General features: G+C 46.5%; 46 protein-coding genes (1 of these 46 cut by a window edge). 20 read left to right on the forward strand and 26 right to left on the reverse strand.

Going from position 1 to position 45192, the window contains the following annotated elements; genetic code table 11:
- Together ccoG and IEY09_RS13625 are read left to right on the forward strand one after the other, a co-directional pair.
- Positions 1-779, forward strand: the 3' portion of a protein-coding gene (ccoG, locus tag IEY09_RS13620; protein WP_055647028.1) for a cytochrome c oxidase accessory protein CcoG. 655 nt of this gene lie to the left of the window's left edge; only the last 779 of its 1434 coding nucleotides appear in the window; its start codon lies beyond the left edge, outside the window; it ends in the stop codon at positions 777-779.
- A 368-nt stretch (positions 780-1147) separates the two neighbouring features.
- Positions 1148-2752, forward strand: a complete 1605-nt coding sequence (locus tag IEY09_RS13625) for a long-chain-fatty-acid--CoA ligase (protein ID WP_188871468.1) — start codon at positions 1148-1150, stop codon at positions 2750-2752.
- 99 nt (positions 2753-2851) lie between these two features.
- Here the strand turns inward: IEY09_RS13625 and IEY09_RS13630 are convergent, their stop codons facing one another.
- From IEY09_RS13630 to IEY09_RS13645, 4 genes are all read right to left on the reverse strand, one after another.
- Entirely contained in the window at positions 2852-4639 is a 1788-nt protein-coding gene (locus tag IEY09_RS13630) for an ABC transporter ATP-binding protein/permease (RefSeq protein WP_188871470.1), read from the reverse strand.
- A gap of 329 nt (positions 4640-4968) precedes the next feature.
- Complete coding sequence (gene hutZ / locus IEY09_RS13635) at positions 4969-5526, reverse strand: heme utilization protein HutZ (RefSeq protein ID WP_037421506.1); 558 nt, start codon at positions 5524-5526, stop codon at positions 4969-4971.
- A 33-nt stretch (positions 5527-5559) separates the two neighbouring features.
- The gene (hutX, locus tag IEY09_RS13640) at positions 5560-6045 is read right to left on the reverse strand and encodes a heme utilization cystosolic carrier protein HutX (protein ID WP_372841889.1); all 486 of its coding nucleotides are present in this window, start codon (positions 6043-6045) and stop codon (positions 5560-5562) included.
- 99 nt (positions 6046-6144) lie between these two features.
- Positions 6145-8238 (reverse strand): TonB-dependent hemoglobin/transferrin/lactoferrin family receptor, encoded by a 2094-nt coding sequence (locus IEY09_RS13645; protein ID WP_188871473.1) that lies wholly within the window; start codon positions 8236-8238, stop codon positions 6145-6147.
- A 245-nt stretch (positions 8239-8483) separates the two neighbouring features.
- On the opposite strand from IEY09_RS13645, the gene IEY09_RS13650 reads away from it, so the two are divergent.
- The 7 genes from IEY09_RS13650 (at position 8484) to IEY09_RS13680 (ending at position 13900) form a co-directional block, all read left to right on the forward strand.
- Positions 8484-9302, forward strand: coding sequence for an energy transducer TonB (locus tag IEY09_RS13650; protein WP_188871475.1), 819 nt, complete (start codon positions 8484-8486; stop codon positions 9300-9302).
- A 96-nt stretch (positions 9303-9398) separates the two neighbouring features.
- The gene (locus IEY09_RS13655; protein ID WP_229777920.1) at positions 9399-10142 is read left to right on the forward strand and encodes a MotA/TolQ/ExbB proton channel family protein; all 744 of its coding nucleotides are present in this window, start codon (positions 9399-9401) and stop codon (positions 10140-10142) included.
- A complete protein-coding gene (locus IEY09_RS13660; protein ID WP_188871479.1) occupies positions 10139-10576 on the forward strand; it encodes an ExbD/TolR family protein in 438 nt (145 codons plus the stop codon). The genes IEY09_RS13655 and IEY09_RS13660 overlap by 4 nt, the downstream gene beginning before the upstream one ends.
- Positions 10577-10669: 93 nt before the next feature.
- Entirely contained in the window at positions 10670-11623 is a 954-nt protein-coding gene (locus tag IEY09_RS13665) for a hemin ABC transporter substrate-binding protein (protein ID WP_188871481.1), read from the forward strand.
- A 2-nt stretch (positions 11624-11625) separates the two neighbouring features.
- On the forward strand, positions 11626-12642 hold the full coding sequence (locus IEY09_RS13670) for a FecCD family ABC transporter permease (protein WP_037427112.1): 1017 nt from the start codon (positions 11626-11628) through the stop codon (positions 12640-12642).
- Between the two features lie 11 nt (positions 12643-12653).
- A complete protein-coding gene (locus tag IEY09_RS13675; protein ID WP_050991314.1) occupies positions 12654-13472 on the forward strand; it encodes a heme ABC transporter ATP-binding protein in 819 nt (272 codons plus the stop codon).
- A gap of 86 nt (positions 13473-13558) precedes the next feature.
- Positions 13559-13900 carry a DUF2956 domain-containing protein gene (locus tag IEY09_RS13680; protein WP_011073471.1) on the forward strand — a complete coding sequence of 114 codons (342 nt, stop codon included), beginning with the start codon at positions 13559-13561 and terminating at the stop codon, positions 13898-13900.
- Here the strand turns inward: IEY09_RS13680 and IEY09_RS13685 are convergent.
- The 3 genes from IEY09_RS13685 to IEY09_RS13695 form a co-directional block, all read right to left on the reverse strand.
- Positions 13897-14262: a hypothetical protein gene (locus tag IEY09_RS13685; RefSeq protein ID WP_188871483.1), complete on the reverse strand. Its 366-nt coding sequence runs from the start codon at positions 14260-14262 to the stop codon at positions 13897-13899. The two genes, IEY09_RS13680 and IEY09_RS13685, sit on opposite strands and share 4 nt — an antisense overlap.
- A gap of 117 nt (positions 14263-14379) precedes the next feature.
- Entirely contained in the window at positions 14380-15849 is a 1470-nt protein-coding gene (locus IEY09_RS13690; RefSeq protein ID WP_188871485.1) for an NAD(P)/FAD-dependent oxidoreductase, read from the reverse strand.
- Entirely contained in the window at positions 15846-16178 is a 333-nt protein-coding gene (locus tag IEY09_RS13695) for a winged helix-turn-helix domain-containing protein (protein ID WP_088586035.1), read from the reverse strand. The genes IEY09_RS13690 and IEY09_RS13695 overlap by 4 nt, the downstream gene beginning before the upstream one ends.
- Positions 16179-16376: 198 nt before the next feature.
- On the opposite strand from IEY09_RS13695, the gene IEY09_RS13700 reads away from it, so the two are divergent.
- On the forward strand, positions 16377-16928 hold the full coding sequence (locus tag IEY09_RS13700; protein WP_037431586.1) for a DUF924 family protein: 552 nt from the start codon (positions 16377-16379) through the stop codon (positions 16926-16928).
- Between the two features lie 166 nt (positions 16929-17094).
- Positions 17095-17916, forward strand: coding sequence for a substrate-binding periplasmic protein (locus IEY09_RS13705; RefSeq protein WP_229777932.1), 822 nt, complete (start codon positions 17095-17097; stop codon positions 17914-17916).
- A 5-nt stretch (positions 17917-17921) separates the two neighbouring features.
- On the opposite strand, the gene IEY09_RS13710 is transcribed toward IEY09_RS13705, so the two are convergent.
- The 3 genes from IEY09_RS13710 to IEY09_RS13720 all read right to left on the reverse strand — a co-directional run bounded on the left by IEY09_RS13710 (position 17922) and on the right by IEY09_RS13720 (position 19381).
- On the reverse strand, positions 17922-18359 hold the full coding sequence (locus IEY09_RS13710; protein WP_088586037.1) for a universal stress protein: 438 nt from the start codon (positions 18357-18359) through the stop codon (positions 17922-17924).
- Positions 18360-18531: 172 nt separating this feature from the next.
- Positions 18532-18963, reverse strand: a complete 432-nt coding sequence (locus IEY09_RS13715; RefSeq protein ID WP_047538365.1) for a universal stress protein — start codon at positions 18961-18963, stop codon at positions 18532-18534.
- Between the two features lie 19 nt (positions 18964-18982).
- Positions 18983-19381 carry a SpoIIAA family protein gene (locus tag IEY09_RS13720; RefSeq protein WP_037421553.1) on the reverse strand — a complete coding sequence of 133 codons (399 nt, stop codon included), beginning with the start codon at positions 19379-19381 and terminating at the stop codon, positions 18983-18985.
- Between the two features lie 195 nt (positions 19382-19576).
- Here IEY09_RS13720 and IEY09_RS13725 point away from each other — a divergent pair, with 195 nt between their 5' ends.
- Together IEY09_RS13725 and IEY09_RS13730 are read left to right on the forward strand one after the other, a co-directional pair.
- A complete protein-coding gene (locus IEY09_RS13725) occupies positions 19577-21001 on the forward strand; it encodes a coniferyl aldehyde dehydrogenase (protein ID WP_188871487.1) in 1425 nt (474 codons plus the stop codon).
- Positions 21002-21023: 22 nt separating this feature from the next.
- The gene (locus IEY09_RS13730; protein WP_188871489.1) at positions 21024-21632 is read left to right on the forward strand and encodes a TetR/AcrR family transcriptional regulator; all 609 of its coding nucleotides are present in this window, start codon (positions 21024-21026) and stop codon (positions 21630-21632) included.
- Positions 21633-21720: 88 nt separating this feature from the next.
- Here the strand turns inward: IEY09_RS13730 and IEY09_RS13735 are convergent, their stop codons facing one another.
- The 10 genes from IEY09_RS13735 to IEY09_RS13780 form a co-directional block, all read right to left on the reverse strand.
- On the reverse strand, positions 21721-22527 hold the full coding sequence (locus IEY09_RS13735; RefSeq protein ID WP_037421563.1) for a CsgG/HfaB family protein: 807 nt from the start codon (positions 22525-22527) through the stop codon (positions 21721-21723).
- On the reverse strand, positions 22527-22922 hold the full coding sequence (locus IEY09_RS13740) for a curli assembly protein CsgF (RefSeq protein WP_037421565.1): 396 nt from the start codon (positions 22920-22922) through the stop codon (positions 22527-22529). Before IEY09_RS13740 ends, IEY09_RS13735 begins: the two co-directional genes overlap by 1 nt.
- Positions 22923-22932: 10 nt before the next feature.
- Positions 22933-23343, reverse strand: a complete 411-nt coding sequence (locus IEY09_RS13745) for a curli production assembly/transport protein CsgE (RefSeq protein WP_037421568.1) — start codon at positions 23341-23343, stop codon at positions 22933-22935.
- Positions 23344-23595: 252 nt separating this feature from the next.
- Positions 23596-25251: a sensor histidine kinase gene (locus tag IEY09_RS13750; protein WP_188871491.1), complete on the reverse strand. Its 1656-nt coding sequence runs from the start codon at positions 25249-25251 to the stop codon at positions 23596-23598.
- Positions 25252-25291: 40 nt separating this feature from the next.
- The gene (locus IEY09_RS13755) at positions 25292-26728 is read right to left on the reverse strand and encodes a sigma-54-dependent transcriptional regulator (RefSeq protein ID WP_188871493.1); all 1437 of its coding nucleotides are present in this window, start codon (positions 26726-26728) and stop codon (positions 25292-25294) included.
- 97 nt (positions 26729-26825) lie between these two features.
- Complete coding sequence (locus IEY09_RS13760) at positions 26826-28025, reverse strand: ABC transporter permease (RefSeq protein WP_037421576.1); 1200 nt, start codon at positions 28023-28025, stop codon at positions 26826-26828.
- Positions 28026-28036: 11 nt separating this feature from the next.
- Positions 28037-29341 carry an ABC transporter permease gene (locus IEY09_RS13765; RefSeq protein ID WP_188871495.1) on the reverse strand — a complete coding sequence of 435 codons (1305 nt, stop codon included), beginning with the start codon at positions 29339-29341 and terminating at the stop codon, positions 28037-28039.
- Between the two features lie 8 nt (positions 29342-29349).
- On the reverse strand, positions 29350-30090 hold the full coding sequence (locus tag IEY09_RS13770) for an ABC transporter ATP-binding protein (RefSeq protein WP_055647008.1): 741 nt from the start codon (positions 30088-30090) through the stop codon (positions 29350-29352).
- A 108-nt stretch (positions 30091-30198) separates the two neighbouring features.
- Positions 30199-30474, reverse strand: a complete 276-nt coding sequence (locus tag IEY09_RS13775; protein WP_037428407.1) for a hypothetical protein — start codon at positions 30472-30474, stop codon at positions 30199-30201.
- A gap of 94 nt (positions 30475-30568) precedes the next feature.
- Positions 30569-31831, reverse strand: a complete 1263-nt coding sequence (locus IEY09_RS13780; protein WP_037428408.1) for an efflux RND transporter periplasmic adaptor subunit — start codon at positions 31829-31831, stop codon at positions 30569-30571.
- 389 nt (positions 31832-32220) lie between these two features.
- Here IEY09_RS13780 and pyrC point away from each other — a divergent pair, with 389 nt between their 5' ends.
- The 5 genes from pyrC (at position 32221) to IEY09_RS13805 (ending at position 36351) form a co-directional block, all read left to right on the forward strand.
- Positions 32221-33252, forward strand: coding sequence for a dihydroorotase (pyrC, locus tag IEY09_RS13785; protein ID WP_037421589.1), 1032 nt, complete (start codon positions 32221-32223; stop codon positions 33250-33252).
- A gap of 130 nt (positions 33253-33382) precedes the next feature.
- The gene (locus IEY09_RS13790) at positions 33383-34429 is read left to right on the forward strand and encodes a hypothetical protein (protein WP_188871497.1); all 1047 of its coding nucleotides are present in this window, start codon (positions 33383-33385) and stop codon (positions 34427-34429) included.
- Between the two features lie 131 nt (positions 34430-34560).
- Complete coding sequence (locus IEY09_RS13795; RefSeq protein ID WP_037421594.1) at positions 34561-34923, forward strand: nuclear transport factor 2 family protein; 363 nt, start codon at positions 34561-34563, stop codon at positions 34921-34923.
- A gap of 195 nt (positions 34924-35118) precedes the next feature.
- Positions 35119-35565, forward strand: coding sequence for a hypothetical protein (locus IEY09_RS13800; protein WP_037421597.1), 447 nt, complete (start codon positions 35119-35121; stop codon positions 35563-35565).
- A 492-nt stretch (positions 35566-36057) separates the two neighbouring features.
- Positions 36058-36351 carry a DUF3144 domain-containing protein gene (locus IEY09_RS13805; protein ID WP_037428416.1) on the forward strand — a complete coding sequence of 98 codons (294 nt, stop codon included), beginning with the start codon at positions 36058-36060 and terminating at the stop codon, positions 36349-36351.
- 217 nt (positions 36352-36568) lie between these two features.
- On the opposite strand, the gene IEY09_RS13810 is transcribed toward IEY09_RS13805, so the two are convergent.
- The 3 genes from IEY09_RS13810 to IEY09_RS13820 form a co-directional block, all read right to left on the reverse strand.
- Positions 36569-36907, reverse strand: coding sequence for a hypothetical protein (locus IEY09_RS13810; RefSeq protein WP_037428446.1), 339 nt, complete (start codon positions 36905-36907; stop codon positions 36569-36571).
- A 220-nt stretch (positions 36908-37127) separates the two neighbouring features.
- A complete protein-coding gene (locus IEY09_RS13815) occupies positions 37128-38270 on the reverse strand; it encodes a glucosaminidase domain-containing protein (protein WP_229777927.1) in 1143 nt (380 codons plus the stop codon).
- Positions 38271-38671: 401 nt separating this feature from the next.
- On the reverse strand, positions 38672-38890 hold the full coding sequence (locus IEY09_RS13820) for a hypothetical protein (protein ID WP_037428423.1): 219 nt from the start codon (positions 38888-38890) through the stop codon (positions 38672-38674).
- An 834-nt stretch (positions 38891-39724) separates the two neighbouring features.
- Between IEY09_RS13820 and IEY09_RS13825 the strand changes: the two genes are divergently transcribed.
- Complete coding sequence (locus IEY09_RS13825) at positions 39725-40510, forward strand: 5'-methylthioadenosine/S-adenosylhomocysteine nucleosidase (protein WP_144345938.1); 786 nt, start codon at positions 39725-39727, stop codon at positions 40508-40510.
- Between the two features lie 117 nt (positions 40511-40627).
- Positions 40628-41896, forward strand: a complete 1269-nt coding sequence (locus IEY09_RS13830; protein ID WP_188871499.1) for a NupC/NupG family nucleoside CNT transporter — start codon at positions 40628-40630, stop codon at positions 41894-41896.
- A 187-nt stretch (positions 41897-42083) separates the two neighbouring features.
- Here the strand turns inward: IEY09_RS13830 and IEY09_RS13835 are convergent, their stop codons facing one another.
- The 3 genes from IEY09_RS13835 to IEY09_RS13845 form a co-directional block, all read right to left on the reverse strand.
- The gene (locus IEY09_RS13835) at positions 42084-42467 is read right to left on the reverse strand and encodes an MAPEG family protein (RefSeq protein WP_011073500.1); all 384 of its coding nucleotides are present in this window, start codon (positions 42465-42467) and stop codon (positions 42084-42086) included.
- Positions 42468-42558: 91 nt separating this feature from the next.
- The gene (locus tag IEY09_RS13840) at positions 42559-43383 is read right to left on the reverse strand and encodes a cobalamin-binding protein (RefSeq protein WP_188871501.1); all 825 of its coding nucleotides are present in this window, start codon (positions 43381-43383) and stop codon (positions 42559-42561) included.
- A 15-nt stretch (positions 43384-43398) separates the two neighbouring features.
- Positions 43399-44436, reverse strand: coding sequence for a T6SS phospholipase effector Tle1-like catalytic domain-containing protein (locus IEY09_RS13845; protein ID WP_188871502.1), 1038 nt, complete (start codon positions 44434-44436; stop codon positions 43399-43401).
- Between the last annotated feature and the right edge of the window lie 756 nt (positions 44437-45192).

Here is a 45192-nt window from a genome sequence, read left to right on the forward strand (position 1 = left end):
GCACTTACTTAAACGCTGGCTGGATGCGCGAACAAATGTGCTTACACTGCTGTCCCTATGCGCGTTTTCAGGCCGTGATGTTCGATGCCAACACCAAAACCGTGACCTATGATGCCACACGCGGCGAAGCACGCGGCCCCCGTAAACGCAAGCAACAAACCGAACTCGGTGATTGTGTTGACTGTAACTTATGTGTTGAGGTCTGCCCGACGGGGATTGATATTCGCCAAGGCCTTCAATACGAGTGCATTAACTGCGGCGCCTGTGTCGATGCCTGTAATGAAACCATGCAAAAATTCGACTACAAACAAAACCTAATTAGCTATGTCAGCGAGAATGAATTAAAGGGCATCACCCATTCCAATTTGCGCTCGCCACGCTTTTTAGGTTACGGCGCTGCCGTTGTTATTATGTTGGTTGTAATAGGTTTAGATCTCTCCAGTCGCAGTGAGATTCAGCTTAACGTCATTCGCGACAGACAGAGTCTGTACCGCGAAACCGCCGATAATAAAGTTGAAAATACCTACCAGCTGAAGATCCGTAACAAGACTCAACAAACCAAGCAATACCAACTCGCGGTCAACAGCGAAATGCCATTCAGCTTAATTGCCGACCCGGTAATCACCCTCGCGGCGGGTGAACAAGCAGATTACCCCGTGACAGTATTAGCCGATAAGAATGCTATCCCTGCGGGACGCAAACTTATCGAATTCTCGGTAACCGATGTCAGCGAACCCAAACAAAGCGTCAGCCAAGAAACCGGCTTCTTTAGCCCTTAATTCATAGCCTCAACGCTCCCATTTAGCTGTAGACAACCAATAAGACGCCATCGATTGAGCGTCTTATTGGTTTTTAAAATGGCCACATCCTATTGCGCGCCCTTTTCTTTCCCCCAATTCAGCTACCAATTGCTATAAAAATGCCCCTAAAACATCAACACGCCCTAATATACCCAAGTTAATAAAGACTTAACTCTACTCCGCCCATATAGAGTAAAAACACTATTTTTAACATAAAGATAGTAGCAATCTTTGGATAGAATTATTTGGCGATAAAGATTGACCTTATAGGTTGAATCCTTCTAATCTAAACACTCGTTTGATTTTAAAATAATAATAACGACTAAACCGATTTGAGGTAGTTAGGCATGGCATACGATCAAGAGTCACAACTCGAACTTGGCAAATACTCTTCACTCATAGACTTAATCGAACGCACTAGCCAACGCTTTGGCGATAAAACCGCATATGCTTGCTTAGGTAAAAGCAGTAGCTTCAATGAGATAGAACGCGATTCACGCTATTTTGCCGCCTATTTGCAGAATAACACTAACCTAAAACCTGGCGATCGGATCGCGATTCAATTACCCAATATTACCCAATTCGTCATCGCCGCCTATGGTGCACTACGAGCAGGCCTGATTCTCGTCAACACTAACCCGCTTTATACTGAACGTGAGCTTATCCATCAGTTTAATGACTCAGGCGCTAAGGCCTTAGTGGTATTGTCAGATCTGTTGCCAACCCTCGCCAAAGTGGTTGCAACCACACCAATTGAATTGGTGATTTCGACCCACCCGTTAGATCTTATCGATCCACAAGTTCAGCCCAAAACGGGGCTTAAAAATGTCGAATTCTGTCACGTATTAAAACAAGGTGCAGAGTTACCATTTACGCGCTTTGTGCCCGCCTTAGGCGATTTAGCCGCGCTGCAATATACCGGTGGTACAACGGGCCTCTCCAAGGGAGCCATCCTGACCCACGGCAATATGCTCGCCAATGCGGCGCAGGTAAAATCCCGCATCGGCAGTGTTATCACCGAAGGGGAAGATATTTTTGTCGCGCCACTGCCGATTTACCATATCTACGCCTTTATGGTGAACTTGGTGCTGTATTTTGAATGTGGTGGTTGCTCGGTATTAATCCCAAATCCCCGTGATATTAATGGCTTAATCAAGACGCTGGCGAAATACCCCTTCACCGGTTTTGCAGGGCTTAACACCTTATTTGTCGCCTTGTGTCATCAACCTGAATTTAAAGCGCTGGATTTCAGTCATTTAAAAATCACTATTTCTGGCGGTACAGCGCTGACCGCTGCCGCAGCCAATCTATGGCAGCAAACCACAGGCAATACCATCAGTGAAGGTTATGGCTTATCCGAGACCTCGCCAGTGATCTCGCTCAATGCACCGGGATATCAAAAGATTGGCACTATCGGTAAGCCCGTTCTCGGCACTGAGGTCAAACTGTTAGACGAAAACGGTAATGAAGTCGCGCAAGGGGAAGCCGGTGAGCTCGCCGCCCGTGGCCCACAGGTGATGCTAGGTTATTGGAATAATCCCCAAGAAACGGCTAATGTGATGACGGCTGATGGTTTCTTTAAAACGGGGGATATTGCGATTCTGAACGAGGAAGGCTTCCATCAAATCGTTGATCGCAAAAAGGATATGATTATTGTCTCTGGCTTTAACGTCTATCCTAATGAAGTCGAAAACGTGCTTGCTAGCCACCCAAATATCATCGAATGCGCCGTAGTTGGCGTAAAGGATGAGCACTCTGGAGAAGCAGTCAAAGCCTGTATCGTACTCAAGGATGACAGCCAAGACCCTGAACTGATGAAAACCGCCATTCTCAACTTCTGCCGCGAGCAACTCACTGCCTACAAACTGCCTAAGTTAATTGAATTTATGCCGCAGCTACCTAAGAGTACTGTGGGTAAAATTCTGCGCAGAGAGCTTAAAAATCAGCCTTAAACTTGGCTAAAAATCAGTTAATTTGAGCAGTCTTAAATCCAAAATAAAACCCCAGGTAGCACTCTGGGGTTTTATTTGAGCCTTTTTTAAATCCAAGTCTTACTCGCTCAATGGGTTAACCTCATCCGTTAGCAGCTGCAAACTGGCAAACTCGCGATATAGATCATTGGTTTGCATTAGAGTTTGATGCTTACCACTGGCAACAATTCGCCCCTTATCAAACACAATAATTCGATCGGCATTAATTACGGTTGCAAGCCTATGGGCGATGATCAGCGTAGTTTTACCCGACATTAACTCATCAAGCGCCTGCTTCACTTTTTGCTCACTCAAGGCATCGAGTGCACTGGTGGCCTCATCGAGTAATAGGATGGGTCTGTCGGCTAAAATGGCCCTCGCAATAGCAATCCGTTGTTTTTGCCCGCCGGATAAACGCACACCACGCTCACCCAAATAGGTTTGATAACCTTCATTAAATTCACTGATAAACTCATGGGCACGGGCCGCAATACAGGCATCAATCACTTCCTGCTCGCTGGCATCAACGCGGCCATAGCGCACATTTTCCAGCACACTGGTGGCAAAAATCACTGAGTCCTGCGGCACCAGCGCAAACTGCGCCCGCAAATCCTGTGGTGAAAGCGCAGCAATATCAATCCCATCCAATAAGATACTGCCCGATGAAGGCACATAAAACCGCTGTAATAACTGAAATAGCGTGCTCTTGCCGGCACCACTCGGGCCGACCAAAGCCACCCGCTCGCCGGCATTTATTACAAGGTCTAAGTCGCTGAGCACTAACTGAGTTTGCTCGGGATAATGGAAGTTAAGTTGTTGCAGTTGCAGCTCGCCGCATACTTTATCTGGCAGGGTTTTAGGCACCAGCGGCGCCGGAATATCGACCTCAGTTTCGGCTAATTCGATTAAGCGTTCTGCGGCGCCCGAGGCGCGTTGGATTTCCCCGACCACTTCACTAATGGTCGCAACCGCGCCTGCCACCATCACGGCATAAAACATAAAGGCTGAGAGTTCGCCGCCCGTCATCTTACCCGACATCACATCGTGGGCGCCGACCCAAGTCACTAGCGCAATGGCAGCAATACTGAGGAACATCACTGAAGAAATCAGCAGCGCGCGGTAACGAATGCGGCCGCTGGCGGCGGTCATCACATCTTCGACACGGCCGTTAAATAAAATGCGGTCCTTATCCTCATGGCCATAGGCCTGCACTGTGTGGATCTCATGCAAAGTTTCATCCACATAGGCACCGAGATCCGCCACCCTATCTTGGCTCTCGCGCGCTAAGGTGCGCACCTTTCTGCCAAAGAAACCGACAGGCCCCAACACCAAAGGCACGGCCAGTAACACCAGTAGTGTCATCTTCACGCTGGTGATCCCCATCATCGCCAGCCCACCAATAACCGTCACGCCGGAGCGCAGTGCCATAGAAAGACTCGAGCCGACAACGGTTTGCAGTAAGGTTGAATCGGCGGTAAAACGCGAAATCACCTCACCAGTGCGCACCTTGGCATAAAATGCCGGAGATAATTTAAGTAATTGATTATAAACCGCAAGCCGAATATCAGCACTGACACGCTCCCCAAGCCATGTCATCAGATAAAAACGGCAAAACACCGCAGTGCCACTCACTGCGGTGATGAGCAACACCAATAGAATAATTTCATTCAGCCGCTGGGCGTTATCCTTAATAAAACCTTCGTCCACCATCAGCCGCACGCCCTGCCCGAGGGATAGCCAGGCCAAGGAACCAATCAACAGAAATACAATCGCCGCTACCACCCGCAGGCGATAGGGCTTAAGAAATTGCCAAAGCCAGGGCAATACCGCCCGTTGGCGAATCGAAGAATTAGCAGCGTTGTGAGACATAGTGGACTCTGATAATGATCGTGGGGGAAGTGTACTCGATTCTGTAGGCTCAGTTAGCGATTTGTTCACCATTGATATCCTTAGGCTTATATGCTCATCAACCTTAGCACATGCGAGTATCAACAGAGCATACCCGAAAGCCCTCATGATAAACAAAATGACATTAGCAAGGCGGGCAATAACAAACGATAAAGGCAAAATGCTTTGAGGAATATAACAATAAACCCGCCTAGAGAGCGGGTTTATGCTTGCGCCTTAAGTCGGTCAAGCTCAAGGCACAGATTTTCAAAATATAAGTCTTCAAGACACAGTGTTTACGCTACAAGCACTTAAGCTACCTGCATATCTTCGGGCGCTTTAGGTGTGCCATGGTGGCCATCACGCTTCCAGTTAACATCGAGTAATTCACTGCCCGTCAGACTAAAGGCCTGGCCAAAACCTTTGACATACAATCCCTGATGGGGCGCTAACTTATATAGATTAAAGTCCGTCAGTGCCGCGAGATTATCGGACATTTCGCCAAAGCGTTTTGATAACAAGCTGACACCCTTACTAAAGGTGGGTGTATCCCGCTCAACCGCTTGAGCCAAAGCGTCGAAGGTGAGGCGTTTACGGGCGAATACCGACTTAGCTTCGGCTTCATCCTCCACCAGCATGACAGACACTTTGGTCGACTGCTTAAGGTTGTGGCCGTGACGCGCTAAGTCACTCACTAAGATGTAAAATCCATCGTCTGCTAAGGCAAATGGCGCGTAACTGGCATTAGGTTGACCATCGGTATCGACGGTGGCGAGTTGTAAGGTTTTACGTTGCTGTTTAAAGACCTCTATTTCAGGTAACAGTTTGTCCCTTAAACGCTGTTCTTGCTCGGAAATGTCAGGCTTCATATTGGTTTCCTCAATAAATTACGTTCATCAATGTTAATCAGCAAAGGTAGCGGCCAGCGCTTTAAAACGGCGCACTTGCTCAGGAAAAAGCACTCTTTGCTTGTCACGTCCTAAATAAACTTTAAATACCACTTCCCCCTGAGGTCCAAAAAAGTTAATGGAATGGCTCTCGCTGCCCATAAAAGGTCTGCTGATCAAAGCTATCGCCCGCATGCCATCCAATTTAAGATGGCCATGTAAGCCATCCCCTTTGCTGTAGAGGTTGTAGTAACCATGGGCAAATTTTCCTTGGGGAAAATCGCCTTTAAATTCAAATACACTGCCCGAAAGCATCACTATGGTGGTTAACGAACCCCACTCGGGTAAGCTTTGTAGTAACTCGTACATATGGGCCAAAGGTAAAAACACTCGCTGCGCTTTAGGTAAGGCGGTAACCACCTCAAGCTCGGCAATCCCTAACTCACTGGCCAATTGTGCAGGCATTAAATCTGGTTGAGTTTCAAATCGTTGCCGCAACATTTGCTGGGTTTCAGCATTTGAATCTCGGCGACTCAGCACGTTATCCGTGTTTTCAATGTCGACTGTTTGGGTCATTCCGAAAATCCTCTATCCCAAGGTTTAGAACATGTAGCGTGCAGACAGCTTCATATTACGGCCGGGCTGATACAAGGTTTGCCATGCCTGCTGATATTTCTCATCACCAATGTTTTCAATGGCAAAATCAACTCTCAGGCCCGACATCACGCCCATCGCAGGCTCCCAAGCAAGGTACACATCCCACAGGGTATAGTCGTCATACTTAGCAACACTGTAGCCTGTAGGTGTATTCGCTTGGCTGGCGACATAGGTCACTCGGGTGCCGAGTTTCATATCGCCTTCCATGATGCCTTGGGATAAGTCGACATTAAACTTATTGGCTGGCATCCCTTCGATATAATCGCCAGTGTTACGGTCTTCTCCGCGGGTTTGACCATAATTCATCGCTAAACGCGTTTGTCCGATGCGATAACGACCGCTGAGCTCAAAGCCCGTTAATTGAGCGTCTTCCACGTTGTTCCACGAGGTTGTTTGCTCAAGTCCTGGAATCCCACGATATGGATTAGAGACTTGCTGAACAATAAAATCGTCCACATCGTTACGGAAGATGTTTAAGGTAATCGCTAACTCATCATCACCCGCTAAGTCATTGAAGCGAAAGTCAGCTTTAAGCTCTTTATTACGCGCCACTTCAGACTTTAGGTCAGGATTCGTCGCAAAGGTGTTACATAACCCTTTGGGTAAAAAACCCGGTATTGGCGGAATGCAGTAATGGGTACCGCTAGAGAACATTTCCTCCACCGTCGGCGCTCGGAAGGCCTGATCATAGCGCGCACTTAAGGTCAGCCATGGCTGCGTTTGCCAACTTAATCCAAGTGAAGGAGATAGCTCAGTATCATCAGCAGATGCATTCAGGTTATGACTCTCGTTTTTAAAACTGTCATAACGCAAAGCAGCATCGAGGTTTACCGTTTGTGTCAGTTGCACATCCGCCCGAGTAAAAGCTCCCCATACCGTTGTTTCGCCATCAATATCCTCAGGACGCTGCCCAACCTGTCCCTTATCGTCTCTAACGGTTTTAAGGGTATCGCGATAGCCATCCACACCGTAGGTCAACTTAGTGTTACCGAGTTGAGAACTATTGTTCACATTAACGCCAACGGTGCGGTATTCAGTGCTATCTAATTGGCCTTTAGTGACGCGGTCTTCATCGTAATCTGTGCTATTCCAATAAACCTGCACATGAGTATCCAAATAAGGATTATTGGCTGGCGCTAAGCTGTAATTGAGGGTGATATTTTGATCGTCCGTTTTGCGGCGCACTAAAGGCACTGAGCTACTCACAGCCGCAGAAGGATTACTTGGCACCAATTCATTAATCTTGTTAACTCTTGCCGATAACGCTAAGCGCGAGGCTTCATCAGCCTGCCAGCCGAATTTAGCCAATCCACTGCTTCCTGAAGAAGCACTGTTGACTAAGGTTTCATCATTGCCGGTATTAATATTATTGGAATCAACATAACTGCCATTGAGCAACCAATCGACTGTTGCTTGCTGGCCATAGACTGCGGCGCTGGTTTTAGTGCGGTCGCCATTGGTGTCATAGCCTTGCTTGACATAACCACCAAAGGTTTCATTTGGCGCTAAAAAATCCTGAGCAGACTTAGTATTTTGTGCAACAACACCGCCGAGGGCACCACTGCCCCACAAACTACTGGCAGGACCACGGATCACCTCGATAGATTTAAGTAGTTCAGGGTCCATAAAATAGGAACCGCGATGGCCCGAACTGGTATTTTGCCTCGCACCATCGATCGTTTGTAAAACACGATCACCGCTTAAACCACGAATTTCGACGCCCTGAGAGGTCGCTCTTGGGCCATTTGTTAAGTTAATATTCGCTTCGTTTTTTAATACTTCGGCAACCGATGAGGCCTGTGAAACGTTAAGCTGCTCTTCTGCGACAACAGCAACACTTCGACTGGTTTCAGACACTTTCTCACTCAAACGCGTCGCACTCACTAACACTTCATCAAATTCAGTTTCGACCACCCCCTGTTCAGCACTCTTCTGCACCGCAGTGGGTTTGACGCCTTCTTCAGCCGCTAACGCAAAACTTAGCGCCGTACTACTTAGTGCCATCGCAACGGCGATCACTAACGGCTTTTTGTTCATATTATCTTCCTCAAATTATTAATTTTATTAATCAATTAGTATCTAAAAAGACCCGTAACAGTCATTCGCCTACCTTGGCATTTTGCTAGTTTTTTGAGCATTCACTTTAGCAATTGCAGGCACTCTAACTGAGAATATAAAATTGATCAAATGAAAATCATTATCATTTGCGATCTTATTTATATTTGTGTATCTTAATTAGCAATGATTGATGAGTGAATGCTTTGGGAATGGGAAGGTTTGCCGTGACACCAAAACGATATTTAGCTTTTGGCGCATTAACTGTTGCGATTCAAACGGGGGTTATAGCTTCGCAACCTACGCCTGCTCAGCTTAAAATAGTCAATTCACCGACCATTCAGGGTGAATCACATCAACGTGTTACCTTAAACCCTGTTACCTTAAACTTTGCTAAACCCCAAATAGCTGCGGCATCGGATGCTGCTGGTAACACTGTAAACAAAACCCATCACGCATCATTGGTACAGACTGTTACTACACCATCGACACGAACTGCTCAACCAAAGCTGACAACATCTACACCTAAAAAAAACGTTCAAAGTAAGACTGAGCAAAAACAAAGTATTACTGCATCAATTGATAAAAAAACCATCGCGCAGCCAAAGTCTAAACAGTCGCAGGAGCATCACTACACCGCCAACACTGACAATCTAAAATCCACAGAAAAAATGGCGCCACACGCCGAGTTAGTGCCAACCAAACCAACACCAAGCTTGAATGAGCAACAGAATTCAATGGATAGCAATATGGCGCCTCATCAAACCGTGGTTGAACTCACATCCCCCACTTTTGCCAGTCAACCACCCCAACCAACATACCCGCGTATGGCGCGCAAAAAAGGCTTGGAAGGAACCGCAACAATTGAAGTGATGTTTAACGAATTTGGACAACAGCTCGCCCTCACGTTAGTCAAAAGCTCTGGTGTCAGCCTGCTGGATCAAGCGGCACTAGAGGCGGTAGAGACTTGGCAGTTTGAGGCGCCAAGCCCAAAACTGGCGAGCCATTACAAGGTGAGGGTACCGATTCGCTTCGCCTTAAATTGATCCTGTGGCGATGCAATCGCTTAACCACGCTAATCCTATTGCAACGAATTTGGCTGAATGCTTGATAACAGATCTAACTATAGAGACTCACCGCTTATGACTGACTTTTCTACCCTACATGGCCAGCTCGGTTCACTCACCTGGCCTTTGCTGATATGTGCATTCCTTGCCTTGATGATTTGCCTTGAGCGTAGCGCACTGTTTTTACAACAATCCGTAGCGTCAATCTCCCCAAAAAAACAAGCTTGGGTTAAAGAGCTACGCCACTCTGATGCCCAACCGACAAGCGAAAACATTCAAGCTTTACTCTCTAAAACCAGCCATCAGCAGGATTTACTGGCCCGTGGCGCAACACTGCTGTTAGCGCAAGCACATCAACCCAAACCACTCAGGGAAGAATTACTCAGTCTATGGCTGAATAAACAACAAAGGGAGCTGCAAGCGGGCCTTAAGATTTTGCAAGTGATAGGGATTATTAGTCCGCTACTGGGGTTACTCGGTACGGTACTTGGATTAATTGACATGTTTGCCCAACTTGGCCAGTCCCAAGGGCCAGTCACTCCTGCGCAACTCAGTGCGGGGCTTGGTCTGGCGATGAATACTACCGCTGCAGGTCTTATCATTGCGGTGCCGACCATTACCGCCGCCCATTTATTTGGGATCTGGGCGCATAGCCAATGCTTAAAAGCGAGCCATGTGCTGAATCAAATTAACTTATTGTTATCCGGTGTAGACAAGCTACCACTTGAGCAGGACTTATATCAGGCATTCGCTCTAGGAAATCAGGCTAATCAAACACCTAATACTCCACACGCCGCATCTCTTGAGTCTCAGCCATGATAAGCACTCACCACACGTCGTTACCCCAAGCAGGGATCAGTGCCTTAGAGCCACTGCCCAGCGTCGATCTTACGGCATTGATTGATATTATTTTTATTGTTTTAGTGTTTCTGTTACTCACCGCAAATAGCCGTTTGCTGAGCTTACCCGTTGATGTACCTCAAAGCCCAAGCAACGCCATTACTGCACTCGAGCATAAGCAATCGATAGCCATCAATATTATGGCGACTTCACCCTACTGGGCGATTAATGGCGAAAAATTTGCTGATTTAACCGCATTTAGTACAGCCTTTGAAGCGCTGTTAACGGCTCAACCACAGGCCACCGTCATTATTGCTGCCGATAAGGCCGCGCCAGTTGAACCGCTAATGCAGCTACTGGCACTTTTGCAGGGCAACGCCATTAATCAAACCCAAATTTTGATGGAACATTAACCCTAAACCTTAACTCAATCGTGTTTTAGCCCGTTTACCCTGCAAGGTTGATAACACCTCGACCTTGCTTTTAGATGGATCAGGAGTTTACCCATGTTGTTTCAAGCTGTGCGTTATAGATTTAATAAACTCAGTCAACCGACCGATAGCAATACATTCAATAAATGGTTGTGTCTACTCCCCGCAGTCACAGCACTCTTTTCATTTAATGCTTGGAGTGCAACTCAGGACATAAAGTTGGTGAGCGCAGGAGCGGGGGTCACCGAGTTAGTGCTGGCGTTAGGGGCGGCCGATGAGTTAGTGGCTGTCGATGCCACCAGCTATGTGCCTGAGCAATTAAGCTCTGTCGCCAAACTGGGGTACCACCGCATGCTTTCCGCTGAAGGCATTATGGCACTCAGCCCTACACTGGTTGTAGGGTCCGACGTCATGGGCCCAGAAACTACCCTTAACGTACTAAAACAAGCCAATATCAAGGTAGTTCAATTACCCTCAAGCGCCGATGAGCAACAATTAATGAGCAATATCGATACGCTGGCACAATCGCTTAATCGAACAGACAAAGCTGCCCCGCTAAAGCAGGAGTTGCATCAAAGGCTAGATAAATTAAATAAGCAAAAACAACAACTCAGCCAACATAATGCTCAGCCAAACATCCTCTTTATGTTATTACAGGAAGGACGAGGAGCCCGAGTCGGTGGCAAAGGTACCGCTGCCGATACCATTATTGCGCTATCGGGCGCAAAGAATATTGCGGACTTTGAAGGCTACAAGACATTGTCCCAAGAGGGCATTCTCGCCTTACAACCGGATGTGATTTTACTGTCTAACCGCAGCGAGCAGAGTGATGCACAAACGGATGAACAAGCCGCGCAAGCACTACTGAAGGAGATGCCGCTGCTAGCGCATACTCCCGCAGGCCAAAATGGTCATATCCAAACCCTTGCCCCGCAAGCTTTACTGGGAGGTTTAGGTATTAGCGCCATTGGTGCTGCCGAAACGCTTGCAGATACCCTACTCACTCAAGGTAAAACGGCGGGAAAATAACCATGTTACAGTATCGCTGGCTTTGGCCCACAATGATGATGCTCCTCATCCTGAGCAGTATACTCTCGGTGAGTGTAGGTCCTGTAAGCATTAGTCTTATGGACTCCCTCAGTGCGGTATTTAATTGGGCAACCCAGCAAAGCATTGGCAATCTTGCACCCCATGAGCAACTGGTGGTAAGTAACGTGCGTCTACCCAGGACCTTGTTAGCCCTTACGGTAGGCGCAATTCTTGCTCAATGTGGCGCTGTGATGCAGGGATTATTCCGTAATCCACTGGCAGACCCAGGTATTATCGGGGTGTCATCGGGAGCCGCATTAGGTGCGGCCATCTGTATCGTGTTATTTCCCGACGTGGGATCTTTTATGATTTCCCTTGGCGCCTTTCTCTGTGGGTTAGCCACAACCCTGATCGTTTATCGTCTGGCGAGTAACGGTTTAGGCACATCAGTGGTGTTATTGCTGCTTTCCGGTGTGGCGATTGCAGCGCTAGCAGGAGCGGGCATAGGCGTACTGACTTATCTCGCTAATGATATGGCATTACGTGACTTAACCCTTTGGCAAATGGGCAGTATTGCCGGAGCTCAATGGCAATATGTCGGCCTGTGTTTACTGGTATTAGTGCTGCTGAGTTGGCGTTTTCAGCGTGATGCCATGGCACTTAATGCCCTGCTACTGGGTGAAGCTGAAGCCAGACATTTAGGGATTGATGTCGACCGTCTTAAGTTAAGACTCATCCTACTCTGTGCATTAGGCGTAGGCGTAAGTGTGGCCGCAACAGGGATTATCGGTTTTATTGGTCTAGTGGTTCCCCATTTAGTGCGGATGATTTTGGGGCCAGATCATAAACGACTTTTACCCATGAGCGCCCTCTTGGGCGCTGCGCTTTTAGCCTTAGCTGACATAGGTGCGCGGGCATTTTTACCCCCCGCCGAATTACCTGTCGGCTTAGTCACAGCGCTTATCGGTGCGCCATTCTTTATCTTTTTACTCCTGCAACAACGCAGCAAATTAATCTAAACGAGAACTTCATGGCTATGAGCTTATCGGCTGCGCCCGTCGCTAAACAACATTTTGAACGTACCCAATTAACCGTGGATAGGCTCAGCTACGCTATCGGCGATAAGGCGGTGTTGAACAACATTCGCGTGCAATTTCAACCGGGCAGTGTCACCGCACTTTTAGGGCCTAATGGGGCAGGCAAATCCACACTGTTAAAGGCACTGTGCCAAGAGATCCCCACTGCGCAAGGCAGCATCAAGCTTGGCCACTGCCAACTGGTGGATTGGCCAAGGGCTGAACTGGCAAAATCCCTCGCCGTTCTGCCTCAACATGCCAGCTTAACCTTCCCCTTTACCGTGGATGAAGTGGTGGCAATGGGGCTTTATCCCTTAACCTTGAGTCAAAAAGAAGGCCAGCAGTTAGTCACAAAATGGCTTGCCGAAGTGGGTGTATTGCATTTAGCCCGACGCAGTTACCCCACGCTTTCTGGGGGAGAAAAACAAAGGGTGCAACTGGCGAGGGTGTTAACGCAGTTAAGCCAATCCCCCTTCCCGCCGATTTTACTGTTAGATGAGCCAACCTCAGCACTGGATCTGGCGCAGCAACACAAAGTATTAGCGCTAGCAAAAAATCTCGCCCACAAGCACGCCTACACTGTGATTGTGGTACTGCACGACCTCAATCAGGCAGCCCGTTACAGCGACAGAGTTATCGTCCTCAAACAGGGTGAAATCGTCAGTGAAGGTACACCTAACGACGCATTATCGATTGATATAATTCGCCAAGTGTGGGATTACGAACCTGAGTTTATTCCTGCACCACAGGGTGGTTACCCATTGATTTTTTAATGCAAAATTGACTTCACTAGCGCCTTTAGCGGCACAGTTGTGGGTATAATCGCTGCAATAGACACCTAAAGTCACAGTGTGAACAGATGAAAACCACTATCTCAACCGAAACCCAGCAAGATGCCTTAGCCATGGCGAAGGCCACTCAAAAACCAGGACAAACCAAAGAACAAACTAAACTGATTGCCCAGGGGATTGAAAAGGGCATTGCCGAATATAAAAAACTGCAAAAAGCTAAAGCTCGCGAGCGGGATAAACAGAGAAAGCAACAGTTAAGGGCAAAAAACCAACAAGTAAGCGCGGCTGGCGAGATGGATGATGGCGAAGATTTTTCGCTGCCACAGACTCAATTTACTCCCATTGCTTGGGCTGCCATCGCCCTGTTAGTCCTTAGCTGGCTGGGTTTTGGGGCATATATCTTCCTTTAACGGGGGAGATTCGCGCGTATCGTATCAAAGTAGCCAGTTAGTTCCTGTGGTAGAAACTCTTGTATTGTTAGTGCCTTAGCGTCGATATTGCCAGCCCTTAGCTGGACTCGCCCCGTATCGGGCAAAAAGGCCAACTCAAGCCAGTTGGCTCTATCGGGGTAGCCATCGAGAGTTAGGCAAAGCGCGTTATCCCGCTCAATAGCAGACTGACAATCCCAGCATTGGCCGATAAGATCGAGCAGCACTTGCCCGCTTTTCATATCGGTTAATCTGGGCGCGTACACCCAATGGGACATGCGCATTTCGTGGGGAATCGTCTCAAGCTTAACGCGGCCCTGTAGGAAAAACTGTTCGGTTAACATATTCGGATCATCAAAGTAGTTATCGTGTATGAATAGATCGTGTATGAATAAAAATGACTCGGTAATGGCCTGATTAACTCTCTGGTTTACTGATTAACCCTCTGGTTTATAAGTAGATTAACTCATTAAGCCTTCTAATCGATTCGCAAGCCGCTTGGCTAAGCCTTTTTGCCAAGCTGCACTCTTTGGACGGCTGTAAAGCCTATCTTCCCATGCAAAAATCTTGTTCATGCCATGATAAGCGAGCCACGGCAAAGGTTCAGGTTCCCAAGGCGTTAATACTTGCTGAACCGGGGCATTAAACGCCCAAGGCATAGTGGTAAGCGGCGTATCACGCGCTAAGATCAAGTCCACCAGCGTGCGGGCAAAAAGATTGGCAGCCCCAACACCTTCGCCGCCGTAACCACCAATAAGCCCCAATCCTACATTTTTATCGTAAATAGCGTGGGGCGCAAACTGCCGTGCTAAGGCTAAGGTACCGCCCCAACCATGAGTAATTTGCACATCCGCCAATTGCGGAAATAACGCCAACAATAGCTGATAGCGAAAACCAAATTCCCCTTTAAAAGCCGATTGAGGATGGCTAGCGGGAGATTGAGTATTAAAGCACTCCGGATTAAATCCAAATTCAGTCCGCACTTTAGCGCCAAATCCGTAGCCGCCACGGGCGCCAAATATCAAACGGTTATCAGGACTTCGCTGACCATAGGTAACGATGCGGCTAGCATCACTAAAGGTCGCGCGATTAGCTAAACCAATGTCCTGCCACATTTCATTCGTTAACGGCTCAGTGGCGATCAGTAAACTCTGAACTGGTAAGGTAAATCGACCCAATTCACCCAATTGGCGAAGATAGCCTTCAACGGCGGGCACCAAAATCGCCGCACGAACATTTCCTTGTGGCGTCTGTAATTGGGTTTGCGCATCACCGAGATACGCCATGTGATTTACTGGGGTATGCTCGTAGATCTTCACCCCTAAACTTTGCACCAGATCAGCCAAACCACAGACGAGTTTCGCCGGATGTATTCGCGCACAATGGGGCGTAAAAAGCGCCGCTTGGCCGTAGGCCATGGAGACTTGTTTATCGAGTTCAGTTTTATCTAGCCAACGAATATCTTCTTCACCAAAGCCATCTGCGCGCCACTGTGCTAATTCGGCTTGAATATTAGCTAATTGCTCAGGATAACGGGCGGCCACCCGTAAATTGCCGCCATGGTGTAAATCACAGTCGATATGATGCTTGGCGCAAACTGCGGCAACTTCAGCAATAGTTTGTTGGATCAAGGCTTTTGCTATTAAGCGCGACTCACCTTGAAGCTTATTAAGATAGGCTACATCGCCACTAAAACCGCCCATCAACCAACCGCCATTTCGCCCCGAAGCGCCTTGGCCAATGGTGTCAGCCTCAAGAATCACCACGGATAAATTGGGCTGGTATTGCTTAAGATAATAGGCCGTCCATAGTCCTGAATAGCCCGCGCCAATAATGGCGATGTCTGCGGCAATATCATGTTGTAGCGCAGGTAAAATAGTTCTTTGACTTAATTTAACTTCGGTATCAAACCAAAATCCGCGTTCTTTCACGCCACGGATTCACTTAATGGACTGATACCGATAATTGAGGCAATTTCCTCGAAATGTGTATCAACCCACGCACTGCTAATTGGCCCCCAGGTCAAAATGCGATAATAACCTGCATTGTTTCGACTGCCATCTTGCACAAATTCGACGCGAATACCGATATCTTCAAACGCGGCGATAGCATCCTGCAACGTTCGCCTCGGCATTCCAGTCAACTTATTGAGTGATAACAAGTTATGCCGATCATCGTCCATTAAATGCGCTAAATATAGCTTACGTAAAAACGCCTTATGTTGTTTCGATATTGACTGAGTAGCAGATTCGAGGGGCATAAAAAATCAATCCAAATATTGACCAAGTGAATATAAAACTACTTGATATTCAGTGAATAAGAAATAGCCTCCATTCAAATTATTCGAGCAAATTGACCCGTTTGACATCTGTTCCCACAGATACATTTTCGCATTTGCTTGTATAAGCTCTCCATCACTGTTATTTGTAAAAAAGATTAATCAATGGGAGAGCCAACGATGGGCCAAATGATGACCGCACAGCAAGTGCTACATTTCTGGTTTGAGGAAATCTCACCTCAATCTTGGTGGATAAAAGACCCAACATTCGATGCACAAATCCAATCTCGCTTTGAAGACCTATTAAAACAAGCCAAGCGCGGTGAGCTTGCGCATTGGCGCGTGACACCTCAAGGTCGTTTAGCCGAAATCATCGTACTGGATCAATTCTCGCGAAATATCTATCGCGACACGCCAGCAGCGTTTGAGGCCGACACCATTGCGCTGGTCCTTGCCCAAGAGGCTGTTGCACTCCAAATTGATAAGGAGCTTTCTCCCAAACAAGTACCCTTTTTGTTTATGCCTTTTATGCATAGCGAATCCCCTGCCATCCATCAAGTTGCTGTAAAATTGTTCAATCGAGAGGCTGCAATCGCTAATCTCGAATTTGAACTAAAACACAAGGCTATTATCGACAGATTCGGTCGTTATCCTCATAGAAACAAAATATTAGCTAGAGAGTCGACAGCAGAAGAAATCGCTTTTTTACGCCAGCCGGACTCGTCATTTTGAATATAAACAAGCTTTATTCAGATAAAAATAACTGTGGCTGTAGATTAACAAACTACACTTACAATGATATGTCAGGGGACAACTCTGGGCATCATGAGATGGCCAATGGTGTGAAAGGTAACAGTGCGTAATGAAACAAACTAACCATATTTCCTGCGTCTCTAGAATGACCTGTATTCGCTACCCATTGCTAGCAGTAATTGCATTATTGTATCCCCAATTAATCCAAGCGGCGGAACTGAAAATTGGCGTGAGCCTCTCCATTCCTCCCTATGTCATCCAAGAATCTGATAGCGGCCTAGAACTCGATTTGCTGTATCAAGCACTTGCAGTCAAAGGGCATACCGCCAATATTGAATATTTGCCTTTAGCACGCACTTTCCATGAACTTAGGGAGGGCAAACTTGACGGCATAATCAACGTAAAAGAAGGCATGATCGAAAACGTTTTCTACTCTAATGTGGCGATTCGTTATCAAAATTGCGCAATCAGCCTAGAGAAAAATAACTTTTCGATTAATAGTATTAAAGACTTAACGGATAAAAAAGTCGTTTCCTTTCAACGTGCAGCAAGCTTCTTAGGTGATGAATTTACTCAAATGACTAAAGCTAATCCTAGTTACCAAGAACAAGCTCGGCAAATACAGCAGGTTTACATGCTGATGAAACACAGGGCTGATGTAGTGGTTATGGATAAGAACATTTTCACTTACTATCTTAGACAGGCATTTATTGAGGGAAAACTCACCGAAGTAGAGAGTAAACAGGTGGCGGTATGTCATCGCATTTTTCCACCGACTGAGTATAAATTTGCGTTTTTAAGCGAGCAAATCCGTGACGACTTTAACCTTGGATTAAAACAAATTACCGAAGATGGGACACTGATCGCCTTACAAGAAAAATATCGGCAACTCATGTCCCTAGAGAATGAAGCTGAAGCCTCAAATACCATTGTGGAACAATCAAAACTTAAGCAAGATCCTTTATAAGTTAACTACTTAACTACTAATACTGGGCATTTCGCCAATCTAACAACATCTTGACTCACATGGTGCTTTAAAAAATCCACTAAGCCGCTGCTGCCATGGCTTGCAATCACAATCATACCCGCATCGGCTGACTCAGCTAAAATCTCTTCGCTCGCATCACCATGACGAACAATACATTTAATCTTTAGTCCAGCCGCTAATCCCTGCTGCATTTGCAGCTGTAGACTCTGCATTTTTGTCTCCACAAACTCGGCTAACTGTTGCTCAAGTGTCGCGGGAGTATCTACCGCAATACCATAACAATGGGCACTTCTTGCAGGGCTGACGACATGCAGCAAACGGATATCTACGTGATATAGATTAGCCATTTCAACCGCATAATTAAGCGCATGGGCGGCAGTTGCCGAAAAATCCGTAGGGCATAACACTTCTTGAGTACGCATAATTTTATCCATCACTTAGGTTGTTGTGCCCAATATTAGGGCAAATGGCATTGCTTATAATCTGTATTTTATCGCAGTAAATCGGGACAAGCAGCTAGGCCGTAAAATTAATTATGCTTTAGCAATCAAAAACAAAGGGCGCCTTAGCGCCCTGTAATCTACCCAATACAGACTATTTCACGACCAATACAGGGCATGCCGCGCCATTGGCAACAGCTTCGGCAACATTCGTATGTAAAAAGTGCGAAATTCCGGTTCGTCCATGGCTAGCAATAACCACCATACCCACATCCTTACCATTCGCCTCCTCGAGGATTTGATCGACGGGGTCGCCGCGGCGGATAAGGGTGGTAATCGGTAATTCGGTCTTGAGTCCCTCGAGTAACGCCTGCATTTTAGTTGCTGCGGCCTCCTCCATGCTTTTAGCGAGCTCCTCAGGGGTAATCGCTAAAATCATAAAGTTTTCATCACCAATAGGTTGCTCAACAACGTGTAAAATCTTTAGCCCTACATGGTATAGATTTGCCATTTCAATAGCATAACGTAGCGCATGGGCCGCAGTTTCCGAAAAATCTGTGGGCCAGAGTATTTGACCTGAACGCATAATCTGTTCTCCTTAATGGCTAGTCATCGTGAAGCTCATCTTTGAGCCAAGTAATGGCATCCAGTTTGTCGACAAAAAACTTAACCTCGGCCGGAGTAAACCAGTTTGCCAGCTTTGCCATCACTTCCTGTAGAGTCGTTTTACCGACAATAGCAATCCGTTCAAAGTGGCGAACATGCTTAACCCCTAGTTTTAGATCATCCCAAGCGGCTTGAAGTTCCCAACCTTCAAGCTCAGTCACATCGACTAAGGCATAAATATCGGGATCTTTCACCCCAGCTAACGCGGCTTCGAGCACGGGTACCATCACCTCATAATCTTGATGAGTTAAGGTACCAATAGCTTTAAAGGCAACAAAAAAGTCATCATCACCATAACGCTCGATCCCAACTGAAATTCCATGCTTTAACAAAGTCATACATACTCCTTGTCTAACAAATGTCCTGTTAAGTGTAAAAGCTAAGTCTCTATCAGGCCGTGATCTTGCTCATAAATGCATCAGTATGCTTGCGCAAAATCACGCTAACCGCTAGGATAAACCGACTAATCAGTCGGTTTGTGTATTGAACAACAAACGGCTTTATTTTTTAAGACTTGCACTCAAGGGATCACGATGAACATGGCAACAGACCCAGCAACAATCTCGCCGTTAACCGAGTTACTCCAACGTCAGCGTGCAAGTTACTTAGCCGCGCCCAACCCTGATTACGCCATCCGCAAAGAGCGTCTAATGCGTCTAAAGGCTGCCTTACTCAGTTATCAGCAGCCGCTAGTCGAGGCGTTATCACAGGACTATGGCCATCGTTCGGTCGACGACAGTCTGATTTCCGACATTATGCCTGTGGTCAATAACATCAATTACAGCTTGAAAAACCTCAAAAAATGGCTCAAGCCAAGCCGCCGCCATGCGGGCATCTTACTCGCCCCCGCCCAAGTCAAAGTGCATTATCAGCCACTAGGCGTTATTGGGATAATCGTGCCTTGGAACTTCCCCGTCATGCTCTCCATTGGGCCATTAGTCACGGCGATTGCTGCGGGCAACCATGCCATGCTCAAACTTTCGGAATTTACTCCAGCAACCAACAGCGTTATCAAACAATTGCTCGCCGAAGTATTTGATGAATCCCATGTTGCCGTTGTAGAAGGTGAAGCTGATGTCGCGGCGCAGTTTTCAGCACTGCCCTTCGATCATCTCCTATTTACTGGTTCAACCACGGTTGGCCGCCATGTGATGCGCGCCGCGGCCAATAATCTCACCCCCGTTACCCTTGAACTCGGAGGTAAATCGCCAGTAATTATCGCCCCCGATATACCACTAGAGATAGCGGTAGAACGAATGATTTATGGTAAGTGTTTGAATGCTGGACAAATCTGTGTAGCGCCTGATTATGTGCTTTGCCCTAACGCTAAAGTGAGCGATTTTATTCAAGCCTATCAAGCAAAATTCCAAGCCATGTACGGCGCAATTGCCCAAAATAAGGACTACGGCAGCATTATTAATGCCCGCCAATTTGATCGTTTATTGGCTGTACTTGAGGATGCCAAAACCAAAGGTGCCAAGATTATCTCTGCCTCAAATGAAGCAATAGACAGCCAGAATCGTAAACTCGCCACTCAGCTGATTACTAATACCACTGAAGATATGCTATTGATGCAAGAGGAAATCTTTGGGCCGCTATTACCCGTTATCGGTTACGACTCTTTAGATGAAGCCATTAGCTACGTAAACCGTCGTGCCAGACCCTTAGCACTCTATGTGATGAGTTTTGATGAAGCGAGCCAACAAAAAATCCTCAAGCAAACTCACTCTGGCGGTGTTTGTATCAATGAAACGGTATTCCACGTAGCAGCCGATGATGCGCCCTTTGGCGGCATAGGCCCATCAGGTATGGGGCATTACCATGGTAAAGAAGGATTCCTCACCTTTAGCCACGCCAAAACCGTGCTGAGCCGTGGTAGCTTCAACACGGGTAAGTTTGTCCATCCTCCCTATGGCACTTTTATCCAACGTATGTTGATGAAGCTGTTTTTACGCTAATACGGGCCGCTTAGGAGTGGTTATGTCGAGCTTATTACCAACAGATACAGATACTAAGCCAATGACAGATAAACGTCAGGCGATACTCGATACCGCCTTATCGTTATTTGTCAGCCAAGGCTTTCATGCCACCTCGACCGCTTCAATTGCCAAGCAGGCTGGCGTAGCGACAGGCACACTGTTTCATCATTTCCCAACCAAAGAAATGTTGATGGAAAGCTTGTTTCTCACGATTAAACAAGAGTTTGCTAATGCATTATTGTTAAATATCAAAGAAGGGAGCGATCTTAAAGAGCATGCAGAAATCCTCTGGCAGAGCGCGATTGACTGGTCGATTGATAATCCAATCAAGCAATTATTTTTTCAGCAATATTCAATGTCACCTATGATTGCGGCTTCTATCCGCGAACAAGCAATGAATAGCATCTTAGGGTTTATCGCCCAGTTGATAAAAAAAGGGCAGCTAATGGGATTAATTGCCCACTATCCCATTGAATTAATGCTTGAAAATTGCCACGGACAATACTTAGCAGCCACGCGATTTTTTATCGATAACCCCGAATTGGGCAGAGATAAACATTATCGTGATGCCAGCTTTGCGCTGTTTTGGAAGGCGTTACGGGCCGACTAAACCTAAAAGCAATCGAGCCAGACTTATATCTGGCTCGATTGTGGCGATGTTTAACTGAATGAACAGATATTTAATACGATTAGTATAATCAGCTTTGGCTTAATTCAGGTTGTTTTTCTATAGGTTGCGACAACTGCGAAGCACTCCAATAACCTTGTTTTACACCCTTTTCGATAAGCTCAGCGACTGCTAACTCAATGGCTTGTAGTACACAAAACTGCACTGGTTCATTGGTGGTAAAACCGACTTCGGCTTCGGCCAAACGATTCAAACTGGTATAACGGAACAGGCCTGCACGCATTTCCTGCGAAAGTACCCTTTTACTCGTAGATACAGACATCATCACTTTGCCCGTGTGTACATCGACAGCGCGCAGATAGATAGTCACTAAATCCTCACGGTACATTTCCGAGGCGCCGATACCATAATACTCAACCCCTGTACCGCCTGTACTGGTGTTGGTCTCGTAACTGATAATGCCACCTTCTAATAGCAATCTCGCCGTCGATAACACGGGGATATCATCGCCCTTTGAGCCGTTTTGCTTATTACTGATCTTGCGCTCGGTTAATAAATTTTGCAGGCCTTCACGCTCAACGGGCGTAAACCATTTAGAGTCAATCAAGGTTTGCATCAGCATCGATGTTGCCCCTTGAGTGACCGCAGTTGAAAATGAGCTGACGTTAGCTTGAGGTTTATATTGCCCGGTTTGGTCTCGGAATGAATATACCGCAACTGGGATCGGAAATTTTGGCCCAGGCTGACTCTGTAGCTCCTTCATCACCTCACTCATTGGATTAACTTGAGCAGGAGTAATATTTAAGTCAGGCTTGGGGATCAAGCTACAGGCGGACATACTCAGCAGCATAGAAGCGATAAAGATGGAACGTGCCATTAGTTTCCGCCTCCAAAAGTTGGCATTTCAATCACCGTCACTTCGCCGGTTTCGATGTTAGTGATGGTTAACATCACTCCGGTGCCAGTAGAGGCGACTTCGATACGAAAATCGCCAGTATCGTACACCCCATCTTTGATCTCACCATCAGCAACGCCGCGAGTGATGGAGTTAATGATGTTACGTTCCAATGACTCCTTAAAACGGGTAACAAAGTCCTTCTCGGTCGAGCTGGCTTTATTATCGTTTTGAGCCTGCGCTTTATTGAGTAAAAAGGAGCCATTCGCAGGATTGCCCCCAAAGCTTGGGTTGACGGGGGTATAGATTAATTCGGTTGCTTGGCTGGTGTGAGCTATGCAAAACACAGCAAGAGAAAGTAACGTCCTGAATGTCATTATTGTTATCCTACAAATCGTCCGATGTTCCTGAAAAATCACCCGTAATCGCATTAGCCCTGACTTGAGCTAAGTAATCAATCGTCAACAAAATAGCCTGCTCTGCGCTCTCCTTAATCGGGTTCGCCCGACGACCAAAGTGCGTGGTATAAATACGAGTTCCATTCACTTCTAAGGTTAAAACGGTTCCGGCCTGCGGAAACACCGTCTCATACAAGGTCACGTTAAACCCTTGAGTAAACGGCAATTCGCGCCAATAACTTGAATAGTAAAACCCAAAATCCTTACCAAAACGCGTTAAGGTTCTATCTATCACAAGCCCACTGATTTCAATATCATCATCGGCTAACGCGCCAGGAGCGCTTATAAACAAGAATGGACACAAAATACTGAACAACAACCGCTGAATTAACGATTTCACAGGTCCCTCCTTACCTACAATGCTCAAAACTTCAGATACAGCGACAGCGTAAAATGCACACTTTGCCATGTTGTGCATGTAACATTTCACGCTTATTTTTATTAAAGGAAGGTTAACAGGATTAAAGATCGCTAGTCATTAGACTGAGACCTAAATTAGCCCAAAAAGCTAAGGTAAAAACCGCAAAATAGCCCATTTGGGTAATACGTTAGAATGAGCAATGAAAACTCTTGATACACTCTCAAACGCAGATTATTGCGGTAACCAGAGTTGTACTGACAGCCCGCCATCGGTGCGATTATGCATACTAATGCTGCCTTCATGGGCCTCAATGATTTCGCGGCAAAGTGGTAAGCCTAAGCCCGTGCCCGATTGCTTGGTTGAGTAAAAGGGCAATAGGGCTTGCTCTAACACTTCCTCGGACATGCCACTACCACGATCCTCGATCTTGATAATAAAGCCTGTGCCATCAACCAGCGTTTGAAAGCGAATGGTAAGCGTGACCTCATCGGGATTAGAACCTGATTCATGGGCATTTTTCAGCAGGTTTAGCAGAACTTGCTCCATTTGTCCTTGATCGAAATAGCCCATTTCAGCGGGTAATTCATTGGCTAAGGTAAAAGGATAATGCTGGGTTAAATGTTCGATAAGCTGCTGCCACGCGACTTGACGTCGCTGCGGTAAAGGCAGTTTAGCAAAGCGAGCATAGTTGAAAATAAACTGACTCAGGTGATTCGTGCGACTCTCTATAGTGTCGAATATCAGCTTAAGCTTTGGATTATCGAGATCTTTCGTGAGTAAACGCCCCGAGTTCACCATTGAAGCAATGGGCGCGACAGAATTATTTAGCTCATGGCTGATAATACGGATCACCTTCTTCCACACCGCCACTTCCTGACGATTAAGCTCTCGGGTCATCTGCTTAAGCAAGATTAAATTATGCTGTTGGTTATTCAGCAAAAATTGGCCGCGACTCAGATACCAAGTCTCAGTATCATCCTCACCCATAGTAAATAGGCCGCTCTTTTCCTGCTTAAGCGCCAAGGCAAGCGCTTCGGGTAAGTCTTGCAGCAACTCGTCGAGGCTCAAGCCTTCCATTTTGCCTTTAATATGGAAAAGATGCCGCGCCGCATCGTTGGCATACATGAGTTTTTGATGGTCGTTAAACAGCAGCATCACATTCGGAGAGCTTTGAATCACCTTATCCAATAGCAATTCGCGCTGGTAAATGTATTGCCGTTCTTGGCGCAGCTTAGCCGCCGAATCATTGAATAACTCAGCCAATGCTTTCAACTGCCCCTCACCATTTGCTGGAATGCTGACACTAAAGTCATTGTCATTAAAGTTGAGTAAACCAACCTCTAAGGCATTGAGGCTACGAGCTAAATGGCGGGTAAACCAAGCCACACCTAAGGCACAGATTCCGCAGGCAAACAGTAATATGAATAGCCATTCAGTGATTGGCGGTGTGGACATAGCCTCGTGTTCTAACTTCAACTTAGGTAGTGAGATAGATTCAGCGGGTGGCGCTATGGGGGGCACCTCAGGATGGACTGAAGGACTAAAAAGCCCCTCTTTAAGCTGCTCGAGTTTAAAAAGCTTAATTTGCAATTGTTCTTGCTTGAGCTGCTCTAACTTTTGCAGCTCATGCTTAATCTGCTCGGCCCTTAAACGCTCCTGCAATGGCAGAGTTTGTTGTAATTGCTCGTTATTTTTTATCGCCGCCTCGACAGTCTCTTGCAGCTTATCTATATCTAAGGGCGGTATAGTTATATCGGGGAGCTTGATCGGAGCTGGCACTTCAACTGACGAGATAGACGGGCGATAGCTTACAGCACCTAGGGTCAATAGCACTCCTAAGGCGCAACAAATGGTTGAATAGATGATTAATTTTGTTCGCAGTTGCACCTAAAACTCCACCTAATACTCAGTGTTTATCATGCTATGACTATTTTTCTAGACCAAACTTATCCATGCGGCGATACAGGGCTTGCCTACTTAGGCCAAGGGATTTAGCTACTCGTGCAATCACGCCCTTGTGCTGTCTTAAGGCCATTTCAATCTGCTCACGGCTAACATCCATAGCGTCGCTCGAATCCAGTTGAGCGGACACGTCTTGATTGGCAACTTTTATCTGTGATTCAATCGGGGCAACTTCGGTTATGGTTCGCCCAAACGTCATCGTATTTGTCGTGTGAGTGTTGTTAACATTGACTGGCGGTAAACCAAAATCAACTTCGGTTAACACTCGACTTTGCGCCAATAGCGCCGCACGTTTACAGGCATTTTCTAGCTCGCGCACATTACCTGGCCAACGATGCTGTAATAGCGCCTGTTGGGCGGGTTTACTCAAACTAAAACCCTCACCGACAAAATGTTTCACTAAGGGCAAAATATCGTCAATACGCTGATTCAGTGGCGGTAAGGCCAATTCAATCACATTTAAGCGGTAGAATAAGTCCTCACGGAAACGCCCCTCGGCAATATCTTGGGCAAGATCGGCATTGGTCGCACTGATCACCCTCACCTTCACCTTTAAGGTTTTATGGCTGCCTAAGCGCTCAAACTCCCCGGTTTGTAATACCCGCAGCAATTTCACTTGGCCCGAGAGCGGTAAATTGCCAATTTCATCTAAAAATAAGGTGCCACCATCGGCCGCTTCAAAACGACCAATGCGCGCCTTGTTAGCCCCCGTAAACGCCCCCGCCTCGGCACCAAAGAGTTCGGCTTCGAGCAACTCCATTGGCAAAGCCCCCACATTCACCTTAATAAAGGGTTTGTTTTTTAAGGGAGAATTGGCATGGATAATATCGGCAAGCTTATCTTTACCGGCACCGTTAGGCCCTGTGATCAATACAGATACATCGGAGCGTGCCAGTTGTAAGGCTAAGTCAATACAACGCTGCATCGAACCACTACCAAAAACAATCCCGCACAGATCCGCATCGGCAATCGCGACTTGGCGTTGTGAATTAACTCGCTCGAGCCGATGATTTGTACGTGCAAGCTTATAGAGAGCAATTAAATTCGTAATGCTGTTTAGTAACTTAGCATCATCCCACGGTTTGCCCATGTAATCAGCGGCGCCGGCTTTAACCAACTCAACAGCGGTTTCGAGCTGCGTCCAAGCCGTCATTAAAATGATCGGCAAATCCGGCTGCCTATCACGCAATGCATAAAACAACTGCCGCCCTTCTTCCCCAGAGGTGGTATCGCGGGTGAAGTTCATATCTTGGATAACAAGATCAATATCATGGGTCGCGATCAGACCAAGGGCATCATCTGGTGTATGGCAAGTTAACACCTGATAACCATTGATCTCCAGTATTAAGCCCAAGGCCTGGCAGATGGCGTGGTTATCGTCGACAATCAGAATTGTGTCCATGTGGCAAAGTATATCCCGAGTAAAACGATTAACCTTAAAGTAACAAAAAGTGCAATAACATCCTACTGTTATCGCACTTTATGCCGCTCAGCTTATGTTACACAGTACGCGTCGCTGTCGCCGGAGATATCTTGGCAGCCTTGCGTGCAGGTAAGTACACCGCAAGGGTGGTCACCACAAATAATCCAACAACGGTGAATAATGGATAGGAAAGCGCCAACATAGGTAAGCTATACAGGCTCATCAATTGCTGGCCTAACTGAATCGCTAACAGCACACCCAAAGTGCCACCTAACAGACATAGCAGATAGTTTTCCACTAAGAAGTAGCTGATAATATCGCGCTTTTTAGCACCTAACGCGCGGCGAGTGCCAATCTGCTTGGTGCGACGCTGGATATTGAACATCACCATCCCTGTCACCCCAAGGGATGTGATCAGCAGCAGTAACACCACCATCATGGTTAGTACGGTTGCCATTAATTCATGGTCACGATATGCCTCGATACGGCGCTCGCTCATGGTTGTAAAGCCTTCGACTACCCGGCTAGGATATTCTTTATGCAGGGCTTCGGGGATGACCTCTTTTAAGCGCTCAATATCAGCTGGCTTAGCTCTTACTAAATAACGTTTATAGTCAGCGGGATAATTCACCGACAACACAGAACTAAACTCAAGGTTACTATTATCAACCCATGCCGTTTGTAAGCGCTCCAGCACTCCAATCACCACAAAGTGCTGTGTGCCCATATATACGCTCTTGCCAAGCGCTGATTCATTCGGCCACACCTTATCGACAAAGGCTTTAGTGACGATCATCTTGCCCCCATCTTCCAGCAACTCTGTGGTGATTTCCTGGGGATAAAAATTACGTCCTTCAACTAACTTCAGCCCTAAGGAGTCGATAAAATGCTCATCACTCATATACATGCCGGTATTGGGCGTAGATTTAGCGCGCTCCTCAGGCCCTAGGGTAAAGTTACTCGACCAACCGCCGCCGCTCAGGGGAGCCATAGAGGTAGGTGCAACATCGATAACGCCAGGGATCGCACGAATGATCTCTAAATCTCGTTTATCCTGCGCGACTAAATCTGTCGATTTATCAAAATGATAAATACTGAAATCAAAGACTTCACTTTCAACAATCCCCGACTCACGCGCCATTAAATTTAATCGTTCGGCGATAATAAAGCTGGCATTTGCGACGATAGCCACAGACAAAATAATCTGTAATAACAGTAGCAAGGGGCCGCTTTTACTGCGTAATAAACTGCTGAGAATAGGTTTGATATGTAACATATTGCCCCCGATTATTGGCTCTTAAGATAAACACTTGGGTTAGTGGTACACACACGCCACGCAGGATAAATACCCGCCACAATCGCTGCAAAAATGGCAATAACAGGCGCAATGAGCCACATGCTGGCATCGAGATGAGTAATCGAAGCCTCAAGTTGAAACTTCTTTGTGAGCAACGCAAGTGAGCCCCAAGCCCAAGCCAAGCCGAGTAAGCCACCGAATAGTCCCATCAAAGACACTTCCACCATATGTTGGGCAAAGATCTGCCCTTGGCTGGCGCCGATGGCGCGGCGCACGCCAATTTCGGGAGCTCGGCGTAAAAACTTAGACAGCAACAGACCTAACATATTGACTAAGCAAACAATGAGGAAGAGTGCACTGAGGCCCACCAGCACCTTGTTATCCTCTGGCACCACTTTATTAATGACTAGCCATTGGTCAATATCGGACAATTGCACATCGGCCTTAGGTGAGCTAAAGCGACCTAATTTCTTTTGTTGTTCAATATATTGGCGAACCCACTGACGGTACTCAGCAACTTGTTCAGGCGTATCGAGTTGCACCCAAAATTGTGTCCAATGCTTTTCGGAGGTTAAACGCTGCGCGTAGTTGTTGATGCTCTCATAGTTCCAGCCATTGGTATTTCCCCAACTGCCATATTCCTCAATCGGCGCTAAGCTGTAGGGCACAAACAAGGTATCCACATTGCCAAAGGCGCCGTTGTTAAGGTCATAATAGTTTGGACTCGGCGCCCAAGGCTTAAGCACGCCAACCACCTGATAGGGCTTAGCATTGAAATAAATCGTCTTGCCGACACTATTTTGGCCCGCAAACAGCGTATTATTCAGCTCATCGGTGAGAACCACTTCGTAGCGAGCATCCTGATCGACGCTGTCATCCCATGCCTGACCGTATTGAAACTCAAGTCCAAACAGTGGGAAAAAGTCGTTATTGGTCACCCTAACCCGAGATTGCAGTACAGGTAAAAAAGCCGGATCTTCGGTTTGCACCGCGCCGCCCGTGCGAAACATGGGGGTTTGCAGGCTCGGAATATCACTCTTAAGTAAGTTCATCCCGTCTTGATAGGTGATCTGTTGATCGAAGCGATCCCAGGCATCTGGACCTTGGCTCCACAGTTGCACCGCAAACAATTGGCTGGACTTCTCCCCCGCAGGGTTAGTGGACATCATTTTGTAAATGTTAAGAGTGGTAATCGTGATGCCTATGCCGATGGAAATCGCCATGATCATCAATGCCGACAACATGGGCGTTTTTTTAATGCTACGCCAAGCTAAATCTAAGTAATAGAAGAACATAACCGCTCCTAGCCTTGGGCGTTAGCAACCAGTTTATCGACACTGCCGTGGCTTGCACTGCGGGCCACACTGGGTTGATACATGGTAAAGTCGCAGACTTGTCCATCGACAATTTGAATATTGCGCTGGGCACGGCGAGCCAGTTCAGGATCGTGGGTCACCATGATGATGGTGGTGCCAGATTGGTTAATATTCTCTAATAATTCCATCACTTGGCGGGCCATTAAGCTGTCGAGGTTACCCGTAGGTTCGTCGGCGAGCAGAAAACGGGGTTCCCCCGCTAAAGCACGGGCAATCGCTACCCTTTGCTGCTGACCGCCGGATAATTGAGTCGGCAAATGCTTCATCCGCGCACCTAAGCCCACTTGCTCTAATGCTTGCTCCACACGGCGTTTACGCTCCTTGGCACTAAAACCACGGTAGCGCAGCGGTACTTCAATGTTTTCCGCGAGGTTAAGATCGGGGATCAAGTTAAAGCCTTGGAAGATAAAGCCAATCTTCTCATTGCGTACGGCGGCACTCTTGTTATCACTGAGATTGGAGACATTAATCCCATCTAAAAAATAATCCCCATGGGTGAAGCCTTCGAGCAAGCCAGCGATATTTAAGAAGGTGGTTTTGCCTGAACCCGAAGGGCCTGTGACCGCCACAAACTCGCCCTCGTTTACCTCAAGGTTGAAATCCCGCAGTGCGTGGGTTTCTACTAAGTCCGTTTTAAAAACTTTACTGATATTCTTCATTGATAACATTTTAATTTCCTTAATTAATTTTTATCTTTGCGCGTAAACGGCTAATAAAACGCGCGGGACTTCAATGTAACTTGAGCATGTAGAAGACAAAGCAGATAAAGCCACTTATCAGCCCAGAAAAGCACCCATAATGAACTCACTCAACTTACCGAACAGCCCATTTAGGCAAGAGAATATCAAGCTCACACTTTCCATCGAGACATCACCAATCTGGCGCATTTCGTCTAAGGGATTGGTCCATTCCAAAATATTTAAGCCAAGGAAAAACCAACTATTAGCCTCTCCAATCCCCAGCTCTACCGCCACAACTAACAGGGCCAAAGCGAATACGCCAAACAGCTTGGAGGACATCAACACACTGATATCAACATTTTTATGACTCATTATTGGCTCCTATTTACTTATCGCCGCAGTATTTTCAACCACGGCAATTTCCAATCCATCAATTTGATTAATAAGTTTTTTCAACCAAATAACATCAATGCATCTTAACCTGTTCGGCATGGTTGAAGGGCTCAACACTCGAGATCACCCATTCGTCACCCGCTTTACCGCCTTCAATCACTTCCACCTGGCTCATACTGGTGCTACCCAGTTTAATCTGGCGGCGGGTAGCGATATCGCCTTCGACTTGATAAGCCTCCTCCCCGCCACCGCTGGTCATAAAGGCACCACGTTTGACCATCAACACATTTTCCCGATGTTCGAGTAGCACTCGGGCAGAGATACGTTGGTTTTGGCGCAGCTTAAGGCTTTCGCTCTGGGCAAATTGCACTCTGGCGGTCACTTCACGGTTACGCACTTCGGGAGAAATCGAGGATAACTTGCCCATGAGTTTGACTTCGCCAAAGCTCAGCTCAACCTCCATGCCAAGTCCAAGTTCATCGGCGTAAGACTCTGGCACCGCAAGCTCGGCCTCATAGGCACTTAAATCGACCACAGTTAGAATCGGTTGATTGGCACTCAAACGCGTTTTTTGCTCTGTCAGCCAGTTGCCAATAATGCCGCCAACCGGCGCTTTAATATTTAAGGCTTCAACTTGGCGCTCTAATTCACCTACCGCTAACTGCTGGCGTTCAACTTCAAGCGCTTTATTCTTTACTTCAAAGGTCAAGGTATCCTTAGTTAATGCAGCGTCTTGCAACGCATGCTCAAATTTAAGCTTGGCTTTATGCAGATCATCTTTGCCCTTTTCATAGTCAATCTGCCCAATCAGCTGACTTTGAATAAGCTGCTCACCACGGCGACGTTCACGCTCGGCCGCCTCGAGATCGACCTTGGCCATATCTAAGGTTTGGTTGACTTGTAATTGGTTGCGTCTAGCGTCCAGCTTGGCACGCTCAAGAGCACCCTCCAAACCCGCTAATAAGGATTTCGCCTGTTCTAATTGATTGGTCAGTCTTGGACTATCTAGCTTGGCTACCACATCGCCTTTATTAACTGTATCGCCAGGATTGCTCAGTAGCGTCACTGTCCCTTCTTCAGTGCTGTAGAGGATCGGTGCATTGGCCGCGACGATTTTACCTGTAGTCGCGATATCCCGAGTCAGCGTACCTACATATAAAGTCGCAGTGGTTAACTCACTACGGCTAATGGATTTGCTCACATTATCGCTACTGAAACTGGCCCACACTAAGGCGCTCACTAATAAGGTGCAGCCGCCAATAATCAAGGGCACTTTGAGACGTTTAGCGTTTGATGGCGCAAGGAGAGTATCTTGGCCGCTGGTATCTTTAATCATGGCGTTTCTCGCTTCCCTGTCGGAGGGCTGGATATGCCCATCGCTACGGACACTATTAAAAATCGATATCCAGTAATAGCAACGCCTATGCCAATTCCATTAAAGAATTTATTTTCATTGTGTTAGATAAGATTTAAGATAAAAGTGTCCGCGGACACCACAGTTGAAAACTAAAAGTGTCCGCCTAAATTTAGCAAAAGTGTCCGCTTGATATGAGAAAAGGCTGCTTGTAGGTGTACGGTACTCAGCAAAGAACAAGCCAGCAGTCGCTCAACATGCGCTAACACTTTTATTCGCCAAATGACAGAGTTTCCCTTTACAGCTAAAACCTTGCCACATAAGATCCTGCCACCCTCGCAGCAGACATATCCAATAAGATGAATCGCCCTATGAAAACACTCACTATTACGCGTCCTGACGACTGGCATATTCACCTAAGAGATGGCGCCCAATTAACAGATACGGTTCGCGATATCAGCCGCTATATGGGCCGCGCTATCGTCATGCCTAACCTGGTTCCTCCCGCTATCGATACCGAAACCGCCTTGGCTTATTACGATCGCATCAAGGCGCAAGTGCCCGCAGGCTCGCAATTCGAACCCTTAATGGTGTTGTATCTCACCGACAAAACCAGCCCAGAGGAAATCCGTAAAGCTAAAGCCTCGGGCAAAATCGTTGCAGCTAAGCTCTATCCCGCAGGCGCGACCACCAACTCGGATTCTGGCGTCACCGATTTGAAGAACATCTACCCAGCCCTCGAAGCGATGCAAGAAGTGGGCATGTTGTTCCTAGTGCATGGTGAAGTGACTGATTCATCGATTGATATTTTCGACCGTGAGCGCGTGTTTATTGAGAATATCCTCAGCAAGATCGTGGCCGATTTCCCGAAGCTTAAAATCGTTCTCGAGCATATCACCACTAAGGATGCGGTCGATTTTGTGACTCAAGCGTCTGACAACGTGGCCGCCACAATCACCGCGCACCATTTACTTTATAACCGCAACCATATGTTGGCTGGCGGTATTCGTCCGCACTTCTATTGCCTGCCGATTTTAAAGCGCAATACCCATCAGCAAGCACTGTTAGCGGCTGCGGCGAGTGGCAATAAGAAGTTCTTCCTCGGTACTGACTCGGCGCCACACGCAAAAGACCGTAAAGAAGCCGCCTGTGGCTGCGCGGGTTCTTATACTGCCCATGCCGCCATAGAGCTTTACGCCGAAGCCTTTGAATCGGTTAATGCACTGGATAAATTAGAAGCCTTTGCCAGCTTCAATGGCCCAGATTTTTACAATCTGCCCCGCAACAGCGATACCATCACCCTAGTGAAAAAATCTTGGGATGTGCCCGTCAGTTACCCACTTGGCGACAACAACGTTGTGCCAATTCGCGCTGGCGAACAAATCGATTGGCAGGTTGAATAACAGGCCTTTTGATGCGATAAACGGTGAGCCTACCGTTTATCGAGCTCGAAACCGTTAAGAGTCGCCTTAGGGCGACTTTTTTATAACCAACACGTAAAACCATAACCTATTATCTTTTAAGAGAAAAAGTATGCATACACGGAAGTTACTAACGCTATTGTCCTCAAGCCTATTAATTACCACTACACTGCCACTCAGCACGTTTGCCGCCGATGAACTCACAGGCGTTTGGCAGGGACAACTGGGTAAAAGCAAGATAAGAGTCTGCTTTAACCAATATGGCACCGGCAGTTATTACTATCAAAAATACCTCACCCAAATTCGACTCGAACAGCAAGACGGCATCTGGAAAGAAGAGAACAACACCGGAAACTGGCAGTTTGATACCGTAACACCACAAACACTGAGTGGCCAGTGGTTTAAAGACAGCGCCAGCAAGTCACTGCCAATACAACTTGAGCGGCAAATAAGCCCAGATAACAATGATGATTGCAGCGCCGATGCCTACAATCTGCCGCTTGAAACTAAGCCTTCGGTGAGCCGTGGAAAATGGCAACGCTTTCAGACTATTGAATGCCGTCCGCTGACCTTTGGCACTGATGTTGGTATCGAATTTAACGGCCCACAAAAAGGCATTTCGGCAATTAATCACTGGCTTGAGAGAAAGCTCACCGATGATGCGCAGCTGGCACAAACCTTTGAGACTCGCCGCAGAATGTTGGCTCAAATGGGCAGCTTTGTGACTGACGAAACCTTTGCAGAACCCATTTTCCTTAATCAGCATTGGCTTAGTGTGCGCTTGTATCGCTGGGCAGCGGGTTATGGTGCCAATGGGATCAGCCAAGAGTTTGTTAGCTTCTCGCTTGCAGATGGAAAACCTTTCCATCCTTGGCAATGGTTTATCGAGAATGAACAGCCTCAAGCCATGCCGGAGAGTATGAGTTATCCGTTACCACAAGCACTTAAGCAAAAGCTGTTTGCCGATATTCCGCCAAACGCAGAATGCCCCACCTCCGACGGCTCTGGCTATTATCAACTGACTCTTGAGGCAACTGGAATGAAGTTTTGGGAAATGCCCCGTGGTGACGGCTGCGAGCAGGAGTTTACCTTAACCCCTCAAGAAGCCATGCCCTTTGCCACTCAATGGGGTAAAACACAACTTAAACTATTGGAATAAATTACGTATTACAAAACTACGGTATTGGGAAAGTAGGCTGTAATGGTGATAAATATGATGACACCAAACGCGCTTTCCCATCCAACACAGCAACGCATTTCAAACTTACCCGTTTCAGTAAGGGATCATCCTTGAGCAATTTAACCGTAAACAGCGTGACACCCGAAGCCTTAGTGCAAGCCCAGTTAGTTGCCTATAACCAACACGACCTTGCAAGCTTTGTGGCACTCTTTAGCGACAACGTTTGTATTTACCGTCCACCCGCCACAGAGCCCGTTATTCGGGGTAAAGCCGCATTTCGCGATTTCTATCAAAATGAACGCTTTAACTTGCCGCATTTACATGCCGAAATCCTCAATCGTATGGTTGTTGGCAATAAGGTCGTGGATCACGAACGGATCAGCGGCATACACGACGAACCTTTTGAAGTGATGGTGGTATTTGAGGTAATCGATGGGCTAATCCAAAATATGTGGAGTTTTGCGACTAACTGATGGGTTATCGGGCTTTATTTGATGCAAGATTGAACCGCTATATTCACTCCGCATCTTCCGAGTAAAGCATTGCCTGAACAGCATCGTATCTCAATACGTCAACATGCCCGAGTAGAAAATGGCTAAAGACCCACTACACTTAACCATCTAAATTCGCCATAAACAAGGCACACTTCAATAGCAACGAGGGAACACATGAACGCTAAAATCATCTTCACAGCCAGTATTGCACTATTACTATCCGCAAATTGCCACGCCATTAACGATGAGTATCGCAAGTTACTTGAGCGTTCAGGCTGTACCCAAGTGTCTGAAATGCAAGGGTGCGATATCCACAAAACCAAAGAAGAAAATGCCAAAGCAATGGCTTCTCCCAAAGCCGCTGCTGACGCCATCATTCCCAATGCCCAACAATGGATAGCAACAGCCAGCTCAGGAGCAACGGTTGCAAATATTCAAATCGATGATAAACATCAGGTTTGGGTTAACGGTAAACACGTAAAATCCAGTCAAAGTGGTGGAGCCATCAAATTCAAAGACGGTATGGTGGAATTCACCATTTATCCCGATGCCAGCTCGAATAAAGAGAGTATGTGGATTGATAACGATGCAGGATCAAAAGGCCCGATTACGGCCAAGTAACGCCTAGTAACAACCTACACTTGCCATCCCGCAAAAATAGGGGCTTACGCTTACAGCAGATAAAGTTCGCTAGCATACGCGATGAGCCCTTTAATACTATGGTCGTTTTGAAAGTATCGAATGGGCTCATTCAAGCGAGACTGCCTTTACAGCCAACAGAAGACATTTCATATCCCTGAACCTCAAAACGCCCTTTACAGCATGAATCAATCACGGGCTTCTAACATTGGCCTATGATGCTTACACAGGCCCGTTAACCCTATTAGGATTAACTTTACTAGAATGGTTAACCTACCAATGTTTATCAGAAAAGTGTTACACCTATCCCAGATTTACTTTCGACAACTCATTTTAACGTGAAATCAACGGATTCTGTGAGATGGATGACTGTCCCTTGGCCGCAAAATGCCTTAGGGTTAGTAGCAATTGCCAAAAGGGTAAAGCCAAGCGCCCTTTTTCTTTAACCATTTTGCCTAACAACAGGAATTGCTGATGTCTGATAACCAAAATGCCTTTTACGCCCGCGCCACTGAGTTGATTAAGCTCGCTAACCAGCAAAACCAAAACACTGAAATCCAAACCGGTGAAGTCAGTGCTTCATTTATGTGGGCCCTCGCCCGCTACAACGCTTGGTTTGGCTCCACCAGCTTTGAAAACAAAGAGCAAATGCAGGCCAAAAAACAAGAAATGATGGACTACTACATGGAGCGTTATAAAGAAATGCTCGACGCCAATCTCGAGGACTATATCGAAAACTTCGACCACTACCGCGCAACGCAAAAGTAATCGTTTACGCAACGCCCGATAGCCTAAGGTTATCAGGGCGTCTGATTTTTAGCTTAAGTGGTGATGACTCTCATTCCTCAACACTTAGCTACATCGTTATCCAATATTGATTAATTCTCGTCACGACAAGCCAGTATTTGCGACCGAATGTCTGCCTTAAGCACTAACATCTTGCTGTCAGTTGAATACTTAACAGAAATATTAACATAGGCTCTTTTTAGCTACTCATGTTGGTTTTAATCCATAAATAAGCAACATAGATAACCACCGTAGTATATCCAGCCGATATCACTAGATTACATTTCCAAAGAGTTAACCAAAAAGATCCTCTGAAATAAGTACGCTTTCTGACCTCATGATTAAACAATGCAATTGAAGAAAATATCAACATCAGTGCGGAGCATCCCAGCATAGGTAACAACAGAAACATAATACCCAAACCTGCCGCTCCTAAAGATGCGTTAGATGTTTCATTACCAATGGGGGCGAGCATCATAAAGCCCAAAGCTATCCCTGCTATTGTAAGTATCAATCCCAAAAGTTGGAGTGTTCTCATCATCGTCCTTAAGATTAAATCCGCACATACTAGGGCGTATTGACGTTTCGAGATTAGAAGGACTATGTATGCAAAGAACGCCAACAACATCCTATCTACGCTCTCTTTAACAATCCCTAATTTATATCGTCGTCTCTACGATTGTTAAATCTACAAAATGGCTCTTGTAACAGTGTGTAAGCGGAGCAACTAAACCCAATCTCATTTTAAACATGAATTATTAGTGGGTTCTTGTGAGCAAATGCAACGGCATATCATCATCTAAATAGGCCTCATCTGCCAGATAGAGCTTATTAGTACGGATCATCTTCTGGATCATCTCAACATAGGCGTAGCCGCGCTCTGAATATCGATCCAAGGTACCAGCAAGTGCAACACCCGTAATTGTTTGATTGGCTTGCCTTGATTCGGCACGAAGCTGACGCATTTTGTGGTAAGCACTATGGGTATTTAAATTCAATAAGTATCCTTCAACGGAGGCTAAGGGAGTCTCAAATCGCGCCAGCCCGTACTGCCCCATCCCCTGGCGCTTTTGCTTAGGCTCCATACCATTACCATTAAAATCCCACTGACCAAACAAGGCATTCCCCTCAAGTGTAAAGCGCGATGTCCCCCAACCACTTTCCTTTGCCGCCTGGGCCAATACTAGAGATGGAGGCAAAATATCTACCCGTTCAAGCAGGGCTTGCCTGTGGGACGGTGATAACGACAGTATTGGATTACTGATAACTTTGTACTTAATCGCTAAAGCGACCAAACCAGTGTCGTTGAGGGGCGCAGAGATTACCTGTTGCCGTTCTTGTAACACTTTTTCATTCGCTAATAATACTAAGGGGGTCATCAATCTAAAAAACACCATCTTCTTTTGCTTCACAGGCAATTGCTCTGATACCGACCGCCATCCTTTACCTACGGCATCAAAGGTTAATCTCGGAACCGATTTATTCCCCCCGTGGAAATTTTCAGCAGTGTAATTAAGGGATTCAAAAAAGAGCATCAGTTCATCAATTGAATTAATACTCACAGTGACAGGTTTAAGCTCCGCAGGCTGCAAAGATTGCGGCTCACCAGCCAATTGAAATCCAACACCATTCCCCCAGTGAGAACCGACTATTCCTTGAGTATTCGCTTGCATATGTGAAGGCTGAATTAAAGAAGATAATCCCATAATAGCCGGCATTGTTGCCTGACAATTTGCCAAGGGGTAGCAAACAGCATCAGAGTGGGTAGCTAATCCACTGGTTAATATCTTATTAATTTTCAGATTGTTGCTGCCAAAGTCGGTTGCCGCCAGTTGAGGCGACAATATAGACAATACCATCGACATGAGCATTGCTAAGGGCAATTTACACTTTAGCAACATGAAATCTCTCTGGAGTAAATCAATCGCAATCCGACTAGCCAAAATACAAGGGGGGAAAGGTAACAAGAAAAACCTGACAATTTGCTTAATAGATAGGCAATTTATCTAGGGCGTGTTGATGTGTAGAGATTAAATTTTGTTCGTTCTAGCAAGCCCATGCGAGCAAAGCGAGGAATAAGGCTAGGCCATGTTGACGTTTGGAGTGTGCAAACGCACTTGAGTGGCACTTATAAACAATGGGATGAGTTTAAACCTAACTAACCTCAGGGTTTTACCAACCACGACCAAGGACAGAAACTCAAAGAGGGGCAAATAATCCTATTTGCCCCTCTGATGCAGTGACACTGTGGCGAATCAGTTGCTTACTTATGCGCAGCAAGAACAAACTTGATACATCGCCATTATTGAGTACATGTTTTTGTCGTTTGGCAATCAACCTGCTGCTTAAGTTGCTGTGCATATTGCTCCGCTGCTGCTTTTGCCTTTCGGGCTTCCACTTTTTGCTGCACATCCTCAGCTAATGCCTTATCAAAGGTCTCCATGCCAAAATAGTCGGCAACATCCAAATAAATAAACCAAGCGGCAGCGGCAACGAGGCCATAGGTCAGTAGACGTAACATGGTATTTAAACCTCAATAATTGTATCGACATCTGCAATATAGCTGAGGTTTTTGATAAAGAAAACTGTCAATTTAATGACCAAAAAATGTCAAATAAATACCATTAATCAATGAGATACAAAAAACACAAAAACCTTAAATTACAGAGTTTTAGCAGTTTAAGATAAAAGTTGGTTCTAAGCTGTCAAAATTAACAGTTTACCAAGAAGAATGATCGATTATTTGACAAGAGCCCTTAGGTGACAAAAAATCACAACTCACTTAACTAACGTCAGAAAATCGGCGATAAAATCATCAATTCATATTTTTGACATAACACGCTAACGCCAAAGAGATCCTCTCTCGGCTTCATTGCGGTAATAGCCTTTGCGCCAATAACCAAAGCTAAATAACCTGAGCTCCCCCCTTGCTTATTGGCACTTTTTAAAAACTGGAAAAGTAGCTTTGCGCGGCATTTATAGCTTAATGATTGAGCAATTCACCTCGATTTACTGTGGCGAATAACACCATCAATTGCTACTCAAAGGCTTAAAAAGCCTCAGCACCAAAATGTTCGACTGATTAAAGCTTACTCACTCGCGTAATTAACTAACCTAATATTCTAAAAACAGTTTTTTGAATTATTTAGTTTGTTAATTTATCGTTTTTTAGCCTTAAGACGCGCGCTACTGAATCTTCTTAAAAAACAACTGCAACGGCCTTTAACATCAAAATATGCTTATATTTCAATCGGCTCATCATCTTGAACATAACAATTTACTCACAGTCCCCTTGTTTGTTCCACAAAGTGAGGATTGCTAACATTCCCGCACCGCCCCTTTTTAAAACATCAATATGCAAAATCCCCTACAAGTATCAGCCAGCAATACAATTTCCCCTATTTTGGTTCAAGGAGCGATGGACATTGAAGTTGAGACCTTAATTGCCGCTCTTGGCAAGGTCACTATCAACACGTTTGGATCATGGACGTTCTGGGAGGGTGAACTGAGTGGCCACCCTGTCGTGGTATCCCGCACTGAAATAGGTTTAGCAAACGCGGCGGCGGCGACCACACTGGCCATTGCCCACTATCGACCCAAACTAATCATCAATCAGGGCACCGCTGGCGGCCATGATCCTAAGCTGTATCGCGGTGATATCGTCATCGGTGAAACCAGTTTTAATATGGGTTCGTATCTCACCAAGTTAACGCCAAAGGGTCAGGGTATTCACCCTACCCAATGGCAAAACTTCGATATGACCATGTACCTGCGTGAACACGGCGAAGTGGTCAAGCATAACCACTTTAAAGCTGATCCAGCCTTAGTGGAGGTGGCATTATCCCAAGCACATCAATACACCAAGGGAAAAGTTGTGAAGGGAATAATAGGTACTGGTGATGAATGGAATCGCGAGCTCGACCGTATCAATTGGCTACACCACACCTTCGGCACCGCAGTCGAAGAAATGGAAACGTCCGCGGCGGCGTTAGTGGCAGAGGCTTATAAACTCCCCTTTGTCAGCATTCGCATATTGTCAAATACCGATCAACACAATCAGGACTTTGACCCGCAGACCGCAGTGGATTGCCAGCAATTTGTGCTGAACATCATCCAACAACTGATAGGCACTACTAAATGAGTGACTAGGGCGGGATAAAGCCAACGCTAGCTTATCGCCCATCCACAGTGAGCTTGGCCTGCGCTTTTGCATCGCCAAGCCTGCGTTTGTTTCGCAATTCCAATGTAGATTAAATCCATGCAAATCTTAGTTAGCCTCTTAGGCATCATCACCTTACTTGCTGTTGCATACCTGGCCTCGGAAAACCGTCGAGCCATTAACTACCGCACTGTCGGCCTCGCCTTTTTACTGCAATTGGCCCTAGGGGCATTTGTGATGTACTCCGCACTGGGGCAATCGATGATCTTCTCGATGGCTGCAGCCGTCTCCAACGTCATCAGCTACAGCAATGACGGCATGTCTTTTATGTTTGGCGGCCTTGTTAGCGATAAAATGTATGAGCTATTTGGCGCAGGCGGTTTTGTCATAGCTTTTAAGGTATTGCCAATTATTGTGTTTTTCTCAGCATTGTCGGCGGTGCTTTATTATCTGGGGATAATGCAACTGGTGGTCAAAGCCGTTGGCGGGGCGCTGCAAAAACTGCTCAACACCAGTAAGGCAGAATCCATGTCAGCCAGTGCCAACATCTTTTTAGGGGTAACTGAAGCGCCACTACTCATTAAACCCTATATGCCGCGTATGACTCGCTCAGAGTTATTTGCAGTAATGTGCGGCGGTTTAGCCTCCATCGCGGGCACTATGCTCGCGGGCTACGCCCAATTAGGTATAAAGATGGAGTACCTGCTCGCGGCCTCGTTTATGGCGGCCCCCGGCGGCCTTCTGTTTGCAAAGCTTTTGATCCCACAAACAGAAACAATCAACGATGCGCATCTACAGCTCACAGAGGAAAATCAACCTCGCAATCTGCTTGATGCCGCCACCACAGGCACCATGAGCGGACTTTCACTCGCCCTCGCGGTAGGCGCAATGTTGTTTTCATTTATCAGTTTAGTTGCCTTATTTAATGGGATGCTCGGTGGTATTGGCGCTTGGTTTGGCCTCGAAGGTCTCACACTACAACAAATCCTTGGCTACCTATTTGCACCACTGGCTTGGTTAATGGGCGTCTCTTGGGATGAAGCCATGCTGGCGGGCTCTTTCATTGGCCAAAAGATTGTGATCAATGAATTTTTTGCCTACATCAACTTAGCGCCTTACCTGTCAGGCGATACCTTAGTCGCAACCACTGGGCTGCCAATGTCTGAGCGCACCCAAGTGATTTTATCTTTTGCGCTGTGTGGTTTTGCCAATATTGGTACTGTGGCCATCGCAATTGCCGGGATTGGCGGCCTAGTGCCAGAGCGCCGCTCCGAAATCGCCTCACTGGGCCTAAAGGCCTTGGCGGCAGGGGTTTTATCTAATCTTATGGCGGCGACTATCGCAGGATTATTCATGAGCTTAAGCTAACGCGGCCATCAATGCGGCGGCCCTAGCTACCGCATTGATGCCAAATGGCCTCGTGACCAAGGCTAGGGAGATAGAGGAAAATTGAGCACTTATCAACAAATGCTTGTCAACCAATCACTTTTAAGATGTTAACGCTGAGCTGTTAATGCTCTGCGGCGTCCAGTACTTATTTGTAAAATGGCGAGCATTAAAAAGCTTGAAAGAAAATCCCAAAGGCGCTGAAAATCGCCACAAACCAAGAGAGGGATCGTAAGGTGCCTTTATTCAATAGATATAAAATCTGATACGCAAAGCGAGCCACAATATGCACAATGGCTAACCATTCGGCAGTAGGTGTCACCTTGCCGGTTGCGATTACAGTCAGCACCGCCAAGCCAAATATCAGCAGTGATTCAAACGCATTTTGATGCCCCGCTAACGCCCGAGCACCAAATCCAGTTAACTGCGCCTGCTGGCTGCGAGGATGATGGTTATCATAACCACCCGCTTTGGCCATCGCCCACGCCACAGGACCTTTGGCTAAATACGGCAATAACATGGCGATAAACAAACAAGTCAGTAGTGTATTCATAGGATTTCCTTATTGCTTAGAACAATAAATGCATCTCAAACAGTGCGTTGTAGCGCTTATAACAGTGAATTTACCAGCAAAGGGCGATTGATTAACGTGCCTTATCTAAGGCATCGCAAACGGCCTTTACACCAAGTAAAGCTCTAGGCGTCGCGCGGTGTAATAAATCGGCATTTAATTGATAAATATGTTGGTTTTTAACAGCAGGGATTTCGGTCCATTTACGCCAATCAATCCCTTTAACATTGCCTTCTTCTTCGCTTTGTAAAATCACCTCGGGCAAGGTCAGTAGCACATTCTCAAGACTCACCTGCGGATAATCACTCGCCGCATCATAAAAGACATTTTGCCCATGGCACACGCCAATAATCTGCTGGATCCAACTGTTTTTCGCAACCGTCATTAAGGGCATCGACCACAACTGATAAAACACTTTAGGCTCAGATTTAGCGGCGTTTTCATTGCGGAGTCGAAGCAGCTCGCGGCGATAATCCGTTGCCACTTGATTAGCCTGCTCCACATGCCCCGTTAATTGGCCTAACTCTTCAATTTCTTTGGCAACATCTTCAAGCGTTTGTGGGGAACTGCTGTACAGTTTAAAACCTAAGCTTTTGAGTTGATTGATATCCTCGGCTTTATTGCCCGTATCCCACACCACAATTAGATCGGGATTAAGCTCTAATACGCGCTCAATCTGAATACCATAATAACCACCAATACTAGGGATTTTTTTCGCCGCTTCGGGATAATCCGCATAATCTGTGGCGGCCACAATCGCCTCTCCCGCACCAATGGCATAGAGCATTTCAACCGCGTGGGGAGACAACGCAATAATACGTTTTGCTGGCTCTGCCATAGCAGATATAGGTAACAGGGCAAGACTGACACCTAGGATAATAATGCGTCGAATTAACATGAAATTCCTTATGATTTAATCGATTAACTGTTCTGGCCAGCCATATTTTTCAAGGTAGGTCTGCAAGTTTTTAGGACGATACTGAGGATCTTGATCCCAACGCACCTTGACCGAATGATGCAACAATACCGGCGCAACATTCGGGTCAAGCGGCCGCAAATACGGCTGCTTAATCCGGTAAAAACTACGGCGTGAATCGTGCAGCGTCGCCAAGGGATTAGGGCGTAAACTGGCCATTAAATGTGGCTCGAGACTTAAATTAAACCGCTCAGCCTCAGCGATCATCCACGAAAGGGCATTATCCGACAATAAAGAGCCATCTTTATCCGGCTGATAACTGCCGCCAATATTGCTATGGGCCCCCGCAAACCACACTTGCTGCATATCCATATTGTCGCGCAATTGCCAGATAGTGGGCTCAAAGTCGCTGCGATGCTCGTCTATCGCCAAGGCATGGCGGGCAACACGCACATTGCGACCGATTTTAGTGTCGTAAAACTCATCTTTATCTTCAAATAAGCCGAGGAAGGAAATCGGGATCCCCATAGCGCCCACCGTATCCCACACCCCAACAAACTTAATCTCCCGTGATTCGTGGCTGTGCTTTTGTCTAAACTCAACGGATTTATCGCCGCTTGGAGCAAAGGGCGCGCTGCTTTTTTTATAGTGGTCAAAGGCTTGTTGAATAAGCCGAGCATCGGGGCGCTTAAGAATGCCGCAATTATTGATAAGACCACACAAACAGCGCACTGTGTATGCGCCTCGGCTAAAGCCAAAGAGATAAATCTCATCGCCAGGGGAGTAGTTCTGCACGATATAGCGGTAACCATCCATGATATTTTTATGCAGCCCACGCCCTGTCGCGCCGCCAATCACTTCATCGTAATAGGAGCCAACGCCCCAGTCGTAAAACACCTGCTGGGGTTTACCATCGGCCGCCATCGGGCTAATGGCCCGCGCCAGACGTAGCACATTGGTGGGAAAATCCACCTTAAGGTCTTTCTCGGGTCGATTCCAAGTCCCGTCAGCACAAATCACAATACGTTTATTCATCGCATCATCCTTGAGGCACTGATGCCCAATCTCGATGGTAAAAAGCTGTCGATACAGACGCTAACGGGTTTTACCAAGGGATCACCGCCTCGATAGCCTTGTTTACGGGCGATGTAAGACGGAAAAACTGACCTTGCTTTACATGCTCACGTCGCAGCAAAAAACCTATACTGACATAAAACCCTCAGCTAACAAATTGGAACAATAAAATGCAGCGACAGTTTGCATGTGCAACCTTCATACGAAAGCAAGATTAATGCAGCCTTTAACAAGGTATTGGACAAAAGCGATTAATCTTTTTATCTATTTATGGAGTTTATTGTCATTGTTTCCCCAGTGACTCGCCGTGAATATATCCCTATAGGCTCGACGGCGACATCCATGTCGCCAACGGTCACTGGTGCCCCAATGCCAATTTTAACTACCCATTTGCGATATGTACGTTAAAAGCAAATGGACAAAAGCGTGTCAGCACGTCGACTGTATCTGGTGAATTTCGGATAAAAATTTCTATGGGTTAACGCCCAATTAAGTAGTGAGCAACGCAATACAATAGCTACCGCATTGCGCCTTAAACACAAAACTCACTGCAAACCAAAACTGCCACGCGTTGCGAATCTGCTTAAATTGTTTGTTGAACGAAGCCGCTTTGCGGCAGGAACAAGATAAAGATAAAGCCATCCTTTTGCCCCTCATCCTAAATACTTGCTAGACGCGACCTGCTTCGGTCGCAATCCTAGGAGTATCATCATGGAC

It is taken from the genome of Shewanella xiamenensis (assembly GCF_014647135.1).
Classification (GTDB): Bacteria; Pseudomonadota; Gammaproteobacteria; order Enterobacterales; family Shewanellaceae; genus Shewanella; species Shewanella xiamenensis.

What these genes read in the sequence shown, in the direction of transcription:
- IEY09_RS13715 (WP_047538365.1), bottom strand. Translation starts at nt 18,963, where the DNA reads ATGCGTTCAGGTCAAATACTCTGGCCCACAGATTTTTCGGAAACTGCG.
- IEY09_RS13770 (WP_055647008.1), bottom strand. Translation starts at nt 30,090, where the DNA reads ATGTTATCAATGAAGAATATCAGTAAAGTTTTTAAAACGGACTTAGTA.
- IEY09_RS13655 (WP_229777920.1), top strand. Translation starts at nt 9,399, where the DNA reads ATGACTGACTTTTCTACCCTACATGGCCAGCTCGGTTCACTCACCTGG.
- IEY09_RS13765 (WP_188871495.1), bottom strand. Translation starts at nt 29,341, where the DNA reads ATGTTCTTCTATTACTTAGATTTAGCTTGGCGTAGCATTAAAAAAACG.
- IEY09_RS13710 (WP_088586037.1), bottom strand. Translation starts at nt 18,359, where the DNA reads ATGCGTACTCAAGAAGTGTTATGCCCTACGGATTTTTCGGCAACTGCC.
- IEY09_RS13725 (WP_188871487.1), top strand. Translation starts at nt 19,577, where the DNA reads ATGAACATGGCAACAGACCCAGCAACAATCTCGCCGTTAACCGAGTTA.
- IEY09_RS13845 (WP_188871502.1), bottom strand. Translation starts at nt 44,436, where the DNA reads ATGAATAAACGTATTGTGATTTGTGCTGACGGGACTTGGAATCGACCC.
- IEY09_RS13800 (WP_037421597.1), top strand. Translation starts at nt 35,119, where the DNA reads ATGAACGCTAAAATCATCTTCACAGCCAGTATTGCACTATTACTATCC.
- IEY09_RS13685 (WP_188871483.1), bottom strand. Translation starts at nt 14,262, where the DNA reads ATGTTAACCGAACAGTTTTTCCTACAGGGCCGCGTTAAGCTTGAGACG.
- IEY09_RS13840 (WP_188871501.1), bottom strand. Translation starts at nt 43,383, where the DNA reads ATGTTAATTCGACGCATTATTATCCTAGGTGTCAGTCTTGCCCTGTTA.
- IEY09_RS13805 (WP_037428416.1), top strand. Translation starts at nt 36,058, where the DNA reads ATGTCTGATAACCAAAATGCCTTTTACGCCCGCGCCACTGAGTTGATT.
- pyrC (WP_037421589.1), top strand. Translation starts at nt 32,221, where the DNA reads ATGAAAACACTCACTATTACGCGTCCTGACGACTGGCATATTCACCTA.
- hutZ (WP_037421506.1), bottom strand. Translation starts at nt 5,526, where the DNA reads ATGAAGCCTGACATTTCCGAGCAAGAACAGCGTTTAAGGGACAAACTG.
- IEY09_RS13660 (WP_188871479.1), top strand. Translation starts at nt 10,139, where the DNA reads ATGATAAGCACTCACCACACGTCGTTACCCCAAGCAGGGATCAGTGCC.
- hutX (WP_372841889.1), bottom strand. Translation starts at nt 6,045, where the DNA reads ATGTTGCGGCAACGATTTGAAACTCAACCAGATTTAATGCCTGCACAA.
- IEY09_RS13815 (WP_229777927.1), bottom strand. Translation starts at nt 38,270, where the DNA reads ATGTTGCTAAAGTGTAAATTGCCCTTAGCAATGCTCATGTCGATGGTA.
- IEY09_RS13755 (WP_188871493.1), bottom strand. Translation starts at nt 26,728, where the DNA reads ATGGACACAATTCTGATTGTCGACGATAACCACGCCATCTGCCAGGCC.
- IEY09_RS13790 (WP_188871497.1), top strand. Translation starts at nt 33,383, where the DNA reads ATGCATACACGGAAGTTACTAACGCTATTGTCCTCAAGCCTATTAATT.
- IEY09_RS13820 (WP_037428423.1), bottom strand. Translation starts at nt 38,890, where the DNA reads ATGTTACGTCTACTGACCTATGGCCTCGTTGCCGCTGCCGCTTGGTTT.
- IEY09_RS13780 (WP_037428408.1), bottom strand. Translation starts at nt 31,831, where the DNA reads ATGATTAAAGATACCAGCGGCCAAGATACTCTCCTTGCGCCATCAAAC.
- IEY09_RS13740 (WP_037421565.1), bottom strand. Translation starts at nt 22,922, where the DNA reads ATGACATTCAGGACGTTACTTTCTCTTGCTGTGTTTTGCATAGCTCAC.
- IEY09_RS13730 (WP_188871489.1), top strand. Translation starts at nt 21,024, where the DNA reads ATGTCGAGCTTATTACCAACAGATACAGATACTAAGCCAATGACAGAT.
- IEY09_RS13680 (WP_011073471.1), top strand. Translation starts at nt 13,559, where the DNA reads ATGAAAACCACTATCTCAACCGAAACCCAGCAAGATGCCTTAGCCATG.
- IEY09_RS13665 (WP_188871481.1), top strand. Translation starts at nt 10,670, where the DNA reads ATGTTGTTTCAAGCTGTGCGTTATAGATTTAATAAACTCAGTCAACCG.
- IEY09_RS13775 (WP_037428407.1), bottom strand. Translation starts at nt 30,474, where the DNA reads ATGAGTCATAAAAATGTTGATATCAGTGTGTTGATGTCCTCCAAGCTG.
- IEY09_RS13700 (WP_037431586.1), top strand. Translation starts at nt 16,377, where the DNA reads ATGGGCCAAATGATGACCGCACAGCAAGTGCTACATTTCTGGTTTGAG.
- IEY09_RS13720 (WP_037421553.1), bottom strand. Translation starts at nt 19,381, where the DNA reads ATGACTTTGTTAAAGCATGGAATTTCAGTTGGGATCGAGCGTTATGGT.
- IEY09_RS13670 (WP_037427112.1), top strand. Translation starts at nt 11,626, where the DNA reads ATGTTACAGTATCGCTGGCTTTGGCCCACAATGATGATGCTCCTCATC.
- IEY09_RS13735 (WP_037421563.1), bottom strand. Translation starts at nt 22,527, where the DNA reads ATGGCACGTTCCATCTTTATCGCTTCTATGCTGCTGAGTATGTCCGCC.
- IEY09_RS13835 (WP_011073500.1), bottom strand. Translation starts at nt 42,467, where the DNA reads ATGAATACACTACTGACTTGTTTGTTTATCGCCATGTTATTGCCGTAT.
- IEY09_RS13705 (WP_229777932.1), top strand. Translation starts at nt 17,095, where the DNA reads ATGACCTGTATTCGCTACCCATTGCTAGCAGTAATTGCATTATTGTAT.
- IEY09_RS13830 (WP_188871499.1), top strand. Translation starts at nt 40,628, where the DNA reads ATGCAAATCTTAGTTAGCCTCTTAGGCATCATCACCTTACTTGCTGTT.
- IEY09_RS13695 (WP_088586035.1), bottom strand. Translation starts at nt 16,178, where the DNA reads ATGCCCCTCGAATCTGCTACTCAGTCAATATCGAAACAACATAAGGCG.
- IEY09_RS13760 (WP_037421576.1), bottom strand. Translation starts at nt 28,025, where the DNA reads ATGTTACATATCAAACCTATTCTCAGCAGTTTATTACGCAGTAAAAGC.
- IEY09_RS13630 (WP_188871470.1), bottom strand. Translation starts at nt 4,639, where the DNA reads ATGTCTCACAACGCTGCTAATTCTTCGATTCGCCAACGGGCGGTATTG.
- IEY09_RS13675 (WP_050991314.1), top strand. Translation starts at nt 12,654, where the DNA reads ATGGCTATGAGCTTATCGGCTGCGCCCGTCGCTAAACAACATTTTGAA.
- IEY09_RS13645 (WP_188871473.1), bottom strand. Translation starts at nt 8,238, where the DNA reads ATGAACAAAAAGCCGTTAGTGATCGCCGTTGCGATGGCACTAAGTAGT.
- IEY09_RS13810 (WP_037428446.1), bottom strand. Translation starts at nt 36,907, where the DNA reads ATGAGAACACTCCAACTTTTGGGATTGATACTTACAATAGCAGGGATA.
- IEY09_RS13825 (WP_144345938.1), top strand. Translation starts at nt 39,725, where the DNA reads ATGCAAAATCCCCTACAAGTATCAGCCAGCAATACAATTTCCCCTATT.
- IEY09_RS13625 (WP_188871468.1), top strand. Translation starts at nt 1,148, where the DNA reads ATGGCATACGATCAAGAGTCACAACTCGAACTTGGCAAATACTCTTCA.